We start from the raw sequence: 56,925 nt of genomic DNA, 5'->3' as shown, positions 1-56,925 counted from the left end.
GGCGCAAGGGCGTTTTGCGCAGCCTGCAAGGGCCACCACGGTTGTGCGCGCCAGTCCCGCTACCATGCGTCCATGCGCGATATCCGCTTTGAAGACATGCACCTCTTTGTCCGCGTGGCGGACCTGGGCTCACTCTCGGCCGTGGCGCGCGAGCGCGATGTGCCGGTGAGCCAGGTCTCGCGCACCCTGGCGCGCATCGAGAAGGCCTGCAATGCGCGGCTGATCCACCGCTCGACGCATGGCCTCACGCCCACGGCCGAAGGGCTCACCTTCCTCGAGTACTGCCGACGCCTGACCAGCACCATGGACGAGCTCGAAGGCGAGTTCGCCAGCCAGAGCGGCCAGGCCAGCGGCTCAGTGCGCGTGGCCGCCAGCTCGGTGTTGGCCGAGCACCTGCTGATCCCCAGCTTCGACAGCCTGCAGCAGGCACACCCACTGCTGCGCGTGGAGCTGGTGGTGGACGACCGCATGGCCGACATGGCGCGCGACGGCATCGACATCGCCATCCGCACCGGGCCGCCCACCAGCGATACCGTGGTGGCGCGCCCGCTGGGCACCCTGGTGCGCAAGCTGTATGCCACGCCGGCCTACCTGCAGGCCCATGGCGAGCCGCAGCACCCGGATGAGCTGCACCGCCACCGGCTCATCACCAACAGCGCGATGGCCCAGCTCAACCGCTGGCCCTTCATGGTCGATGGCGAGCCCCACGTGGTGGTGGCCGACGGGCATTGGCGCTCCGGCAGCACCGGCATCACGGCGCGCCTGGCGCTGCAGGGCCTGGGCATTGCCCGGCTGGCCACCCTGGTGGCCGAACCGCTGGTGCAGCAGGGCGTGCTGGCACCCGTGCTGCGCGACTGGGTGGACGAGCAGCCCTCGCCCATCCACGCCATCACGCTCACGCGCAGGCACCGCCTGCCCAAGATCAAGGCCTGCATCGACCACTGGGCGCTGTGGTTCGGCAGTGGCGGCAGCGCCCTGGGCTGAAGCGGCCAGGGCGCGCTCTGGTCACAGAAACACGGCAGCGTCCAGGGGCTGGATCACGCCCACCAGCTCGGCCAGGCCCTCCGTGGCGATCGGCAGCTTGGCCACCGCCGCCAGGAAGGCGCCTTGCGTGGCATAGGCCTTGCCGGGGCCGATCATCGACGAGAACTCCTGCACCTGCTGGGCCGTGGGGGCCACGCCCGTAACACGCTCGAAGAGGAAGTTCACCAGACCATCGTTGCCGATGCCGGGGGCGAGCATATCGATGAAGGACTGGGCCAGCGCGTCCAGGCCCGTCATGCTGTCGGCCTTGTGCACCCACTGGCTCAGGGCGGCGGTGTCCGGCTTCTGGCCGAAGATGGTGTAGGCCAGGGCAAGCATCTGGCCGGTCTTGCCGCCCTCGCTGGTCGCCGAGGGCAGCGCCACGTCGAAGGCAAACAGGCTGCCCTGCAGCTCCACGCGTTCTACGCCGCTCAGGGTGACAGGGCCCGTGGGGGTGTTGATCACCACCTTGCCGCTGCTGTCCTGGCTGATGCCCAGGCGCAATACATCGGCCAGCGTGGCCGAGACCACGACCGTGTCCACGCCACCGCCACCCGTCACCGTGTCGGCGCCGCCACCCGTGACCACACGGGTCAGGGGCAGGTCGGGCACGACGATGGTGTCGTTGCCGCTGGAGCCCTGCAGCGTGGCAGGCAGGCCAGGGCCTGCGGGCGGGATGACGGGGATGGTCGGCGTGGTCGGCGTGCCGCCACCACCACCGGACGCAGGCGTGCTGCTGAGGTTCAGGCCGATCAGGATCGGGTTGTGGTCGCTGGAGCGGTAGGGGTCGGCGTTGAAGTAGCTGGCGTCTTGCGCGTCGTTCTTGTTCTCCATGTTGTAGTCCAGCAAGGTGGGCTCTTCGGCGTTGATGCCCCACTTGAAGGTGCCGGCAACCTGGCTGGTCAGGCTGGAACTGGCCAGCGCATGGTCGAGCGAACCCCACAGGCCGTCGAACGAATACGAGTTGCCCGTGGACACCTTGCTGTAGCCGCTGGCGGCCAGCTTGGAGATGGGGGTTTCCTTGCTGTAGGCGTTGAAATCACCCACCAGCAGGACATCGGTATCGCTGCTGCCCGTGGGGTGCGTGGCGAGCCACTGCGCAAGCTGATCGGCCGCCTTGTCGCGCGCGATGGTGCTGGCGCCCTGGCCATCGCCGGCATCCACGCCCTGGGCGGCCGTGCCGCTGCCCTTGCTCTTGAAGTGGTTCACCACCACGGTGAAGTCTTCGCCATCGGCCTTCGACTTGAAGGTCTGCGCCACGGGGACGCGGCTGCCGTAGGTGGACGAGAACGCGTCGTACACCGTGGGGTCGGGCGTGGCGGCGGCTCCGACCAGCTCTACCTTGGCCGGCTTGTAGATGATGGCCACCATGATCGCATCGCTGCCGGTCTTGGTCTGTTCCACGAAGGCATAGGTGTTCGGGCCGGCCTTGGCGTTGAGCGCATTCACCAGCGACTGGATCGCGCTGCCGGAGCCGAAGCCGTTGTTCTGCACCTCCATGAGGCCGACCACGTCGGCATCCAGGCCCAGCAGGTTCTCGACGATCTTGTCCTGCTGGCGCTGGAATTCGGTGGCATTGGTGGCCCCGCGTGCCGCGATGCTGTTGCCTTCGGGCGTGACGAAGTTGGCCGTGCCCAGCGTGGTGAAGTAGTTCAGCACGTTGGCGGAAGCCACCTTGATCTCGGCGTTGCGCACGCTGTCCGGGATGGAATTGACGGTGGGGCGAGCGGCATCGCCCGTGAACTGCACCGTCTGCGTGGGCTGCACGCGGTAGCTGGTTTCGTGGGTACCTGCGGCGGCGTCCACGAGCTGGTCCACGATGCCGGTCACGCTCGTCACGCCATCGCCGGCGCGCAGCGTATTGCTGGCCGACAGCGGCTGGCCGTCACGGCCGATGTGGCTGGCGGGGTTCGACGTGCTGCTCAGGTCGTCCAGGATGATCTGGTCCTTCTTCAGATCCGCCAGGTAGTTGGCATTGCCCGCGGTGCTGGGCGCGTTGTTCTCGGTGTACGTCGTCTGGATGGCGTCCGAGGTCAGCGTCACCTGGCCATACTGGGCCAGGTTGAAGTTGTCGGTGACCACCAGCTTGCCGCCGTTCGTTGCGGACTGCACGGTCACCAGCATGCCTTCGTAGGCTTCCCAGCTCACGGCGCTGGCCACGGGCAAGGTCACCACCGTGGCGGCGGGCAGGCCTGCATTGTCCTGCACCTGCGTGAAACCCGACAGGCCCGTCAGCTGGGTCTGGCCCTTGAAGTCGGCCACCGTGCCCTTGATGCGGATCTTGTCGCCCACGCTGTTGGCGTCCAGGCCCACGATAGGCGTGCTGCCGTAGTACACGAAGATGCCTTCGGAGGTGCTGGCATCGGCATCGTAGTCGGCCGCTTCCTCCTGCACATAGAAGCCCTGCAGGTTGGGGGCGTAGCCCGTCACGATGCCTTCGATGGTGACGGCGCTGCCCATCAGCAGCGCGGTGTCGTTGCTGCCCTGGATCTCGTGGATCTTGGTGATAGGGGCCTCGTCCGAGCGGATCACGCCCTGCGCGGCTGCGCCGATGACGGTGATGCCGCCGGGCACGCCCGACAGCGTGACGGTGAAGCCTTCGTCCTGCTCGATGCTGGTGTCGCCCTGCACGTTGACGGTGATGAGCTTGCTGGTCTCGCCCGCTGCGAAGCTCACTGAACCCGATGGCAGCGCGTTGCCGACGAAGTCGTCCGCCGTGGCCGGCGAAGCGCCAGAGCCGGTGACCGCCCAGTTCATGGATGCCGTACCCGACGTATCACCGGCACGCGCCACGGTGAAGGTGTAGGCGGTAGTGCCCGCGTTGCCTTCCATCTTGTCGGCGCTGGTGGCCGCGATGGAGACAACGGGGCCGCTGTAGCTGTCGATCTTGAAGTCGTCAACGCGCCAGCTCGACGACGAACTGGACGCTGTGCCGGAAGACTGGTACTGGAAAGCGAAATAGACGTTCGTACCGGTGATGGCTGACAGGTCGATAGGGCCCGATTGGGTCCAGGCCTGGCTGCCCTGCGGCGAAGGCGTGAAGGCAAGATCACTCCAGGTGGCAAGCGCAGGGTCACCCGTACCGGCGTAATTGGTGGAGTACTTCAGCGTGACCGGCTGAGCAAAGCCGCTGTCGGTGAAGTTGGTCCAGGTGCGGAAGCTCAGGAACTCGGCACTGGTGTCGTTCAGGTTGAATGCCTTGGAGATCAGCCAGTCATTGGCCGGGGCACTGTCCCCGAAACCATTGACCTCGGCCGCCTTGTCCGCGCCGGCGGTGGTGTTGAGGTACCAGTTGTTGGCCGCATCGGCGTCCTTGCTGTACTTCGTGAACTCGGCGAAGCCATTGGCGTCGTTGAATGCCTGGGTGTACGTGGGCACTGCGCCCTTGGCGCCTTCGGTCAGGCCCGGCGAGCCGATGTTGGCCGGCGTGCCCGTCTGGGCAAAGGCGCCATCCTGGCCCGCCACTGCAGGCTTGTACTGCGGATTGGTCGTGGAGATGCCATCCCACACTGCAGAGGTGCCAGCAGCGCCGCCCACGGCCACACCGGTGTGGCCGCCGGCAGAGTTGCCGCCGCCTGTCTTCACCAAGGGCTGGACCACCGTGCCGTCGCTGGCCGTGACGGAGGTACCGGTAGCCTTGTAGTTGATGGCTGCAGCCACGCTGCCGGTCGCATCGAACACCACGACAGCATCATCACCGCCCAGGCCGGAACCGCCCACGGCGAGAACCTTGGTCGTGGTGGGCAGGTTGTTCCACGCTGCGCGGAATGCAGCTTCGTCCGTGGTGTTGACGATGATCAGCTTCTCGCCGGCAGCCAGCGTCGTGCCGGCGGTCAGCGCCGTGGCGCTGGAGAAGGCGCCGGCTTCGTCGGTCCACTTCCAGCCCGACAGGTCGATGGCCGTGGTGCCGTAGTTGTACAACTCGAAGAAGTCGCCGCCACCCGCGCCCGAGCTGGTGCTGGAGTTCACTTCGGTGATCAGCACCTTGGGCTTGGGAGTTGCGCCTGGCGAGCCGATGTTGGCGGGCGTTCCCGTCTGCGCGAAGGCGCCATCCTGGCCGGCCACTGAAGGCTTGTACTGCGGATTGCTCGTGGAGACGCCATCCCACACCGCAGAGGTGCCAGCAGCGCCGCCCACGGCCACACCGGTGTGGCCGCCGGCAGAGTTGCCGCCGCCGCTCTTCACCAGGGGCTGGATCACCGTGTTGTCGCTGGCGGTGATGGACGTGCCTGTGGCCTTGTAGTTGATGGCTGCAGCCACCTTGCCAGCCGAATCGAAGACCACGACGGCGTCGTCGCCGCCCAGGCCAGCACCGCCCACGGCGAGGACCTTGGTCGTGGTGGGCAGGTTGTTCCATGCTGCGCGGAATGCAGCTTCGTCCGTGGTGTTGACGATGATCAGCTTCTCGCCGGCAGCCAGCGTCGTGCCGGCGGTCAGTGCCGTGGCGCTGGAGAAGGCGCCGGCTTCGTCGGTCCACTTCCAGCCCGACAGGTAGATGGCCGTGGTGCCGTAGTTGTACAGCTCGAAGAAGTCGCCGCCACCCGCGCCCGAGCTGGTGCTGGAGTTCACTTCGGTGATAAGCACCTTGGCAGGGGGCGCGGAGGATGAGGTGAAATTGAAGGCCGTTGCGCCCGTCAGCCCGGTCCAGTTGTTGCCGTAGTGGTCCTTCAGCGTGCCTGCTACGGCTTCAACGTAGTAATCGGTATTCACGGCCAGATCGGCTGTGGGGTTGATGGTGACGGTGTTGAATGCCACTGTGACCTGGGTGGTGTCGGCAGCGGAAATCGTGGCAACGACGCTGTTGTCGCTGACCTTCTTGATCACGAAGTCACCTGTGCCGCGCGCCACGCCTTCATCGAAACGCAGCACGAGGTTGGCCGCCTTGTCCACATTGATCGCATTGTCAGCCGGGGTGCTGTTGACCAGGCTGGGGCCAGCGGAGTCAGTGACGTTGCCACCGATCTGCACCCAGTTGCCCACGAACTTCTGCTGCGCTGCAGGCAGGTCCTTGGACGCAGTGGAACCGCCCCAGGTGCTGTCGCCGTTGTCCTGCAGCAACTGCACCAGGGTGCCCTGGGCCGTGCTCTGCACGTCGACGATGGTCTCGAAACTACCGCCCGTGCCGTCACGCAGGGCGTCGAGGTTCACGTCCAGCTCAGCGGGCGTGGTGCTCACGCCATCCCAGCGGAACAGGCGGAAATCATGGGTGACCTCGGTGCTGGCCGAGCCCGAGGGGCCGGCCAGGATCAGGTAGCTGCCGTCGCCAGCCTTCTCGATGGAGCGGATGCCACGGCCGCCCAGGTTGAGTTCGAACACGGCACTGACGTTGGGCGCGCTGCCACCCGTGGCGTCGACGAGCCCGGCCACGTCCAGTGCCAGCACCACGGCCTTGTCGCGCGTGTTGGCATCGGTCTGCGGCGCACGGAAGGCCACCAGCAGCTTGCTGCCGTCCTGCGAGGCGGTCATGCCTTCGATGGAGAAGCCGTTGACGTTTTCGGGAATCACCCCGACCGACGAGGCGGCGAAGCCAAAGTAGTTCGCGCCCTTGCCGTGGACGTTGCCCTGGTCCCAGGCCACAAGCTGGTCTTCCAGGCCGCTGTGCTTGCCCAGGTAGGTGAATTGCGTGTCGGCGCCCGTGCCATCGATCTTCACGGCCAGGATGTATTCGCGGTTGTTCTGCTCCGCGCCGCTCTTGTTGTTGCTGTGCGAGCCGGTGAAATAGAAGGTGTCGCCGATGCGGGTGCCGGCCTCCAGGTCCAGCTCGCCGCCATTGCCCAGTGCGGCGCCGTAGTTCCACTCCTTGACGGCAGCGCCGCCTGCACGGTCGTAGACACGCAGCACGCTGGCTTCATCGTCGCCCACCACCATCCAGTTGGCGTCGAGCGCCAGCGCGGCCGATGCGTCGGAGCTGCCGAGGGTGGTGCCCGCGTTGGGCGTGAAGGTCTGCGCGCTGCCTGCCGCGCCCATGTCGGCGAAATTGACCTTCAGGCTGTTCTGGGTGGCGTTCGCGACACCGGCAGCGGAGCCGCCGGTGAAGGCGCCATCGGCGAACGTGACCGTGAGGTTGCTGACGTCGTTGGCATTGGCATGGCTGGTGGCCGTGCCGGTAAAGCCCAGCTCGGCCGTGGTGGCGCTGGTGCGGGTGAGCACCGCCGTGAGGCCGGCAGGCACGTTGGTCACGGTGGCGGCAGACAGCAGGCTGGCGCCGTCGGTGCCGGTGAAGGTCTCGCCCGTCAGCGTGATGGTGATCTTGGCGCCCGGGGCCATGTGGCCGTCAAAGGCCTGGGATTCGTTGATGGAGCCACTGTAGGCCAGGCTGGGGCCGACGGGACCGGCTGCGGCAGAGCTCACCACGATGTCGTCGATGCCGATCCATTCGTCGTTGCCAGCGGCATTGGTGGTCATGATGCGCAGCTGAAGCTGGGCAGCGCCATTGGCACCGGCAGGCAGCGCGACGGAGATGGGCGTGTCCTTGGTGAGCGAGGGGCCGTTCGATGCATCGGCAACGTACGCGGCCGGCACGTTGACGAAGTCGCCGGTGTCGCCCACGCGGTATTGCAGCGCCACGGCCTGTGCAGCGTTGTCGGTGGTCGCATCGATGTCGCGCAAGGTGTAGCTGACCACGATGTCCTTGCGGCCCGTGGCGTTCAGGTGGATCACGAGGTGGGGCGCGTCAGCGGTGCCGGAGCCCTGCATCGCGATCACCGGATTGGGCAAGGTGCTGAACACACCCACTGCGCCGGTGGTGCTGGCCGTGTTGGCATCGAGCAGCGTGGCGCTCTGCGGCGTCGCGGTACCGGCCAAGACGGTCTGGGGATCGGTTCCCGTCACCGTGGTCAGGTCATCGCCCCGGTACCCCACGATGGACGGCACCCCGCTCCAGTCGTTGGCGGTGGTGATCAGGGTGCTCAGATTGGTCCAATCCTGGGCGAAATTGCTGGTCGACAGGGCGTGGTAGACGGTGGTCATGCTCGTTTCCTCCGCGCAAGGCGGGTGGGTGGGGATGGAAGGTGCGGCGAAGGCGCATGCCGCCGCGCAGTGGAATAAGGCCTGCGGGCTCCAGGAACGGGGCATGGGAGCCGGGCACGAAGCGGTGACTCTAGGCACCGTGTGTTGCAGAGATATGTCACGCCGTCGGTACCAATGGATACGAGGCACGCCACAATCGACCCATGGGTGAATTCGATCTGATCGCACGCTATTTCACGCGGCCCGTGCACCGCGCCGCCCTGGGCGTGGGGGACGACTGCGCGCTGCTGGCACCTGCCGCAGGCATGCAGCTGGCCGTCTCCAGCGACATGCTGGTGGAAGGCCGCCACTTCTTCGCCGACGTGGACCCCGAGGCGCTGGGGCACAAGGCACTGGCCGTGAACCTGTCGGACCTGGCCGCCTGCGGAGCCCGGCCATTGGCCTTCACCCTGGCACTGGCGTTGCCGCGCGTGGACGCGCCCTGGCTGGCCGGCTTTTCACGCGGGCTGCTGGCCCTGGCCGATGCGCATGGCTGCGAACTGGTCGGTGGTGACACCACCCAGGGTCCGCTCAATATCTGCATCACGGTGTTCGGCGAGGTGCCTGCCGGCCAGGCGCTGCTGCGCAGCGGCGCGCGCGCGGGCGACGATCTCTATGTGAGCGGTACCCTGGGCGATGCCCGGCTGGCGCTGGAGGCGCTGCTGGGGCACACCCCGCTGGCTCCCGAGGTGCTGGCCGCCGCGCGCCTGCGGCTGGAGCAGCCCACGCCGCGCGTGGCCCTGGGCCTGGCGCTGCGCGGCGTGGCCAGCAGTGCCATGGACGTGAGCGACGGGCTGCTGGGCGATCTGTCCCACATCCTCAAGGCATCCGGGGTGGGTGCACGCATCGACACATCCATCACCGCCACCCTGATGGCCCAGGCCGGCGCCGCCACGAGCCCCGAGCAATTGCACCAGTGCACCCTGGCCGGTGGCGACGACTACGAGCTGGCCTTTACGGCGCCGCCCTCGCAGCGCGCGGCAGTGGTTGCAGCCGCACAGGCCAGCCAGACCCCGGTGGCGCGCATCGGCAGCATCGAGGCGGAACCCGGGCTGCGCCTGGTGGATGGGCAAGGCCGGCCGGTGGAGCGGCACTACGCCTCGTTCGACCATTTCGGTTGATGAAATATTTTTCGCGGCATGAATCCTTTCACAGCAGAGCCCGCTCTTGTCAGGGAAGGCGCCCCGTGTCGGCGCTTTCTCTTTCAACCCCCAAGGAGCTTTGCCATGCTGTACCGCAAGAACATCACCCGCCCTGAAAGCCTGCTGCGCGTCGTCGCCGGGGTGGCCCTCATCGTTGCCAGCCTTGTGTGGCTGGGCGCCACGCCGTGGGGCCTGGTGCTGGCCGCATCGGGCGCCACGGGCATCGTGACCGGTCTCTTCGGCTATTGCCCGGCCTGCGCCATGGTGGGCAGAAAGCCGGTGGAATGACCGGCAACGCATCGACCACCGTGGCGCAGTTGCTGCCGGCAGCGCGCGCGGGCGACACCCAGGCCATGGAGCGCCTGCTGGCGCTGGCACGGCCGGACATCCGCCGCTATGCGCTGCGCCACTGCGCGGCCACCACCGCCACCGATGATGTGGTGCAGGAGGCGCTGATCATCGTCTACCGCCGCGTGGGTGCGCTGCGCGAGGTGGCGGCCTTTGGCGGCTGGGTGGTGCGCATCGTGCAGCGGCTGTGCATGCAACCGGCGCTGGCCTGGCTGCGGGGCGAGCCGCTGGCGCAGGTGGAAGACGCCCTGGCCTGGTCGCACCGGCCAGACCACGAGTTGCGCCACGACCTGGCCCTGGCCATCGATTCTCTGCCGCCCCTGTACCGTGAAGCCTTGTTGATGCGCGACTTCGAGGAGCTCACCATCGAGGAGATGGCCCAGCGCCTCTCCACCACGCGCGAGGCGGCGAAGAGCCGGTTGCACCGCGCGCGCAGCCTGGTGCGGGAGTACCTCGTGCCCTCGTCGCCCGGCTGATCCCGCAGTAGCTGCGGTTCACTCCGGCTGCAGCCCGGTCTTGCGCACCACGGCGCCCCAGTGGCCCACCTCGTCGCGCATGAAGGAGCGCAACTCGTCTCGGGTGGACCCCTTGAGCTCGATGCCCAGCGTGGTGAGCCGCTCGCGCGTGGCCGGGTGCTCCAGTGCGGCAATGGCCTCCTTGCGCAGACGCTCGATCACCTCGATGGGCGTGGTGGCCGGTGCCACCAGGGCCCACCACTGGTTGAACTGCATGCCGGCCAGGCCCGCCTCGCGCGCCGTGGGCACCTGGGGCATGGAGGCCAGGCGTGCAGGCCCGGTGGTCATGAGCACGGAGATCTTGCCCGCCGAGAGCAGCGATGCACTGCTGGCCAGCGTGGCGAAGTGGCCCGCCACCTGCTCGGCCGCCACATCGGTGAGCGCCGGGGCCGAGCCCCGGTACGGGATGGCATTGACCTTGAGCCCGCTGGCCCCGGCCAGCAGTTCGGACGAGAGGTGGCTGATGGAGCCATTGCCGCTGTGGGCCAGCGTGACCGGCGTGGCGCTGGCGCGCCCGTCCTTCAGAAAGCCCTTGATGTCGCCCGCCTTGTACCTGCTGCCGTTGACGAACAGCAGCAGCGGCGAGGTGCCGACCATCGAGATCGGCGTGAAGTCCTTGAGCAGGTCGTAGGGCAGCCTGGCCGTGACGGCCGGCGCAATGGCATGGGGCAACTCCACGATGGCGATGGTGTAGCCATCGGGTGCGGCCTTGGCGGCCGCCTCGGTGCCGATGCGTCCGGACGCGCCCGAGCGGTTGTCCACGATGACGCTCTGCCCCAGCGACTCGCCCATGCGCTGCGCGATGGCGCGGGCAATGGCATCGGTGCTGCCGCCCGGTGCCCACGGCACGATGAGGCGCACGGGTTTGTCGGGGTAGGCGGCGAAGGCACTGCTGCCCCAAAGGCAGGCACATGCCAGCACGAAGCTACGGCGGAACAGGAAAGTCATGGCAGGGTCCTTGGTCAGGCGAAGAGATACGAAAAAAAGCGATCAGGCGTCTCGGTCGCCCTTGGCGGTGAGCAACAGCAGCACGTGGTCCTCTGGCGCAATGCGGCCCTGCCGGCGCAGCTGTGCCGCGGCAGCCACGCAGGCGCCTGCACACAACTCCACCCAGAGGCCCTGGGCACCGAGCTCGGCCACGCCACGGGCCGCATCCGCATCGCCCACCACGGCGGCACCGCCGCCCGAGCGTTCCACTGCGATCTGCTGCTGCAGGGTGACGGTGCTGCCGGCAATGGAGAACTGCGCGGTGCTGCCGCTGAAGTCGGCCTGGGCGGGCGCCCCGGCGAGCACCTGGCTCAACCGGGCGAACGGCTCCACCGCCCACAGGCGTGGCATGCGTGCGATGAGGCCGGCCGCCAGCAGGTCGCGCAGGCCGCTGTACAGGCCCCAGAGCAGGTCGCCGCGCGCCGTGGGCACTAGCACATGGTCGGGCACACAGCCCTGGGCCGCGCATTCGAGCGCCAGCGCGCGGTAGCCTTCCACACCGAAGACCGGGCTGCCCACGGCCGGCACGCTGAAGTTGGTGATCGCAAAAGCCCCCTCGTCCAGTACCTGCCGGCGCACGTGGGTCCAGCGGTCCAGCCCCTGATCGAACGCAACACGGCGGGCACCCAGGCGGTCCAGCGCTCGGGCAAAGGACTCGGGCATGTCCCGGTAGGTGGCGATCTCGCACGGCAGGCCCGCCGCCGCACAGTAAGCGGCAGCGGATACGGCCGCATTGCCGCTCGATGCCAGCACCACCTTGGAGGCACCCACCGCCAGCGCGCGGGTCACGGCCTGCGCCGACATGCGGTCCTTGTGCGAACCCGTGGGGTTCATGCCCTCGTGCTTGGCAGTCAACCCACGGATGCCCAGGGTCTGCGCCAACCGTGGCAAGGAAAGGCACGGCGTGTTTCCCTCGCCCAGCGACACCCCGTGGGTGTACGGAAGCCACTCGCCCCATCTATAACCCGAACTGCTTGCTGCCAGCGCGCGGGGCAGCTCACTGTAGACCGCCTCAACGCTGGCGGGCGTGCCTTGCGCTGCACAGGCGGGGCAGCCCGCAGGCATATCCTGCAGCGGATAGCGGGCCCCGCAGTGAACGCAGCGCAGGCCCTGGAGCCGCGCATTGGCCCGCAATGCAGGCACCTTGATGGATGAGGAGTGGTACGGTTGCACACCGGCCAAATTATCGGAATTCATGCCTGCATCGTAGTCAGGCGCTCAGCGTCGCGGTACCATGCCGCAGCCGTTTCCATTAAGCCAAACTTATATGAAAAGCCTGCCCACGCACGATGCCAAGGAGGTCAGTGCGCGCCAGATCGAGGTTTTCCGCATGGTCATGCGGCTGGGCTCCGCCAACCGCGCGGCGGCCGCGCTGCATGTGAGCCAGCCCGCCGTGACGCAGTTGCTGCAGCAACTGGAGGTACGCGCTCAGCTCACGCTGTTCGACCGGCCCAAGGGGCGCCTGGTGCCCACACCCGAAGCTCATGCGCTGATGGAAGAGGTCGAGCGCGTGTACGAAGGACTGGAGGCGGTGCAACGCAAGATCGTGGCGCTGCAGTCGCTGGAAGACCAGGTGCTGCGCATCGGCAGCCTGCACGCCCTGGCCGCGAGCATCATGCCCGGGGTGCTGGCCGGGTTCCAGCGCCACTACCCGCGCACCCGCTGCCTGCTGATGGTGGATAGCTCCAAGCTGCTGCGCGAGGCGCTGTTCCAGGGCGCGGTGGACCTGGCCTTCCTGGGCGACGAGGCGGACACGAGCGGCCTGGTGTCCTCGCCGTTCTACGAACTGCCTGCCGTGTGCGCCGTGCCCGCTGCCCACCCGCTGGCACGCAAAGCAGTGCTGGAGCTGGCCGACCTGCGCGATGCGCCGCTGATCGGCCTGTCGGCCACGGACCCGGCCCAGCAGCGGCTGGAAATACTCTTTGCCGCCGCAGGGATCACGCCGCGCTTCGTGATCGAGACCCCCTACAGCGCGACACAGTGCGCGCTGGTGCTGGCGGGTGCAGGGCTGGCCGTGACCAACCCGCTGGTAGCGGCCGAGCATGCGCCCCTGGGGCTGCGCAGCGTGCCCTTGGCGGGCGAGGGCCTCTTCTTTCGGGCCTTGCTGGCCTTCAAGCCGCGCCAGGCCCAGTCGCGTGCGGTGCAGGAGTTCGTGGCGCTGTGCCGGCGGCGCCTGGCCTATGCCTGAAGCAGGTGCGCCAGTGGCCGGCGCGGCGTGGCAGGTACCTCGCCCTGCGGGTAGCCGATGCGGCACAGCATCTGCACCGTGGGGTCGCCGGCTTCCTTGGGCGCGCCCTGCCCCAGCACCAGCTGGTGCGCGCGCTCGTAGTGCGGCGCCATCTCGGCAAACTCCTGCAGCGCCTGGCTCATGGGATGCATGCCCACGCCCAGTTCGGTGGCCTTGAGTTGCAGGCGCACGTAGGCGCGGCCGGCCGCGATCTGGTCGGCGCGGGTGTTGCCCCCCGTCAGCCACACGAAGCCCATCGCCGTGCGGCTGTGGCCCTCGAAGCGGTCCATCGCGCCCTTGTAGCCTGCACTGCCCTCCTCGGGCGGGGCGGAGCGGTCGAAGAAGCCGAGCGCCGCTGCGGCGCGTATGAACGGTGTGTTCAGCGAGATGCCGTCGCGGTGCTCCAGGATCTCGGAGGGGCCGACACGGGTGAGGCGGATGCTTTCCATCATGGTGCGCGGCGTGCGCAGCTCCACCTGGGCAGACTGCCAGCACAGCGCGCGCAAGGCGTCCAGGCGGGCGGGCTCCACCGTTCCACCCGCCTGCGGGCTGCCCGACCGGGACGCACTGGCCAGCAAGGCCTTGAGCAGATCGGGTGCCACGGGCCGGGCCAGGTCGAAATCCACCTTGGGCGTGCGGCGGCGCAGCACCTGGGGTGAACAAAACCTCGGGCTCGCTGCCGGGCCGCAGTACCACGCGGGCCACGGGGCGATCATCCCAGTCACGCAGTTGCGCCGGCAGCGGCCCCTGGGGCCACAGCGTGACTTCGCTGGCCATGCCCTGCTGGGCCAGTGCCAGCACCAGCAGCTCCAGGAAGGCGCCGTGGCCGATCAGGATCTGGCGGCCCAGCGGGTCGGTCTCGGGCAGCACGCGCTCGCGGTCGGTGCGCAGGGTGATCACGCCCTCTTCGCGCAGGTCCACCACCCAGGGCTGCAGGTTGTGCGGGTTGGGCGCGGTGATGGCATAGGCCACGGCCCGGCGGCGCAGGTCGGTTTCGCCCACCGGGCCTTGCCAGGCCTCCACGGCCTGGGCCGGATAGTACGGACCCGAGCTGCAGGCAGCCAGGGGGGCGATGGCGGCGGCGATGGCGCCACCGCCGGCCAGGCGGATGAAGGTACGGCGTTGCATGGTGAGAATCTCCTTGCGGTTCATGCCAGGGTGGCTTGGGGAAGGGCCGAGGCCAGCAGCCCCAGGTCGTGGAGCGCACGGCGAACCGCCTGCTCGAAAGGGGTGTGCGGCTCCTCGCCGATCAGCGCGGCGAGGCGCGTGTTGTCCAGCCGGTGCGGCGTGCTCCAGAGGTAGCGCATGTCTGCCAGGGCCGCCAGATGGGGCACCACCAGGCCGGCCATGCGCAGCAGCGGCCAGGGCAACCGGCCCACGCGCACGGCCTGGGCGTCTGCTGCCCAGCCCTGCTCGGCCGCCACCACGGAGAGCACCTGCACCCACTGGTGCGCCGTGACCTGGTGGCCGGCGAAATGCAGCGTGTCGAACGCGGACAGGCGGTGGCGCGCATCGGCCACTCGCACCAGGGTGCGGGCCAGGTCAGGCAGATAGGCCCAGGGCCGGCTGATATCCAACGGGCCGGGCCAGGTGACACGGCCTTTGGGCAGGTCCTTGGCGATGGACTGGTCCAGCCAGCTGCCCACGCCACTGCCGAAATAATCGCCTGCGCGCAGCACCACGGCGCGCATGGCGCCATCGCGCGTGGCGGCCTGCAGGCGCTGCTCCAGGTGGATGCGCATCAGTCCCTTGAAGTCCAGCGCAGTCTGCGGCGTGTCTTCGCGCAGCACCGGCGGCATGGCACGGCCATAGTTGTAGACACTGCCAGGCAGCATGAGCGTGGCGCCCAGGGTGCGGGTGACTTCGATGGCTGCGTCCATCAGCATCGGCGCCTCCTTGCGCCAGGCCTTGTGCGTGTAGGCCGGGTTCATGGCATGCACCACCACCTGCGCGCCCTGCGCTGCGGCGGCAAGGGCTGGAGTGTCCTGCGGTGCGATGCCGACCCACTGCACGCCTGGCACAGCGGGGTCGCTGGCACCCGGCCGTACCTGGGCACGCACCTGCCAGCCCGCCTGTGCGAAAGCGCGGGCGGCAGCAAGGCCCAGGCGCCCGCGGGCCCCGAGGATGAGAACGGTGGATGCAGCGATCGACATGGCAGGGCTCCTGAACAAAGAGGGAATGGAGCGATTGTGGAAATGCGGCCGCCGTTACACAATTGGCTAACTGTCGATAGCAGCAATGCAAAAATGAATACCTGTACCGGCCATGAAACAACGCTTTGACTGGAGCCTCATCCAATCCTTCCTGGCTGCCCTGGACCAGGGCAGCCTGCTGGGCGCTGCGCGCGTGCTGAACGCGAGCCAGCCCACCATCGGGCGCCACATCGCCGAGCTGGAGGCCCAGCTCGGCGTGGTGCTGTTCGAGCGCACGGGGCGCGGCCTGCTGCCCACGGCGACAGCACTGCGCCTGGCCGAATCGGCCCGCGCCATGGAGACGGGTGCCGACCAGCTGGCACGCAGCGTCTCGGGCGGCGAGGCCGGGGTCAGCGGCACCGTGCGCATCACCGCCAGCCAGCCGGTGGCCTGCATGCTGCTGCCACCCCTGCTGGCGCGCATGCGACTGGAACTGCCCGAGGTGCAGGTGGAACTGGTCTCCAGCAACGAGGTCACCAACCTGCTGCGCCGCGAGGCCGACATCGCCCTGCGCATGGTGCAGCCCACGCAGGCCAGCCTGGTGGCCAAGCGCATCGGCAAGGTCACGCTGGGCACGTACGCCCACCGCGATTACCTGCGCCGCCGGGGCACGCCGCGCCAGCCGCCCGACCTGCTGCAGCACGACCTGGTGGGCAACGACCGCTATGGCGACATCGCGCGCGGCTTTGCCGCCATGGGCTACCCGGTGGAGCGCCAGCACTTCGCGCTGCGCACCGATGACCTCATGGCCTACTGGCAGGTGGTGCGCAACGGCCTGGGCATCGGCTTCGTGGCCGACCACATGGCCCGCACAGACCCGAACCTGGTGGCGCTGCTGCCCATGCTCAAGCTGCCCGAGCTGCCCATCTGGCTCACGGTGCACCGCGAGATACGCACCAGCCAGCGCATCCGCGCGGTGTACGATTTTCTGGCCGAGGCCGTTCCCGACGCGCTGTAAAAAACTTCCCACCATGACCATGCCATTCACCTGTCTGTCACGGCTTGTGGCGACCCTCCTGGTCTGCATGCAAGGGGTCGCCCTGGCCGCCGACACGGCGACCTTCGAGCCCGCGACCGCCACGCTGCGCCTGCCTACACTGCAGCTCGACGCGGGCGACCGCTACCGCGACGTGGTGGTGCGCCTGCTCGACCCGGGCCAACTGCGCGTGGACGACCCAGCCGTGGGCACTGAGCTGCAGTACCTGACCACGGGCAGTGTGCTGCGCCTGCCGCAGGTGGTGATCGGCACTGCCACCTACCCCCGGGTGAGCCTGACCCGGCCGGGGCTGGAGCTGCTGGGCGCGGGCGGCCTGGTGGGCCCTGCCACCGCGGCGGACGCGAGCGTGCCCGGCGCCGTCACCACGCCCTTCCCCACGCTGGAGAACATCACGGTGGAATGGGACTTCACGGGCGATGCCAACCGCAATGCGGTGGTCGGCGTGCGCTACCGTGCGCAGGGCAGCAGCGCCTGGCTCACCGGCATGCCGCTGCGCCGCATCCACAATGAGACCTCGGGCCAGGGCCGCACCTGGCCGCTGCGCCATTCGGGCAGCATCTTCGACGTGGTGCCCGGCACCACCTACGAGATCGAGCTCACGCTCACCGACCCCGATGGCGGCGGCACCGTGCGCACGACCACGGCCACGACCCGCAGCGTGCCCACGCCTGCGCCTGGCGCGGTGGTCAAGCCCGCCACGCCGGCCACGCTTGCCAGCGTGCTGGCCGGCGCGAATGCCGGTGAGGTCGTGGAACTGGGGGCCGGGCGCTACAGCGGCTTTAGCGTGGCGCGCAGCGGCGCTTCGGGACGGCCGCTGGTGATCCGGGGCACCCCGGGCGCGGTGGTCGAAGGAGAGATCAACGTCTTCAACCAGCGCCATGTGATGCTGACCGAGATGACCCTGAACGGCCGCGTGCGCTTCAACGGCAGCAACGACTTCAGCATGACGCGCAGCACCGTCAACGCCACGGCGGCACTGGGCGGGCACGGCATCATCACCTTCACGCGCGCGGAGAACGCCTACATCGCCGACAACACGGTCACCGGCACGGTGGTCTGGTCCGGAGCGGCCCTCGGTGCATCGGGCGGAAACGCGGGCGAGGGCATCCTCATCACGGGCCCCGGCCATGTGCTCATGAACAACCGCGTGGCGCGTTTTCGGGACAACATCTCGCTGCTCGAAGACGACGAGGCAGTGGACCAGTACAGCATCGACATCCTGAACAACGACCTTTCGGAGGCTGCGGACGACGGCGTGGAGGCCGATTTCTGCATGCACAACTGCCGCATCATGCGCAACCGGCTGACCAATGTGTTCATCGCGCTGTCATCGCAGCCGGGCCTGGGCGGGCCCACCTACTTCGTGCGCAATGTCGTCTACAACGCCACGCACGTGGCCTTCAAGCTGTACCGCAGCAGCTACGGCGACGTGCTGCTGCACAACACCGTGGTGAAGAACGGCGACGCACTCGGCATCTATGCCGGCGCTACGGTGGGGCGGCTGTATGCACGCAACAACCTGTTCATCGGCGGGCCGGGTGGTACCTATGGCGGCTATTCCAGCGGCACCGGGCGCGTGCTGTCGATTGCCGACCTGGATGCCGCCAGCGCCGACCTCGACTTCGATGCCTATGGTTCCACCGTGGGCAGCTTCACCGGCCGCTGGGGCGCCACCAGCTTTTCCAGCCTGGCCGAGCTGCGGGCCCGCACCACCGAGCGCGCCGCCGTGCAGGTGGGCATGGACTCGTTCGCCTCCGTTCCCGTTTTTCCCGGCTCGCCCATCACGCTGTACACCGTGCCCGACCTGCGCCTGCAACCCGGCTCGGCCGCAGTCGATGCAGGGCAGGCCATTCCCAACATCAGCCAGGGTTTCCAGGGCCGAGCCCCTGATGCCGGAGCCTATGAACTCGGCCAGGCCCTGCCCGTGTACGGCCCCCGCTGAGCAGGATCAGAACAGCGGAGATATCGGCTTCACCACATACAGCATATTGCTGTCGGGCTTGCCGTCGTACAGGTACTTCTGCTTGATGCCGCCCAGGTTGTCCGGGGCGATCACGAAGTCGGCATCGTTGATGATGGCCAGGCGGTTCGCGTCGATGACCCACATGCCTTCCAGCTTGTCGTGCGGGTACTTCTGCGAGGCAATGGCGTCATACGCCAGCACCTTGGTGATGGGCTTGATGCCCAGCGCCGCCAGTTGCGCCCAGCCGGCGGCGTAGTTGTCGGCGGTGCCGCCGTCCTTGACCACCAGCTCCAGGGTCTTGCCGTCCACCAGCAGGCCGTTGGCGGCATTCACCGTGAGCGATGCGTTGGCGCTGCGCAGGGCGGTGTTGGAGCGGTCCACATTGGTCGCCTGGCCGATGTCGATCTTGTAGATGTTCTTGCGGACCACGCCGGTGTCGATGCCGTAGAACTTGGTATCGCGCTCGACCGCCAGGAAGCTGGTGGCGGAGAGGGCCACGATCTCGGAGTTGGCCAGGCCCGCCGCATCCTGGCGGTACAGGTACTGCGCCGTGGCACCGGTTTCGATGTTCACCGTGACGAGGCGAACCAGATTGATGCTGCCCACGGCGCTGGTGGGGTTGTAGAGGTTCGATTGCATCATGCCCACCAGCGTCTTGCCGTCGGGCGTGATGGTCAGGCCTTCCATGCCCCGGTTGGGCCAGCGCGTGGACAGCTCGGCCGGCAGGGTGCGCCCGGCCTTGTTGCGCGGGTCGGCCGCAAAGGGGTTGATGCGCTCGATCTCCTTGCCCGTGGCGTCGAAGTGCACGATGTGCGGGCCGTACTCGTCGCTGATCCAGAACGTGCCATCCTTCATCGCCACCAGGCCTTCGGAATCGAGCCCGCTTTCATCGAAGCCCTTGATGCCATCGCCGTCCGGGTCCAGCGACACGACGCTGCCGTCCAGGTTGTAGGGCGTCTCGCCGGTGCCGCCGAATTGGCGGTTGGGCAGGCCGGTGATCGGGCGGCCCTTGGGGTCCTTGAGCAGGATGGTGCTCACCAGTTCGGCCTTGCCTTCAGACGTGAGCTTGAACAGGCCGATGCGCGGGGTGTAGTCCGGCTTGACGAAGATGATGCCAGGCGGCGAGCGGGTGGCCTCGGTGGCGGCGTTCGGGCCGCGGTCGCTCAGGGCATAGAAGTACCCTTCCTGGGTGGGGTGCGGCGCCATGGACGAGCCGTAGCTGCCGTTGCGCAGCTCGGTCTTTTCGGCATTGTCCACCCGGCCCATCACCTCGTAGGGCAGGCTGGTCCCGCTGGCGCCGGGGTACTGGAACCCGTCGTCGGAGCCGCCGCAGGCGATCACACCTACTCCCAGGGCAAGGAGGGACAGGGCGCGGGGAACGAAATGCTTCATGGTTTGTTGGGGGGTGAGAATGGAAGACTTTTCGAGGGTATGAAGGTTGCGTGACAATCCCATGAATCCACCCAGGTTGGCGCCGCTGATCGCCCATGCGCCGCCGCACGACGACCTGCATTTGCGCTACAAACGCTGAAACAATTCCTGCGCTGCCGCCTTCGGCGCGCCCCGAACCACACCAGGAGGCATCCTTGACCCCTACCATCGGTTTCGCCACCCGGCTCGCCGTCTGCGCCAGCCTGTTGCTGTGCGCAGCGGGCACCGCACTCGCGCAGGACAGCAGCGCCAACTCGCGCATTGCCCGCGTCACCGTCTATTCGGGCACCGCCACCGTGGAGCGCGTGGCCAAGGTCGCCATGGGTGCGCGCAGCTTCACCTTCAGCTGCCTGCCGGCCTCCCTGGATGCGCAGAGCCTGCAGATCAATGCCGATGCCAGCGTGCGCGTGGGCGAATTCAACGTGCTCACCGAAGACCGCGACGTGGCCCCGGCATGCGCCAGCCCGCTGGACGGCCGCATACGCGACCTGGAAGACCAGATCGCTGGCGTGAAGGCCGAATCCGGCGCGCTGGGCCTGGTGGACAGCTACCTCAAGGGTGTGGCCGGCGGCCGGGGCACTGGCGACGAGACGCCCGGTGGCCGTGTACAGAGCCCCACGCCAGCGCAGATCACGGCCATGGCCGACGTGCTGCGCAAGTCGGGCCAGGACGCACTGGCCCGCACGCACCAGCTGCAGCGCAAGCAAGAGGCACTGGAACTGGCCTTGAAGCCCCTGGTGGCCGAGCGCAACCGTGTGGCCAGCCAGCGCGCGCGCGTGGTGTCGGTCAGCATCAACCTCGCGGCCGAGCGCGAGGGCGAGCTGCGCCTGTCCTACCAGGTGCGCGGCCCCGGCTGGCAGCCCACCTACCGGGCCACGCTGGACCCGGCCAAGGCCACCGTGCTGCTGGAACGCCAGGCCCTGGTCGCACAGAACAGCGGCGAGGACTGGAGCAATGTGCAGCTCGTGCTCTCCACCGGCCAGCCGGGACGCGCCACCCAGGGCCGCCTGCCGCGCCCGTGGACGCTGGATGTGGCGCCGCCACCGCAGCCCATGACCATGGCGGCTCCGGCGATGGCCATGGCCCCTGCCGCGCCTCCCGCCCCTGTGGCTCGGGAGCGGTCCATGGCCGAAGAGGCCATGCCCAGCTTCGACGTGAGCACCACCGACAGGGGCTTTGCCACCGAGTTCGCCGTGCCCCAGCGCATCACCGTGCCCTCCAGCGGCCAGCGCGTGACCCTGGCGCTGGGCAACCACAGCGCAGCGGCCACGCTGCTCACGCGCACCGCGCCGGCGGTGGAGGATGTCGCTTACCTGGTGGCCGAAGTCGCCACGCCGCCCGGCGTGTGGCCTGCAGGCGCCGTGGGGCTGTACCGCGACGGCGCCTTCGTGGGCACCGGGCGGCTGGACTTCGGCGCGCCCAGCACCGCACCTGCGGGCAGCACCAGCCTGTCGTTCGGCAAGGATGACCTGGTCACCGTGCGCGCCGAGGCGCCGCAGGACCTGACCAGCGCCGCGGGCTTCACGGGCTCGCGCACCGAGCGCCGCACCCGCCGCGCCTACAGCGTGGAAAACCGCCACCGGAGCGGCATCACGCTGCAGGTGCTGCATGCGGCCCCCGTCTCGCGCAACGAGAAGATCGAGGTCGAGTCGCGCTACCAGCCGCAGCCCGCCGAGATGGCCTTCAACCGCACACCGGGCACCGTGGCATGGCAGCAGCCCTTGGCGGCGGGCGCCACGGCGCAGTTCAGCGCCGAGCACACGATCCGCTACGCCAAGGAACTCCAGCTGCAGGAGCGCCAGTGACAGCCCCCACCATGGATCCGACATCCCCCAACACTCCGTCTGCGACGCGCCGCGCCACGGCGGCCTTCATGCTCTCGCACCCGGCCCACTGCATTGCGCTGGGCTTTGGCGCAGGGCTCTCGCGCATCGCCCCCGGCACCGTGGGCACGCTCTGGGCCTGGCTCGCCTTCCTGGCGCTGCAGCAGTGGCTGAGCCCCCTTGCCATGGGCCTGCTGATCGCCGCCAGTACCGTGGTCGGCTGGTGGGCGTGCACGGTAGCCGCGCGCAACCTGGGCATCGCTGATCCCGGCAACATCGTCTGGGACGAAGTGGTGGCCTTCTGGCTGGTGCTGTGGCTGGCCATGCCCATGGGCTGGTGGGGGCAACTCGCTGCGTTTGCGCTGTTCCGCTTCTTCGATGCCGCCAAGCCCGGCCCCGTGGCCTGGGCCGACAGCCTGTTCAAGGGCTTTGGCTGGCGCGGTGGCTGGGGCATCCTGTGGGACGACTTCGTTGCCGCCTTCTGCACGCTGCTGGTGATTGCGCTGTGGAGGTTCTGGGCATGAGCGACCCGGCAAACCAGGCCCGGCTGCTGGCCGACATCGCGGCCCAACTGCTCGCGCGCGGGCAGATGCTGGCCACGGCCGAGAGCTGCACCGGCGGCATGATCGCTGCGGCCTGCACCGACCTCTCCGGGTCGAGCCAGTGGTTCGAACGCGGCTTCGTGAGCTACTCCAACGAGGCCAAGGCCGAGCTGCTGGGCGTGCCGCCCGCACTGATCGACGCCCACGGCGCCGTGAGCGAGCCAGTGGCCCGCGCCATGGCCGCAGGCGCGGTGGCGCATTCGCGCGCGCAGGTGGCAGTGGCCGTCACCGGCGTGGCCGGGCCCACGGGCGGCAGCCCGGCCAAGCCCGTCGGCACGGTGTGGTTCGGCTGGGCCGTGGGTGGCGCCGTGCACACCGAACTGCAGCAATTCCCAGGCGATCGCGCCGCGGTGCGCCATGCCACCGTGGCGCACGCGCTGCAGCGGCTGCACCACTACCTGGGTTGACGCGGCAAGCGCGTCGCCCAGGCGCCAGCGGGCCTGCACAGCGCCGGTGTAGCATCCTCCGCCCGGGCTCCAGAGCCCGCATTGCCCCTACCGGAGCCTCCATGCACCCCAACGCCCAGACCCTGCAGCGCTTTTACACCGCCTTCGGCCAGCTCGACCATGCCACCATGCAGGCCTGCTACGCGCCCGACGCCAGCTTCGACGACGAGGCCTTCTCGCTCAAGGGCCGCGAGCAGATCGGCGGCATGTGGCGCATGCTTGCCACCGCCACGCGCAAGAACGGCGCCGAGCACTGGAAGCTCGAATCGAGCGGCATCGAGGCCGATGACAAGGGCGGACGCGCCCACTGGGAGGCACACTACCTTTTCAGCGCCACGGGGCGCAAGGTGCACAACATCATCGACGGCACGTTCACCTTCACGCCCGAAGGGCTGATCGCCACGCACCGCGACCGTTTCAATTTCTGGCGCTGGTCGCGCCAGGCCCTGGGCACTCCCGGGCTGCTGCTGGGCTGGTCGCCCTCGCTCAAGCGCAAGGTGCGCAGCACGGCGGCGGGCAACCTGGCCAAATTCCTCGCGCAGGAAAAGAAGTAAGCCAGCGCAGGCTGCGGCAGCAGCCCGACCTCAGCCGCTGCGCGGCGCCGAACCCATCCGGTCGATCAGCACCGCGCTGGCCTGGTTGAGCCCCAGCACCTGCACCGTGCAGCCATGGTGCTGCAGGCGCTGCACCACCTTGTCGAGCGCAGCCACGGCGGTGACGTCCCAGAAATGCGCGCCCGAGACGTCGATGCACACGGGCCGGCCTTCGGCGCCCAGGATGTCGAAGGCGTCGATGAAGGCATCGGCCGAGGCAAAGAACACCTGGCCCGTGACCTGCCAGGTGCGCAGGCCGCTGGCTTCATCATCCGTTGCGCGCACCTGCAGCATGCGCGCCACCTTGAAGGCAAAGAACACGCCGCTGAGCAGCACCCCCACCGCCACGCCGGCTGCCAGGTTGTGCGTGGAGAGGGTCACGGCCACTGTGGCCAGCACCACGGCGCTGGACATGCGCGGGTGGCGCACCAAGGTGCCGAGCGACTTCCAGTCGAAGGTGGAAGCCGACACCATGACCATGATGGCCACCAGGGCGATCACCGGCACCTGCGACACCCACGGCTTGAGCACCACCATGAGGATCAGCAGGAACACGCCGGCGAACAGCGTGGACAGTCGCCCGCGCCCGCCGTACTTCACGTTGCCCACCGCTTGGCCGATCATGCCGCAGCCGGCAATGCCGCCGAACAGGCTGGCTGCCACGTTGGCCACGCCCAGGCCGGCGCATTCGCGGTTCTTGGAGCTCGGCGTATCCGTCATCTCGTCTACCACGGCAGCGGTCAGCACCGATTCCAGCAGGCCCACCATGGCGATGGCCAGCGCGGGCAGCGCAATGATGCGCAGCGTGTCGAACGCCAGCGGCACCTCGGGCAGGCCGAACAGGGGCAGGGAATCGGGCAACTGGCCCAGGTCGGCCACGGTGGGCAGCGGCAGGCCCATGCCAGAGGCCACGAGCGTGAGTGCCACCACGCAGATCAGCGGCGAAGGGATGGCCGTGAGCGCGCGCCAACCGAGCCGATGGCCCAGCGCGGGCAGCCCGTAGATGATGGCCAGCCCCAGGCCCAGCGTGGCCCAGGTGGCCGCGCCCGCGCCGGCGAGGTGCGGCAGCTGCGCCGAGAAGATCAGGATGGCCAGCGCATTCACGAAGCCGGTGCGCACCGAGCTGGAAACGAAGCGCACCAGCACCCCCAGGCGCAGCAGCCCGAAGGCCAGTTGCACCAAGCCCGCCAGGATGCCCGCAGCCAACAGGTACTGCAGCCCATGCGACTGCACCAGCGGCGCCGCCACCAGGGCAACGGAGCCAGCCGCCGCCGAGACCATGGCCGGGCGCCCGCCCACGAAGGCGATCACCAGGCTGATGACGAACGAGGCAAAGAGCCCCACCGACGGGTTCACCCCCGCGACAAAGGAAAAGGCGATGACCTCGGGGATCAGTGCAAAGGTGGCAACGGCACCGGCCAGCAGTTCGCGCGGAATGCTGACCGGCGCCCATTCGGCGCGCAGGCGGGACAAGGTGGAGGCGTTCATGGGACAGGCGCACGCCGCAGGCGCGCTCGGTCAACGGGGACAGGATAGAGGAAGCAGGAAACACACCCACGGGCGCCGCGCCCGTGGAAACGGCGCACCGCAACCGCGTGCGCCGCAGGACAAGGGCTCAACCGCCGCTCAGTTGGCGCCGTGGCACTTCTTGTACTTCTTGCCGCTGCCGCAGTGGCAGGGGTCGTTGCGGCCGGGCTCGGGCGCCTTGCGGATGGTTTCCACGCGCGGGCCCATGCTCTTCCAGATCTGGCGCAGGTCGTACACGGCCCAGATGGCCTCGCCGAAGGCCTCTACCCGGGCCTGGCTGGTGCTGGGCGGGCCGTTCTCGTCGAACATGCAGACTTCAGGCTTGCCAGTGTCGTCTTCGGTCAGGGCAACGATGCTGTCCAGCGCGTCGTTGAGCCATTGGGCGGCCTCCTTGTCGCGCGGGGCCGCCCAGTCCTCGGGCCAATTTTCCACCGCGAACATGAAACCCAGCGCCCAGACCTGGCCGAACGAGGGGATGTCCTGCTCGTCCGAGTCCATCTCGGCGCGCTGCTCTTCCGTCAGGCTGGCCACCGCGCCGCGCATGTCCATGGCCTCGGGCTGGAAGGTCTGATCGTCGTCCAGGCGGTCGACCTTGGCATCGAGCTGGCGCACCACCTCGTCCCAGCGGCGTGTCCACAACTCCAGGAACCGCGCCTGCTGGGCTGCGTCGGCAAACGCCGGCAGCAGCGGCAGGGGCTCGCCCTCGGCCACTTCGAGCTCGGCGCCATCGCCCAGCAGCATGGGCAGGTACTCGGCCGGCGCGATGGGGCGGCGGTTGCAGATGACGGCGGTCATGAAGCCATCGCAGAACTCCCACTGGGGAATCTCGTCGCCGCGCGTGCGCAGGTCATCAAGGAGGTTGTCGATCTCTTCGAGCTCGTCAGGACCCAGGGCCGGGGCCAAGGCAGCGGTTTCGGGATCGGTTTCGGGCTTTTCAATGGGGTCGGTCATGGCGGGGCTCCGTGGTGCGGCTGCTGGAAGCAAAGTTTTACTTTTATGATGCGCAAGGCCTGCGCCCGAGCGCAACACCCGGGCACAGTGCGGTGGGCGGCAACGCCACCCGCGCAAAGGCGGCCAGTGTAGCCCTCCCGCTTCGCCCGCAAAAGAACCAGGACACCCGATGATCCACCAACTCAACTCCCTGTACCCGGTGCGCTACACGGCCTTTGCACTGTGTGTGCTGGGCCTGCTGGCGGCGCTCTGCGCCCTCGTGGCCTTCGGCGCAAGCCTGCCGCTGGTGCTGGCCCTGGGAGCGCTGGGGGCGCTGGTGGCCGTGGGCGTGTACGACCTGCGCCAGACGCGCCATGCCATCCTGCGCAACTACCCGGTCATCGGGCACATCCGATTCATGCTCGAATACGTTCGCCCCGAGGTGCGCCAGTACTTCATCGAGAGCGACAGCGAGGCCGCCCCCTTCTCGCGCGCCCAGCGCTCCCTGGTCTACCAGCGCGCCAAGGGCGAGCCCGACAACCGGCCCTTCGGCACGCACCTGGACGTGGGCGCACGCGGCTACGAGTGGGTGAACCACTCCATGGCGCCTTCGCACCTCACGTCGAGCGACTTTCGCGTATGGATCGGCGGCAGCCCCGATGCGCCCTCGCCCTCCGTGTCGCCGTGCACCCAGCCCTACCACGCCAGCGTGTTCAACATCTCAGCCATGAGCTTTGGCGCGCTGTCGGCCAACGCGGTGCTGGCGCTGAACAAGGGCGCGCAGTTGGGTGGCTTTGCCCACGACACGGGCGAAGGCTCCATCTCGCAACACCACCGCGTGCACGGAGGCGACCTGATCTGGGAAATCGGTTCGGGCTACTTCGGCTGCCGCAACGATGATGGCAGCTTCAGCCCCGAGCGCTTTGCCACGAATGCGCAGGACCCGCAGGTGAAGATGATCGAGCTCAAGCTGAGCCAGGGCGCCAAGCCCGGGCACGGTGGGGTACTGCCCGCAGCCAAGGTCACCATCGAGATCGCGGCCGCACGCGGCGTGCCCGTGGGCAAAGACTGCATCTCGCCCTCGCGGCACAGCGCGTTTGCGAGCCCGGTGGAGATGATGCAGTTCATTGCCCGCCTGCGCGAGCTCTCGGGCGGCAAGCCCACGGGTTTCAAATTCTGCCTCGGCCATCCCTGGGAGTGGTTTGCCATCGTCAAGGCCATGCTGGTCACGGGCATCACGCCCGACTTCATCGTGGTGGACGGGGCCGAGGGTGGCACAGGCGCAGCCCCCGTGGAGTTCAGCGACCATGTGGGCGCGCCGCTGCAGGAAGGCCTGCTGCTGGTGCACAACACGCTGGTGGGCGTGAACCTGCGCGAGCGCGTGCGCATAGGCTGCGCGGGCAAGGTGATCACCGCCTTCGACATCGCGCGCATGATGGCGCTGGGTGCCGACTGGTGCAATGCCGGGCGCGGCTTCATGATGGCGCTGGGCTGCATCCAGGCGCAAAGCTGCCACACCGGCCACTGCCCCACCGGCGTGACCACGCAGGACGCGCAGCGCCAACAGGCCCTGGTGGTGCCCGACAAGGCCTCGCGCGTGGCGCAGTTCCACCACAGCACCCTGCATGCGCTGCAGGAGCTGGTGCAGGCCGCCGGACTGCAGCACCCCAAGGACATCACGGCCCACCACATCGTGCGCCGCATCAGCGATACCGAGGTACGTCTTCTGTCCAACCTGATCACGCGCATGCAGCCCGGCGCCTTGCTGGGCCCGCTGGAGGCGCAGCACAACGTGTTCCGACTGTACTGGCCGCTGTCCAGCGCACACAGCTTTGCCGCCAGCGAACCGGCGCTGGAACCGTCAGTGCCGCACCATGTGGAAGTGGCCCACGCGGCCGTGGCCGCCGTCAGCGATCTGCCCGCCAACGCCGCCGTATGACGATGGAAGCAGGCAAGGTTCCTGACAGCAACCCCGGCAGCAACCCCGTCGATTACGCGGCCTACCTGCGCCAGCAGCTCGTGCAGCAGCAGTTCAATGTCGCCAGCTACCGGCTCGGCGAGGAGCAGGTATGGCTCAAGAAAGCCGGTGCACCCCACGGCCCGGGCCGCTACCGTGCCATGGCGGCAATGGCTGCGGTGTTGCGGCTGGAAGTGCTGCGCCCGGTGCCCAACCGGGGCGGACGCGAAGCCATCGCCACCGAGGTGCGGCGCCTGCGCGACTTGCAGGCGCGCGGCCTGCGCGTGCCCACCGTGCTGGCGGCGCAGGAGGATGGCTTTTTGATGCGCCACCTGGGGCGGCCCGCGCAGCAAACGCCCTCGCTGGGCAATGAGATCGACCATGCCGTGTCCGCCGGGCCCGCCGCCGTGCTGGCGCTGTGGCAGCAGGGCCTGGTGGCCATTGCGCAGGTGCACGCCAGCGGCACCTGCCTGAGCCAGGCGTTCGCGCGCAACCTCGTGCGCTGCCCCGATCGCGTGGTGGGCTACATCGATTTCGAGGACGACCCGGCCGCCGTGCTGCCGCTGCCGGTATGCCACGCGCGCGATGCGCTGTGCTACGCGCACTCCACGGCCATCTACCTGCGCCTGGTGGGCGCGCTCGACGACGCCCGCGCGATGTGGACCGCGTGGATCGCGTCAGGCAGCCCGGAGCTGCAGGCCATGCTGGCCACCAGCATCGGGCGCATGGGCTGGATGCGGCACCTGCCGCAGAACCGCAAGCTCGGCCGCGACATGCAGCGCGTGCGCGCGGCCTACGACCTGCTGCGGCCTTGAACCATGCCCGCGGACATGGGCTGCGCGCAAAGCGGGCCCGTCCTTAGCGGGCTGTAGGCATTGGCTGACAGAGGCAGACCGGCCGCCCGCCTATCGTGCAGGCGGTGCTCCCGTTTGCCTCCTTTTGCCTCTGCCCAATGTCTACTCCTGCCGCCACCCTTTCAGCACCACCCGCTCCCGCATCGCCGCCGCCGGCCGCGAAGAAGCCCCGTCGCCGCCGCCCTCCCACCCTGTCGCTCTCGGCATGGAAGCAGTTCATGAGCGTGGCCCGCCCCTACTGGATGGGCGAGAAAAAAAGAACCGCCTGGGGCCTGCTGGCGCTGCTCATCGGCCTGATGGTCTGCGAGACACAGCTGGCCGTGATGCTGATCGACAAGACCGGCGAGATGACCTCGGCCCTGGCGGCCAAGCAGGCCGATCGCTTCTGGGACGCGGTGCGCGCCAGCCTCATCGTACTGGCCTTCGCGGTGCCGGTGTACGCCTTCTACTACTACATGCGCGACGCGTTTTCCAACCACTGGCGGCGCTGGCTCACGCACCGCTTCCTGGATGGCTACCTGGGTGAGCGCAAGTACTACGAACTCGGTACCGGCAGCGACATCGATAACCCCGACCAGCGCATCAGCGAAGACATCAACACCTTCACCGGGCGCTCCACGCACTTCCTGCTGATCTTTCTGGGCTCGCTGATGCAGCTCGTGGCGTTCAGCGCGGTGCTGTGGTCCATTTCCAAGGTGCTGGTGGGCTTTCTGGCGGTGTATGCGCTGCTGGGAACCTTCGGCGCGCTGTACCTGTTTGGCGCACCGCTGATCCGCCTCAATTTCTGGCAGATCCGGCGTGAGGCGGACTTCCGCTTCGGGCTGATGCGGCTGCGCGAGAACGCCGAGTCCATCGCCTTCTACCGCGGCGAGCCGCAGGAGCGCGCGCAGATCGACCACCGCTTCGAGGCGGCCTTCACCAACTATGCGCGGCTCATCAAGAAGCAGCGTTCGCTCAACCTGTTCCAGCGCTCGTTCAGCCAGCTCACGCTGGTGCTGCCGAGCATCATCCTGGCCAATGGCGTGCTTTCGGGCGAACTCGAGGTGGGGCGCGCGATCCAGGCGGCCGGCGCCTTTGCAGCGGTGCTGGGCGCGGTGTCGCTCATCGTGGACAACTTCGAGAGCCTGAGCCGCTTCGTGGCCGGCATCGACCGGCTGCACGCGCTGTCGCAGATGGTCCTCAAGACACCTGCCGCCCCCACCCCCTGGGCCGAGCCGGCAGCGACGACGCCGCCCGCCAACGGCACCGATAGCGCAGCACAGGCGCCATCGGAACCTGCGCCGCAGATTGCCACGCGCATCGGCGAAGCCATGGCCATCGAGGGGCTCACGCTCTACACGCCGCAGTTCGGCCGCCTGCTGGTGCAGGACCTGTCACTGCAGCTGCAAACTGGCGATGCCCTGCTGATCACCGGCCCCAGCGGCTGCGGCAAAAGCTCGCTGCTGCGGGCCATTGCAGGCCTGTGGCGCACCGGCAGCGGTGCAGTGCAGCACCCGCCGATGGAGGACGTGTTCTTTCTGCCGCAGCGCCCGTACATGCAGATGGGTACGCTGCGCAGCCAGATCATCTACCCCATGAAGGAGACCGACCTGGCGGACGAACGCTTGCTGGAGCTGTTGCAGGAAGTGCAGCTCGAATCGCTGGCCGAACACGTGGGCGGGCTCGACGCCTCGCACGACTGGGAAAAGCAGCTGTCCATCGGCGAGCAGCAGCGCCTGGCCTTTGCCCGGGTGCTGGCGCGTGCGCCGCGCATCGTGATCCTGGACGAAGCCACCAGCGCCCTCGACAGCGCCAACGAGGCGGCGCTTTACGAGCGCCTGCGCGCCAACGGCACCACGCTGATCAGCATTGCCCACCGCCCGGCCGTGCTCAAGCACCACACCCATGTGCTGGAGCTCAAGGGCGAGGGCGCGTGGCAGGTGCACGCGGCGGGCGACTTCAGCTTCGACCGCTGACGGGAATATCAGGCGTCAGCGCTGGCGGGTTCGGCCGCCACCTCCCACACCAGCGCTGTCGCCACGTGAGCGTCCAGCGTCAGCAGGCGCTTGCGCATGCAGATCACGGCCTTGTCCTTGCTCAACAGGATGGCACGGTGCGCGGCGGCCAGGTCGATGAACTTCTGGTCGTCGGTGTCCTTGCAGACGTAGGCCACGCGCGGGGCAATCGCCACCAGGCGGGCCTGGGCGTCGAAGGCAGCCAGCACCTGCGCCGCGTCCACACGGTAGTAGTCCATGCGGCCGACGATGTGCGGGTAGGCCAGCACGCGCTCGAGTTCGTCGCGCATGACCTGCGTGGCGATCCAGGCCAGGCGCCCTTCGGCGAGCAGTTGGCGCAGCGGCACGGTGGCCGGGTCCGAGAAGATCAGCAGGTCCAGCGCGACGTTGGTGTCGACGACCACAGGGCGCACGGGTTCACCCGCCGGCGCCTGGGCCGGCAGCGCCAGCTCAACCCGCATCGCGCGGGCCGGCCGGTGGCGTATCGGACGATGGCTTGGTGCGCACCGATCCCTTGACCATGTCGAAGCGGAACATGCGGCACTCGATGGGGCCGTTCCACATGGGCACTCGGCGCGACTCCTTCAGGCGCATCTTGCCGGGCAGCTTGAGGTCGGGGGTCAGCATCCAGGCCGTCCAGCCCGCATAGTTCTTCTTCCAGTGGGTGGCCAACTGGCTGAAGAACTCGCCGCCGTCGTCGGTGTGCGCGGCCTCGCGGCCCACGCTGGCGCCCAGGGCCCGCTCGGCCGCGCGTTCGTTGGCGTTCTGGCCTGCGGAGCCGGCGGCGGCAATGCGCTCGCCGTAGGGCGGGTTGAGCAGCATCAGGCCCGGCTGTTCGCTCGGCGGCATGCGCTGCAATGCGTCGCCACCGCGCAACTGCACGGCGTCGGCCACGCCCGCGCGCTCGGCATTGCGCTCGGCAAAATCGACCATGCGGTGGGCCACGTCGCTGCCGAAGATGGGCACGGGGCTCGCCTGGATGGCGCTCTCGGCCTCGGCCTGGATGGCCGACCACACATGGCCCTGGAAGGGCAGCAGCTTTTCAAATGCGAAGCGGCGCAGCATGCCGGCCGGGATGCGGCAGGCGATCTGCGCGGCCTCGATGGCGATGGTGCCGCTGCCGCAGCAGGGGTCGTACAGCGGCACGGGCGCATCACCGAGCGGGTCCCAGCCGCTGGCGGCGATCATGGCGGCGGCCAGGGTTTCCTTGAGCGGGGCGTCGCCCTTGTCCTCGCGCCAGCCGCGCTTGAACAGCGGCTCGCCCGAGGTGTCGATGTAGACCGTGGCCTCTTCGGTGGTCAGGTGCAGGTGGATGCGCACGTCGGGCCACTGGGTGTTCACGTCGGGGCGCACGCCGGACTTGGCGCGAAAACGGTCGGCCACCGCGTCCTTCACGCGCAGGCCGGCAAAGTTCAGGCTCTGCAGCGGGCTGTGCTGGGCCGTGACCTCGACCTTGAAGGTCTGGCGCGTGGTGAACCAGATTTCCCAGGCCACCTCGCTGGCGATGCCGTACAGGTCGTTCTCGGAGCGGTAGGGCCGGTGCGCCAATTGCACCAGCACGCGCTGCGCTAGCCGGCTGTGCAGGTTGAGCAGCAGCGCCTGGCGCCACGAGGCGCGCAGCAGCACGCCGCCCCGGCCCATGAGCAGGTCCTGGCCCGTGAGGCCGGTGATGGCGTGCACTTCGTCGGCGAGGTAGCCCTCGACACCGGCGGCGCAGGGGAGAAAGAGTTGGAGTTGGTTCATGGCACTGGGCGACAGGATACGCGCTTAAACGCCGACTGCGTCGGTCGCTGCGCGCGCCAGCAGCAGTTGGCGGATGGATTCAGGGATGGGTGCCACCTTGCGGTCGCTGCGGCCGATGAAGACGATGCCGACCTTGCCGCGCGCCACTTCGCGGCCGGTGGTCTTCTCCGTCATCCGAAAGACGAGGTCGAAGCCGTAGCGGTTGAGGTCCTCGGGCGCCATCTCCACGCACATGGTCTCGCCATGGAAGCCTTCGGACTTGTACTGGGCCACGATGTCGCCCACCACGGTGGACAGGCCGCCCACATCCGCCTCGGGGTAACCGAGCGACTGGAAGAAGCGCACGCGCGCCTCGGACACCAGGCTCAGCAGTTGCGCATTGTCCAGGTGCCCGCCCTGGTTGACGTGGCTGATGTAGATCTGCAGCTCGGTGGCAAAGCCGAAGTGCGTGGGGAGGTCGAAAACAATGCGGGCCATGGGGCAGGGAAACGGAGGGTCGAGAAAAGACAGCGAAACGGGGGCAGGACGCCCCCGAAAAAGCCCGCAACGGGCATCGAAAAGCTGCATGCCGGACGGCAAGGATGGCCCATACGGGTGAGGCCTTGCCCCAGCGGGCCTCGGGGCGGCAGAAGTCTCTTATGCTCCCGGGATAGCCGATTTTACCCGGAGCCCCCATGCACACCCTGCGCTGCACCCTGACCCTCGCCCTGATTGCGGCCGCGCTCACGGGCACGGCGCATGCCCAGACGCTCTACAAATCCGTGGATGCGCGCGGAAAAGTCGTCTACAGCGACCAGGCGCCCACGTCGGGTGCGGTGCAAGAGACCCTGAAGCTCGAGAGCCTGCCCGTCAGCGTGGTCCCGGGCAACCCGCTGCCGCCCGCCACCCCCGGCCAGGCTGCCACTGGCACCCAGACGGCCGCCGCCCAGCCCCGGGGCGAGGTCACGCTCTACATGGCCACCTGGTGCGGCTACTGCAAGGCGGCCAAGGCCTACCTGGGAGGCAAGGGCATCGCCTACCGGGAGTTCGACGTGGACACGCCCACCGGCAAGGCCGCCTTTGCGCAGCTCGGGGCCCGTGGCGTGCCGGTGCTGCTCACCAATGGCCAGCGGGTGGCGGGCTTCAGCACGCAGTCGTATGACGCCGTCTTCACCAGCCGCAAGTAAGCCACCACCTCACTCACTCCGTTCCACCGCTCCATGCTCCGCACTGCCCTCACGCTGCTCACCTTCGCCCTGTGCCTGCCCGTTCTTGCCGAAGAACTGCGCGTTCCGCTGCCCGGGCGCGACGACCTCGTCATCGACCTGCCCGCCCAATGGCGCGCCCAGGTGCGCCGCCCCCATGCCGAGCTACCGCCCTCGGTCGCCATCAGCGGCCCCGATGCCACGGCCCTGCAGATGATCCTCACGCCCATCTGGCCCGCAGGCAGCTCCGCCAAGGCCCCCACGGCCGATGAGCTGCGGGCGCAGGTCCAGTCGGGCGCGACCCAGGCCAAGCCCAGGGCCGTCGAAGCCGCGCTGCCGCTCAAGGACCTGGGCGCCTCGGGCAAGACGGGCTACTACTTTTCGGCCACCGACCGCGCCCCCGAGCCGGGCGGCTACAAGCACCTGACCCAGGGCGTGCTGGGCATGAACGAACTGCGCGTGGCCTTCACCGTGCTGGCCAATGGCCAGTCGCACGAGCCGACCGCACAGGCGCTGGAGCTGCTGCGCTCGCTGCGGCGCGCACCGGCCTCGAAGTCGCCTTGATGGCGGATGGCCCACCCACCATGCACCCCATGCTCGGCACCATCATGGTCTACGCGCGCGACATGCAGCGCAGCGCTGCGTTCTACGGCACGCATTTCGGCCTGCAGACCACGGGAGAGGTGGTGGAGGGCCTGATCGAACTCAAGGCCCCGGACGGCGGCGCCAGCATCCTCATCCACCAGGCGGCCAAGAGCGTGAAGCTCGGCCAGGCCGGGGTGAAGCTGTGCTTTCATGTGCACGACGTGGAGGCCTTCAAGGCCAATGCGCTGACGCAGGGCCTGGCATTCGGCAGCACGCACCAGGCCAATGGCTATGCGTTTGCCAACGTGAAGGACCCGGACGGCAACGCCGTCAGCATCTCCAGCCGGGCGTTCAGAAACGCGGCCTGATCAGAGCGCCTTGCGCAGGTTGGCTGGCGCGATCCGGAGCGCCTCGCGGTACTTGGCCACGGTGCGGCGCGCGCACTCGATGCCCTGCTCCTTGAGCATCTCGGCGATCTGGCTGTCCGACAGCGGCTTGGCGGGGCTTTCGGCCGCCACGAACTGCTTGATGAGGGCGCGCACGGCCGTGCTCGATGCGTTGCCGCCGGTCTCGGTGCCCAGGCCCGAGCCGAAGAAGTACTTGAGCTCGTAGGTGCCGATGGGCGTGGACATGTACTTGGCCGTGGTGACGCGGCTGATGGTGGACTCGTGCAAACCCAGCTCATCGGCGATGTCGCGCAGCACCAGCGGGCGCATGGCCAGCTCGCCATGGGTGAAGAAGCTCTTTTGCCGCTCGACGATGGCCCGCGAGACGCGCAGGATGGTGTCAAAGCGCTGCTGGATGTTCTTGATGAACCAGCGCGCCTCCTGCAGCCGCTGCTGCATCGCCTGGTGGCCCTCGCCGCCCTTGTGGCCGCGCAGGGCACCGGCGTAGATGTCGTGCACGCGCAGGCGCGGCATCACATCGGGGTTCAGGGCCACGATGAAGTTGTGCTGGCCATCGCGGCCATTGGCCCGCCCGGCCTTGCGCACGATGACGTCGGGCACGATGATGTTGCGCTCCACGTCCACGAACTTGCGCCCGGGGCGTGGCTCCAGCCGCGCGATCAGGGCCATGGCGGCGCGCGTGCGCTCCTCGCCGTCGCCACACAGCTGCGTGAGGCGGCGGATGTCCCGGCGCGCCAGCATCTCCAGCGGCTGCTGGCACACACGCAACGCGGTCTGCACGGTGTCGGGGTCGATTTCGCTGTCTTCATCGGCGGCCAGCGCCGTGAGCTGAAGCGTGAGGCATTCACCCAGGCCACGTGCACCCACGCCCACAGGCTCCAGGCTCTGCAGCAGGCGCAGGGCGACGGTGAAGCGGTGCACCAGTTCCTCGATCTGCTCCAGGTCGTCCGGGCCGGCCAGGCCGACGGCCAGCTCTTCCAGCGGGTCTTCGAGGTAGCCGTCGTCGTTGAGCGATTCGATCAAAAAGCGCAGGGCGGCCCGGTCCACCTCGGACAGGCGCAATGAAAGCGCCTGGCGGTGCAAAAATGCGGTGAGCGATTCGTGCGTACGCACCAGTTCGGTGGCGTCGGCCTCGTCGCCTTCGGAATCATTGCGGTTGCGGGCCGGCGCATCGCCGCCCCACTCGGCATCGTTGGGGGACACGTCCACAGTGCCATCGCCACTCCAGTCGGGCTCGTCGCCCGCACTGCTGCCCACTTCCGCATCGCCCTGCGGGCTGTCGGCCGAGGTCTCGGTCGACGTGCTGGTGCCCGGGGCGCTGGAATAGACCGCGTCGTCGGAACTGTAATCGTCTGGCTGCACCGGCGCATCGGCCGTGTCCACGCCGAACTCCTCGCGCGGGGCCTCGTCGGCATTGCGTTCGAGAAAGGGGTTTTCGTCGAGCATCTGCTCGACCTCCTGGCCCAGCTCCAGCGTGGACAGCTGCAGCAGCCGGATGGACTGCTGCAATTGCGGCGTGAGCGCCAGGTGCTGCGATACGCGCAGTGACAGGCCGGGCTTCATCGCACAGCCCCCCGGGGCTGCCGCAAAGGCAGGTGCATGGCGAACGGGTGGTCCATCGGTCTGCTACATGCGGAAGTGTTCACCCAGGTACACCCGGCGCACTTCGGCGTTGTCGACGATTTCGGAGGGGGTTCCCTGGGCCAGCACATGGCCATCGCTGATGATGAAGGCGTGGTCGCAGATGCCCAGCGTCTCGCGCACGTTGTGGTCGGTGATGAGCACGCCGATGCCGCGCGCCTTGAGGAAGCCGATGATGCGCTGGATCTCGATCACGGCGATGGGGTCGATGCCGGCAAAGGGCTCGTCCAGCAGGATGAAGCGCGGCTGCGTGGCCAGCGCGCGGGCGATCTCCACGCGGCGGCGCTCGCCGCCGGACAGGGCCAGCGCGGGCGAGGCGCGCAGGTGCTCCACGCGCAGTTCCGTGAGCAGCGCGGTCAGGCGCTCTTCGATGGCCTGGCGCGGCAGCGGCTGGCCGTCCTCGCCGCGCTGCAATTCGAGCACGGCGCGCACGTTCTCCTCGACCGTGAGCTTGCGGAAGATCGAGGCTTCCTGCGGCAGGTAGGACAGCCCCAGGCGCGAACGGCGGTGGATGGGCATGTGGGCCACCGAGTGGCCGTCGATGCGGATGTCGCCGGCATCGCTGCGCACCAGGCCCACGATCATGTAGAACGAGGTGGTCTTGCCAGCGCCGTTGGGCCCGAGCAGCCCGACGACCTCGCCCTTTTGCACGACCAGCGACACGTCCTTGACGACCTTGCGGCTGCCGTAGGATTTTTCGAGGTGGTGCACCTCCAGCCGGCTGCCCGCCGGGGAATCGGCGGCGGTACTCACGTGCTGCCCACTCACTTGGCGCCGCCGCTCAGGGTGCTGCTGGGGCGCAGGGCGGTGCCCGGTGCCGCTGCGGCAGGGGCGGCCGCGCTGGCGGGTGTTTCCTTGGGCGACAGGATGGCGCGCACGCGGCCACCGGGCGCCGGGGTGTCGCCCGCCGCATTGGTGCTGCCGCGCGGCTTGGCGTCCACGGTGAACACGTCGGTCAGGTTGTTGTAGACGATGACCTGCCCGGTGATCTCGTCGGTCAGCGTGGATTCGCGGTAGCGCCGCAGCTCGGCGCGGGTGATGAACTTCACGTTGTCGGCCCGGCCGTCGTACTCGATGACCTCGCTCTCGCCTTCGATGAACTCGTCGGGCGCGCCCGCCAGCGTGTCGCGCTTCTGGCGAAAGAAGGCGCGCTTGCCCGGCTCGGCCGTGACCACGCCGAACTGGTAGCCGTCCGCGTCCTGGCGCACGTCCAGGCGCGCGCCACGCAGCACGATGGTGCCCTTGGTCATGACCACGCGGCCGGTGAACACGCTGGTCTGCTTGAGCTCATCGTGGCGCAGTGCGTCGGCCTCGATGTTCATGGGCTTGTTGCGGTCGGCCTTTTCGGCGTGGGCCGCCGTCTGGACCATGGCCAGGGCCGAGAGGAGGAGTAGGGTCGGGAGGATGCGGTAGTTCATAGGGCACGAATCTTGCAGATCATTGTAGCCACCCGTGGCGACATGCCATGAAAAAAGCCCGCATCCGCGGGCTTTTGGTACACACAGGCGCCAGTCCTGCCAAGAAATGGTCAGCCTTTGCGGACCGCGCCCACCAGATGCTCTACCACCTGCAGCACGACAGGCATGCTGCCGGCCATGGTGCCATCGGTGTAGAAGCGGCCGGCCACACCCATCGAGGGCACGCCTTCCACACCGTACGCATCCTGCAGCTGCGACGCGCGGCGCACCTGGTTGGAGACGGTGAACGAGCTGTAGATTTCCTTGAACTTGGCCACGTCCACGCCCTGCGTGGCGATCCAGGCCATGATTTCATCGTCCTTGGCGAGCTTGGCCTTCTCCACGTGGATGGCACGGAAGACCTTGGCATGCAGCGCATCGAGCTTGCCCATGCCTTCGAGCGTGAAATACAGCTTTTGCTGTGGCACGAAGCTGGGATTGAACGCCACCGGGATGCGGCGGATGCTCAGGTCCTTGGGGGCTGCCTTGACCCATGCGTCGAGCGTGGGCTCGAAGGCATTGCAGTGGGGGCAGCTGTACCAGAAGAATTCGATCACATCGACCTTGCCCGCCGGCGCGTCGGGCGTGACGGGCTTGTCGAGCTTGCGGTAGTCCTTGCCCTCCTTGAACTGGCGCGGTTGCGCCAGCGCGGGGGCGGCCACGGGCAGGGTCAGGGCGGATGCGGCCACTGCGGAAGCGGCAGACAGGGAAAACTCGCGGCGTTTCATGAAAGTGACACTCCTTGGTCTGGTATTGGGGGGTGTGAGCCACGCCCCCGGAAAAAGTTCAGGCAGGCATGCCCTCAGCGCTGCACCCGCACCAGGGCGGACTCGACGCCCGTGGTGTCGAGCTTGTCCTTGAGCTGGGCGGCGTCATCGCGCTTGGTGAACGGGCCAACGCGCACGCGGAACACGGTGCGGCCATTCTGCTCGCGCTCGCTCACGCGGGCCTCCCAGCCCAGCATGGCCAGCTTGGCGCGCTGCGCATCGGCATCGGCCTGGGTGCGGAAGGCACCGGCCTGCACGAAGTAGTCGAAGGGGTCGGCACTGTTGCCGGGCGCCGCAGCGGCCTTGGCAGCGGCCAGATCCCCCAACGGGTCGGCACTGCCGGGCTTGATGGCTGCGGCGGCAGGCTTGGCCGACGAGGCGGCGGCACGCGGGTCCGCTGCTGCCACGGCAGGTGCCGAGGCAGCAGGCGCAGGCGCCGGTGCCACCCCTGCCGTGGCGGGAGCCGACGCTGCGGCCGCAGGAGGCCGCGCGGGGTTCTTGCCATACAGCGGCGAGTTCGGGTCCCAGTTCTTGTTCTTCTGCGCTTCGGCCGCGTCCTGGTCGGTGCCGCGTGCGCCACCCTTGTTCAGGAAAGGCACGGGCACCTTGGTCACGTAGACGGCGACCGCCAGCGCGGCGCCCAGGCCGAAGATCACGCCCACGATAAAGCCGATGATGGTTCCGCCCAGTTGCTTGTTCTTCATAGGTAGTGGTCGCTTACATTCTGGCCGGAGCCGATACGCCCAGCACAGCCAGGCCATTGTGCAATACCTGCGCGGTGGCGGCGACGAGGGCCAGGCGCGCGCGCTTGACGGCCTCGTCGTCCACCAGGATGCGCTCGGCGTCGTAGTAGCTGTGGTAGCTGGCGGCCAGGTCGCGCAGGTAGAAGGTGACGTCGTGCGGGGCTTCTCCGTCGGCCGCAGCGGTGAGCATTTCGGGGTACTTGGCCAGCTGCAGCATCAGTGCCTGGGCTTGCGGGCCTTCGAGCGGGGACAGGTCCAAGCCCTGGAGAGAAGCCACGTCGCCACCGCCCTGCTCGGCCCAACTGCGCAGCACCGAGCAGATGCGCGCATGCGCATACTGCACGTAGTACACCGGGTTGTCGTTGTTCTGCGCCACGGCCAGGTCCACGTCGAAGGTGTACTCGGTGTCGGGCTTGCGGCTGAGCAGGAAGAAGCGCACCGCGTCCTTGCTGGTCCATTCGATCAGGTCGCGCAAGGTGACGTAGCTGCCGGCACGCTTGCTGATCTTGACCTCTTCGCCGCCCTTGACCACGCGCACCATGGTGTGCAGCACGTAGTCGGGGTAGCCGTGCGGGATGCCCACTTCGGCCGCCTGCAGTCCGGCGCGCACGCGCGCGATGGTGCCGTGGTGGTCGGTGCCCTGGATGTTGACCACCTTGGTGTAGCCGCGCTCCCACTTGGCGATATGGTAGGCCACGTCGGGCACGAAGTAGGTGTAGGTACCGTCCTGCTTGCGCATCACGCGGTCCTTGTCGTCGCCGTAGTCCGTGCTCTTGAGCCACAGGGCGCCGTCATGCTCGTAGGTCTTGCCGTTGGCCACGAGCTTGCCCACCGTGGCCTCCACGCGGCCGCTGGTGTACAGGCTCGACTCAAGGTAGTACTCGTCGAACTTCAGGTTGAAGGCCTGCAGGTCCTTGTCCTGCTCGTTGCGCAGGTAGGCCACGGCGAACTGGCGGATCGATTCCACGTCGTCCACGTCGCCGCTGGCTGTGTACTCGCGGTCATCGGCCTTGACGGTCTTCTTCGCCAGGAAGTCGTTGGCGATGTCCTGGATGTAGTCGCCGTTGTAGAAGGCCTTGCTGGCCGGGTTCTCGGAATCCGTAGGCCAGCACTCGTCGCCGGGCTTGAAGCCCTTGGCGCGCAGCTGCGTGCTGTTCGTGAGCGTCTGGATCTGCACGCCCGCATCGTTGTAATAGAACTCGCGGTGCACACCCCACCCCTGGGTGGCGAACAGGTTGCAGATGGCATCGCCCAGGGCGGCCTGGCGGCCGTGGCCCACATGCAGCGGGCCCGTAGGGTTGGCCGAGACGAACTCGACCAGCACCTTGGCACCGCGGTCGGCCTGGTAGCCGAAGCGCTCGCCGGCAGACAGCACCTCGCGCACCACCTCCTGCTTGGCAGCGGGCTTCAAGCGAATGTTCAGGAAGCCCGGGCCCGCGATCTCGATGGCATCGACCCAGCGCGTGAAGGCGGGCGTGGCCTCCAGCGCCGCCTTGAGCTGCTCGCCCAGCGCGCGCGGGTTGAGCTTGAGCGGCTTGGCCAGTTGCATGGCCGCCGTGCAGGCGAAATCGCCATGCGCGGCCACCTTGGGGGATTCGAATGCCGCCTTGGCGCCCGCGCCAGGGGAAAGGGTGTCCAGCTCGGCCGCGAGAGCGGCCAGCAGATCGTGTTTGACAGAGAGCATCCCGCGATTTTACGGGGCGGGCCGTGACTGCCCTGGCAGGGTGTGTTGCCCACGCCACCAAATGCGCGCACGGGCCTGCACAACAGGCACATAAAAAGCGCTGCGCAGCTGCAACAGATTGCAAAGAATCCTGTCATCCCGCGAACCGTGTCAGCGCAGCCCGGGGGCTGTACGTTGTAATCGGGCAATCCGATGCGGATTGCATCGGATGCCCTTACCACCGGAGCACTATATGAAAAAGCTTCTCTCCCTGACGGCCCTGAGCCTGGTCCTCTCTTTCGGTGCAGCACACGCTGCCGACGCCCCTGCGGCCAAGGCCTCCGCGCCCGCAGCTGCGGCTGCAGCCGCCCCGGCGGCGCCTGCAGCATCGGCCGCAGCACCCACCAAGCAGCAGTCCAAGATGGCCACCTGCAACACCGAGGCAGCCGACAAGAAGGGTGACGAGCGCAAGGCCTTCATGAAGACCTGCCTGTCCAACAAGCCTGCGACCCAGCAGGACAAGATGAAGACTTGCAACGCCGACGCCAAGGGCAAGAAGGGCGACGAGCGCAAGGCCTTCATGAGCGAATGCCTCAAGAAGTGATCTGCCGTGCCGGCCTGCCTGGCCGGCATTCGCCAGCAACCCGCCCGGCCCCGTGCCCGGCGGGTTTTTTCATGGCCTGGTGCCTGTGCTTACCAGCCCCGCGCCCAGAACACCGCGATCACGGCCACCACCGGGATCGCATGGGCCTGCAGCATCACCAGGCGGCGCACCCTGGCGACTTCTCTCTTATCCGGCAGGGTGCCATCGGCGCGCAGCTGGCGCAGCCAGCGCCGGAAGGCGATGGTAGGGAAGATGGAGACGATGGCAATCGCCACCACCAGTGTGATCTTGAAGTGGAACATGGGCTGGGACACGTACCAGGACATGCCCTTGACCCCGAAGAACACCCGCGCCAGCCCTGTGGCCACCAGCGCCATGGCCGAGGCGGCATAGATGGCGTCGAGCCGCGCCAGGCGCTCCACCACTGCGGCATTGAGCCATTCGATGCGGCACAGCGCGGCCTGGCTCGACAGGAAGACCACCAGGGTCAGGATGGCCACTATGTGCAGGGCGGCCAATACGGCTTCGAGGGTCATCGCGGATCCTTGTTTGGGGCAGTTCGCGGCGATTGTGCGCGAGGAACGGCCCCGCAGAGGTAGGCGCCCTTCCTGACCCGTCCCTCGGCCGGCTGTTGCATGCGAAAAAGGAGCGTGCCCATGCAGGCACACCCCTTCTTGTGAAACCATGGCCCCGCAACGGGCCTGCCAGCGATCAGGCGGCCGTGCGCGCCACGGCGGCCACATCGGCCGGCACCACGGGTGCTGACACGGGGACTGCCACGTCCGGCAGCGGGTGACCGTCCAGGGCCGCGTGCAGGCGGGTGTAGTCCAGCGCGTTTTCCCAGCGCGAGACCACCACGGTGGCCACGGCGTTGCCGATGAAGTTGGTCAGCGAGCGGCATTCGCTCATGAAGCGGTCCACGCCCAGGATCAAGGCCATGCCGGCCACGGGCACTTCGGGCACCACGGCCAGGGTGGCGGCCAGGGTGATGAAGCCCGCGCCGGTTACGCCAGCCGCGCCCTTGGAGCTGAGCATGGCCACCAGCAGCAGGGCGACCTGGTGGCCCAGCGTGAGTTCGGTGTTGGTGGCCTGGGCGATGAACAGCGCGGCCAGCGTCATGTAGATGTTGGTGCCGTCCAGGTTGAAGGAGTAGCCCGTGGGCACCACCAGGCCGACCACCGACTTGCTGCAACCGGCCTTTTCCATCTTTTCCATCAGTGAAGGCAGGGCCGATTCGGAGGACGAGGTGCCCAGCACCAGCATCAGCTCGGCCTTGAGGTAGCGGCACAGCTTGAGCACCGAGAAGCCGCACAGGCGCGCCACGAAGCCCAGCACCACCAGCACGAAGAGCAAGGAGGTGATGTAGAACGAACCGACCAGCCAGGCCAGGTTGACCAGCGAGCCCAGGCCGAACTTGCCGATGGTGAACGCCATGGCACCGAAGGCCCCCAGGGGCGCGGCCTTCATCACCAGGCCCACCACCTTGAACACGGGGGTCGTCAACGCTTCGAGAAAGTTCTGCACGGGGCGGCCGGCCTCACCCACCATGGCCAGCGCCACGCCGAACAGCACGGCCACCAGCAGCACCTGCAGGATGTTGTCGCCCACGAAGGGGCTGATCAGCGTCTTGGGGATGATGTCCATGGCAAAGCCGGTGAGCGTCATCTCGTGCGACTTGGCCACGTAGGTCTTGACGGCCGTCTGGTCCAGGTCGGCCGGGTTGATGTTCATGCCCGCGCCGGGCTGCACCACGTTGGCCACGATCATGCCGATGACCAGCGCCAGCGTGGAGAAGAACAAGAAGTACGCCATGGCCTTGCCGAACACCCGACCGACGGAGCTGAGCTGGGACATGCCCGCGATGCCGGTGACGATGGTCAGGAAGATCACCGGGGCGATGATCATCTTCACCAGCTTGATGAAGGCATCGCCCAACGGCTTGAGGGCCTCGCCGTACGCCGGCTCGAAATGGCCCAGCAGCACGCCCAGGACGATGGCGAGCACCACCTGGAAGTACAGTTGGCGGTAGAACGGCAGGTGCACCGGTTGGGCGGCCTGGGCAGGAATGGCGTGCATGGGAGACTCCAGAAGTCACGGGAACTGCACCACCGGGGTGCTTCGAGGGTGCTGTTTGTACCGCTGCCCGCTGTTTCCGCAGATAGCTAATTGGTAGTAGTCGGCGGCGCCCCCATAGGAGGCCCATCGGCAAATCCTAGGGTAAACACCTAGCCCCCCCCAGAAAGGTGCGGCACACTCCCACGCGCACCAAACACGCGCTTGTGAGCGCCTTCCACGAACCGCCTCGTCCATGACCACCTCCCACCGCCGCAAGTTCTGGACTGTGCTGATCCTGCTCGCAGGCATGGCGGCCAGCATGTTCGCGGCCGGCCAGTGGGCCTGGCAGCATTCGCTCGACGAAGAGAGCGACAGCGTACAGCGCCAGCTGGCCCTGTACGGGCAGACGCTGGGCCAGCGCATCGACCGCTACCGCACCCTGCCCGAGGTGCTGGCGCTGGATGCGCAGCTGTACGACGCGCTGAGCCGCCCCCAGAGCACGACGCAGGTGGAGCAGCTCAACCTCAAGCTGGAGCGGGCCAACGGCGCCAGCCAATCGTCTACCCTGACCCTGATCAACCGCGAGGGCCTGGCCGTGGCAGCCAGCAACTGGCGCAGCGCCACCAGCAACGTGGGCGTGGACTACAGCTTTCGCCCCTACGTACAGCAGGCGCTGGCGCAAGGCAGCGGCAGCTTCTATGGCATCGGCGTGACGACGGGAGAGCCTGGCTACTTCCTGTCGCAGGCCATCCGCGATGACCAGGGCGAGCCGCTGGGCCTGGTGGTGATCAAGATCGCACTGCAGGAGCTGGAGCGCGAATGGCTGCAGACGGAGGACATCGTGCTGGCGTCCGACGCGCATGGCGTGGTCTTTCTCGCCAGCCAGGATGCCTGGCGCTACCGGCTGCTGGAACCGCTGACCGAAGCGGAGCGCCGCGAGCTGGCCGCCACGCGCCAGTATTCGGACCAACCGCTGCGCCCGCTGGACTACCGGGTGGACGACCGCATGGACAACGGCGGCCGCCTGGTGCGCATGCAGACAGCCGACCTGCCGGGCCTGCCCGGCCGCCTGCTGTGGCAGACCCAGCCCCTGCCCGGCACGCCCTGGCAACTGCACCTGGTGCATGCAACCCACAGCAGCGTGGCGGACAGCCGCTGGGCTGCTGCGGCGGGCGGCGGCGGCTGGCTGGCGCTGGCGCTGCTGGTGCTGTTCGTGCGTCAGCGCCAGCGCCTGGCCCACCTGCGCCAGCGCAGCCGCCAGGAGCTAGAGACCGTGCTGCAGCAGCACGCCCAGGAACTGCGCACCGCGCAGGACGGCATCGTGCAGGCGGCGCAGCAGGCCGCGCAACAGACGGATACGGGACTGTCGCGCAGCCTGGAGCACCTGCCGCAGGGCGTGGTCATCATCGATGCCGACCTGCGCCTCGTGGCCTGGAACTCGCGCTATGTGCAGCTGTTCCGCTACCCCTCCGACCTGATGCAGGTGGGCCAGCCCATCGAGGGCCTGCTGCGCCACAACGCACGCCGCGGCCTGCTGGGCCCTGGCCCGGTCGACGAATCCGTCGAGCGGCGCCTGTCGCACCTGCGCAGCGGCCTGCCCCACCTGCACGAAAGCGCCAAGGACGACGGCACGGTGCTGGAGATCCGCGGCACCCCCCTGCCCGAGGGCGGGTTCGTGACCAGCTACGCCGACATCACCAGCTACAAGAACGCCGCGCGCGAGCTGCGTTCGCTGGCCGATGCGCTGGAACAGCGCGTGGCCGACCGCACGCGCGACCTGGACGCCGCCCGTCGCGAGGCCGAGCAGGCCAACCGCTACAAGACCCGCTTCGTCGCAGCGGCCGTGCACGACCTGCTGCAGCCGCTGAACGCCGCCCGCATGTTCAGCTCGCTGTTGCGCAGCCACCTGCACGACGATGCCGGCCGGCATGCGGCCGACAGCATCGACGGGGCCCTGGCTGCGCAGGATGCGATCCTCAACAGCCTGCTCGATATCTCGCGCATGGAGTCTGGTCAGCTCGACGTGCGCATCCACGACGTGGCCCTGGGCCCGCTGCTGCAGGTGCTGGCCCACAATTTCGGTGTACTGGCCGAGAACCAGGGCCTGAAGCTCTCGTGTGTGGCCACGCGCCAGGTGGTGAGCACCGACGAGAACCTGCTGCGCCGCATCCTGCAGAACTTCGTCTCCAACGCCATCCGCTACAGCCGGCGCGGGCGCATCGTGGTGGGTTGCCGCCGCGTGGGCAACGGCCACCTGCGCATCGAGGTGCATGACCAGGGGCCAGGCATTCCCGAGGCGCTGCAGCGCGAGATCTTCGAGGAGTTCCGCCGTCTGGACGAGGGTCGCGCCGACGACCGGGGTGCCGGCCTGGGCCTGGCCATCGTGGAGCGCCTGGGCCGCCTGCTGGGCCACCCCATCGGGCTGCGCTCGCAACTGGGGCGCGGCAGTGTGTTCTGGGTCTGTGTGCCGCTGGGTGATCCGGCCGCCCTGCAGCAGCAGATCGCAGCCCCCGCCACGGCCCAGCCAGCGCTCGAGGACGCCCCGCTGCACGGCAGCAGTGCCTGGGTGATCGAGGACGATGGTCCGACCTGCGCTGCCACCAAGGCCCTGCTGGAGCGCTGGGGCTGCCAGGTGCCGCTGGCCGGTGACGCGAAGGAGGCGTTGGCGCAGGCCCAGCCGGGCCAGGCACCGCAGCTGGTGCTGCTGGACGTGCACCTGGGTGGCGGCCACCACGGCCCTGACGTCTACACCGAACTGTGCCGGCGTTGGGGCCAGGCTCCGGCCGTGATCCTGGTGACCGCCGAGCGCGACGCCACGCTGCGCCGCCAGGCCGCCGAACGCGGCTGGGGCTTTCTGGCCAAGCCGGTGCGCGCACCCGCGCTGCGGGCACTGATGAGCCAGACCTTGCTGCGCCTGCGGGAAAGATAGCGCCGCAGCAGGCTCAGGCGGATGCCGCGTCCTCGGTCTCCAGGCTCTTGACCAGCACAGCGGCCTGGGTGCGGCTGTGGCAGGCCAGCTTTTTCAGGATGGCGGTGACATGCACCTTGACGGTGTTCTCGGCCAGGCCCAGCTCACCCGCAATCTGCTTGTTGAGCAGGCCGTCGGCCAGGCACAGCAGCACGCGGAACTGCTGGGGCGTGAGCTGCGCCAGGCGGGCGGCCAGCTCGGCGTCGGCCTCGGAGCGCTCGGCTGCCATGGGCGGAAACCAGCTGTCGCCGGCCAGCACCGCCTCGATGGCCTCGCCCATGGCTTCGGCGGGCGCGGACTTGGGGATGAAGCCCACCGCGCCGAACTGCTGGGCGCGGCGGATGACGCGCGGGTGGTCGTTGGACGAGATGATCACCACGGGCAGCTCCGGATACTCACCACGCACGTGCAGCAGGGCCGAGAAGCCGCGCGCGCCCGGCATGCTCAGGTCCAGCAGCACCAGTTCCACCTCGGGATGCTCCTGCAGCGCCGTGCCCAGTGTGGCCGCACTGGCGGCCTCCAGCGTGCGGAACTGGGGCAGTCGCCCGTGCAGCACATGCAGCACGGCAGCGCGGAACAAGGGGTGGTCGTCAGCGACCAGGAGCGTGGGCTCGGACATGGAGTCTGCAGTCTGCCACGGGCCCGATCAATGGGCCGGTACGCCCCGCCAGAAGGCAGGCTGCGCGTAATGGTGCTTGAGGAAGTCGATCCACAGTCGCACGCGCAGCGGCATGTGCTTGCGCTGGGGGAAGACCACGTAGATGCCGTTGGGTGGTGCGGCAAACTCTTCCAGCACCTCCACCAGGCGGCCGGCTGCGATCTCGGCCTCCACCTCCCAGGTGCTGCGCCAGGCGATGCCGTAGCCGGCCAGGCACCAGTCGTGCAGCACCTGCCCGTCGGAGCAGTCGAGCGGCCCGCCGGGCTTGAGGTGAACCACCTCGGTGCCGCCGCCCTCAAGCGGCATGCGGAACGCCCAGCCACGCGTCTGCGAGGCTTCGCTCGACAGGGTCAGGCAATCGTGAGAGGGCAGTTCGCCCGGGTGGCGCGGGGCCGGGTGGTTTTTCAGGTACCCGGGCGTGGCCACGCACAGGCGCCGGTTGTCTGCAATGCGCACACTCACCAGGGACGAATCGGGCAGGTCGCCCACGCGCACGGCGCAGTCGAAGCCTTCACCGGCGAGGTCGACCACCCGGTCACTGAGGTTGAGTGAAATCGTCACGTCCGGGTGTTCGCTGCGAAAGCGCGGCACCAGCGGCGCCACATGCCTGCGGCCAAAGCCTGCTGGCGCCGTGATGCGCAGGTGCCCTGTGGCCTTGACGCCGCCCTCGGACACGCTGGCCTCGGCATTTGCCACGTCGGACAGCAGGCGCTGGCAGTCTTCCAAAAAGGCGCTGCCCTCGTGCGTGAGGCTGATGCGCCGCGTGGTGCGCACCAGCAGCTTCACGCCCAGGTGCTCTTCGAGCGCATCGAGCCGCCGGCCCATGATGGCCGGAGCCACGCCCTCGGCCTTGGCGGCGGCGGTGAGGCTGCCACGCGTGGCAACCGAGACGAAGGATTCGAAGGCCTTGAGCTTGTCCATGGGGCTGATTATGGGGACGGAGCGCGCCCATCGCACCCTCACTTGTGCGTAAAAGTCATTGGTTTACAGCTTTTGAGCATATTTATACCGACAAACATTTGCAATACAGTCTGTCCATGGCCTGCAGTGGCGGGCTCCGCATTTGTTCACATCCAACGCCTGAGGCACTCCCATGACCGACCGCACTTCCATCCACGGCCTGCAAGTGGCCACGTCCTTGTTCCGCTTCGTCGAAGACAAGGTGCTGCCCGGCACCGGCGTGGACAGCGCCGCCTTCTGGAAGGGCTTTGACGGCATCGTCGCCGACCTGGCGCCGCGCAACATCGCCCTGCTGGCCGAGCGCGACCGCCTGCAGACCGAACTCGACACCTGGCACCAGGCCAACCCCGGCCCCATCACGGACATGGTGGCCTACCGCGGCTTCCTCGAAAAGATCGGCTACCTGGTGCCCCAGCCTGCCGACGTGCAGGCCACCACCACCAACGTGGACGACGAACTGGCCACCCAGGCCGGCCCGCAACTGGTGGTGCCCATCCTCAACGCCCGCTATGCCTTGAATGCCGCCAATGCGCGCTGGGGCAGCCTGTACGACGCGCTGTATGGCACCGATGCCATCCCCGAGACCGATGGTGCGGACAAGGGCAAGGGCTACAACCCCGTGCGCGGCGCCAAGGTGATCGCCTTCGCGCGCCAGGTACTGGACGACACGGCGCCCCTGGCCACCGGCTCGCACAAGGACTCCACCGGCTACCGCGTGGAAGATGGCCAGCTGGTGGTGGCGCTCTCCAACGGCGGCACCACGGGCCTGAAGGATGCGTCCCAGTTCAAGGGCTACCAGGGCGATGCCGCGGCGCCCTCGTCGGTGCTGCTGCAGCACAACGGCCTGCACCTCGATATCCAGATCAACCGCAACACCCCCATCGGCCAGAGCGATGCGGCCGGCGTGAGTGACCTGGTGCTGGAAGCCGCGCTGTCCACCATCCTCGACCTCGAAGACTCCGTGGCCGCCGTGGACGCAGAAGACAAGGTGCTGGGCTACAGCAACTGGCTGGGCATCATCCAGGCCACGCTGACCGAGCAGGTCGCCAAGGGCGGCAAGACCATCACGCGCGGGCTCAATCCCGACCGGGTGTACACCGCCCCCGATGGCAAGGCCGGTGGCGTGCGCCTGCATGGCCGCTCGCTGATGTTCCTGCGCAATGTGGGCCACCTGATGACCAACCCGGCCATCCTGTACACCGACGCCCAGGGCAAGGAGCGCGAGATCCCCGAAGGCATCATGGACGCCGTGGTCACGACCACCATCGCGCTGCACGACCTGCAGGGCCATGGCGCCAACGGCATCCGCAACTCGCGCAAAGGCAGTGTCTACATCGTCAAGCCCAAGATGCACGGCCCCGCCGAAGTGGGCTTTGCCAGCGACCTGTTCGGCCGCGTGGAGCAGTTGCTGGGCCTGCCCACCAACACCGTGAAGCTGGGCATCATGGACGAGGAGCGCCGCACCAGCGTGAACCTCAAGGCCTGCATCGCCACAGCCGCCAGCCGCGTGGCCTTCATCAACACCGGCTTCCTGGACCGCACGGGCGACGAGATGCACACCGCCATGCTGGCCGGCCCCATGATCCGCAAGGGCGACATGAAGACCAGCGCCTGGATCCAGTCGTACGAGAAGAACAACGTGCTGGTGGGCCTGTCGTGCGGCCTGCGCGGCAAGGCGCAGATCGGCAAGGGCATGTGGGCCATGCCCGACCTGATGGCCGAAATGCTCAAGCAAAAGATCGCCCACCCCAAGGCCGGCGCCAACACCGCCTGGGTGCCCAGCCCCACGGGCGCCACCCTGCACGCACTGCACTACCACCAGGTCAACGTGAGCGATATCCAGATCGGCCTGGAGAAGACCGACGTGAATGCCGAGCGCGACAACCTGCTGACCGGCCTGCTGACGGTGCCCGTGACCGCCACCCCGAACTGGACCGATGCCGAAAAGCAGCAGGAGCTGGACAACAACGCCCAGGGCATCCTGGGCTACGTGGTGCGCTGGGTGGACCAGGGCGTGGGCTGCTCCAAGGTGCCCGACATCCACAACGTGGGCCTGATGGAAGACCGCGCCACCCTGCGCATCAGCAGCCAGCACATGGCCAACTGGCTGCGCCACGGCGTGGTGACCGAAGCCCAGGTGAAGGAGACCTTCGAGCGCATGGCCGCCGTGGTGGACGGCCAGAACGCCGGCGACCCGCTGTACCAGCCCATGGCCGGCCATTTCGGCACCAGCATGGCCTACCAGGCAGCCTGCGACCTGGTCTTCAAGGGCATGGCCCAGCCCAGCGGCTACACCGAGCCACTGCTGCACGCCTGGCGCCTGAAGCTCAAGGCGGCGGCCTGACCACCGGGGCCTTGCGGCCCCCCTGCACAGAGGGGTCCTCCGGATCCCTCCTCCAACGGCACCTTCGGGTGCCTTTTTTTTCGGCTTGGCCCCATACCGCTGACCACACAAAGGCCCTCACCCTGGCCCCTGGGCCCGGGAGGCGGCACAATGGGCCGGGCACGCCAGCCAGGCAGCGCGCCAGCCATGGCGCGCTCTGCTGCACCCACCCCACGATGACTCCCTCACCGATTTCTACCGCCTCGCAGTGCCCTTTGTGCGGGCAGGCGAACCAGTGCGCCATGGCGGCCGGACAGCCGCCCGAAACCTGCTGGTGCATGGTCACCACCGTGGCGCCCGAGGCCCTGGCCGAAATTCCTGCGGCGGCCCGTGGCAAGGTCTGCATCTGCCCGCTGTGCGCCCGGCCTCGTCCGGCTCTGGACGCATTGGACCCGGCGGCCCCGATATGATTTCCTCTTTTCTTTTCGTTCATTGACCATTACCCCAAGGAGTCCTGCATGCCCACTTACCACGTCGAGATGATGGAAGGCCGCACCATCGAGCAAAAGAAGAAGCTCGTGGAAGAAATCACCCGCGTGTCCGTCGAAGTGCTCGGCGGCTCGCCCGAGTCGGTCGACATCCTGATCACCGACATCAAGCGCGAGAACTGGGCCACCGGCGGCAAGCTCTGGTCCGAGCGCACCTGATACCCCTCTGACCACGATCCCCCGCCCATGAGCGCACAGCCATCCTCCAGCTCCCTCGCCGCACTGCGCGAACGCCATGGCGAGCGCTACCGCTGGCTGCTGCTGCTGACGGTCATGGTCGGCACGATGGCGTCGATCATGTCCTCGACCATCGTCAACGTCGCCATCCCGGACATGAGCCACTACTTCACCCTGGGGCAGGAACGTGCCCAGTGGGTGACCTCGGGCTTCATGGTGGCCACCACGGTGTCCATGCTCACCACGCCGTGGCTGCTGTCGCGCTACGGCTACCGCGCCACCTACGTGGGGGCCATGCTGCTATTGCTGGCGGGCGGCATCGGGGGTGGCCTGGCGCGCGATTTCGGCCTGGTGCTGGTGGCGCGTGTGGCCGAGGGCCTTGCGGCCGGGGTGGTGCAACCCATTCCTGCCGTCATCATCCTGTACGCATTCCAACCCCATGAACAGGGCCGCGCGAGCGGCATCTTCGGCATGGGCGTGGTGCTGGCACCGGCGATCGGCCCCAGCATCGGCGGGCTGCTGGTCGACTGGTTCGGCTGGCGCTCCATCTTCTTCATGGTGGTGCCGCTGTGCCTGGCCTCCATCTGGCTGGCCTACAAGTTTGTACCGGTCACGGCACCGGGCGGCGTGGCGGCCAACCGCAATGGCGAAGCGCTCGACTGGCGCGGCCTGGCCCTGGGTACCGCTGGCACGCTGTGCCTGCTCAATGGGCTGGTGGCCTTGCATGGGGGCACCGCCACGGAGGCCATCCTCCTGCTGGCGGGCGCCGTGGTGGCCACAGGCCTGTTCATCGGCTGGCAGCGCCGGCAACTGCGGCAGGGCCGCAAGCCGCTGATGGACCTGCGGCTCTTTCAATACCGGCAATTCGCCATGGGCAGTATCGTGGCCTTCATCTACGGCACGGCGCTGTTCGGATCCACCTACCTGCTGCCGGTGTTCATGCAACTCGGCATGCAGCTGTCGGCCTCGCACGTGGGCACCATCATGCTGCCCGCAGGCTTCGTGCTGGCCATCACCATCGCCATGGTGGGCCGGCTGGCCGACCGGCAGCCCACGCACTTGCTGGTGAGCATCGGCCTGGCCCTGCTGGCCCTGTCCTTCGGGCTCATGGTGCTGGTGGGCCTGGGCTCGGCGCTGTGGATGCTGGTGGCCTTTGCCATCCTCGGCCGCATCGGCCTCGGGTTCATCCTGCCATCGCTGAACCTCGGGGCCATGCGGCCGCTGGACAAGTCGCTGATCTCGCAGGGATCGAGCGCCATCGGCTTTCTGCGCATGCTCGGCGGTGCTGCGGGTGTGAGCCTGTGCGGTATCGTGCTCGAATGGCGCCTGGGTGCGCATGGTGCATCGCTGACCTCGGGCGCGAGCAACGCCGCCCGCATCGATGCCTTTGGCGAAACCTTTCTGATGCTGACCGCGCTGTGCGTGCTGGCCCTGGTGGCCGCCTGGCAACTGCGCGAAGCGCCTGCGGCGCCGGCCGATACCCCCTCCTCTTCACCCCAGGCCTGATGGCCGACTGATCCGGACTTCTCGCGACCATGTGCCAACTGCTGGGTATGAACTGCAACACGCCGACCGACGTGACCTTCAGCTTCACCGGGTTCGCACAGCGCGGCGGCAACACGGCCGACCATGCCGACGGCTGGGGCATCGCCTTTTTCGAGGACCGGGGGTTGCGGCACTTCGTGGACCATCTGCCCGCCGTGGATTCGCCCGTGGCAGATCTCATCCGCCGCTACCCCATCAAAAGCCAGAATGTGATTGCGCACATCCGCAAGGCCACCCAGGGCCTGGTGAGCCTGCAGAACTGCCACCCCTTCGTGCGCGAATTGTGGGGGCGCTACTGGGTGTTTGCCCACAACGGCGACCTCAAGGACTTCCGGCCCCGCCTGCATTCAACCTTCCACCCGGTGGGCGATACCGACAGCGAACACGCGTTCTGCTGGATCATGCAGGAGCTGGCGAAGTCCCATGCCAGCGTGCCCAGCATTGCCGAGCTGACCATCACCTTGAAGGAGCTGGCCGCGCGCATCGCGCCGCACGGCACCTTCAACTTCCTGCTCTCCAATGGGCAGGCGCTGTGGGCCCATGCCTCCACGGGCCTGTACTACGTCGAGCGCAAGCACCCGTTCAGCGAGGCGCAACTGTCCGACGAGGACGTGCGCATCGACTTCGCCACCCAGACCACAGCCACCGACCGCGTGGCCGTGATCGTGACCGCACCACTCACCACCAACGAGGAGTGGACGGCCTTCGGCAAGCAAGAACTGCTGGTGTTTGTAGACGGCCAGCGGCAAGGCTGCTGAACCGCTGTGTGCGGGCCTAGGTCGCGAGAAGACTTGCCGGACCGGCCCACCAACCTCTGAACGCTCTGCGGAAAATCGCAAAGGCGTGCGTTCATGGCAGCACATGCCGCGCTACCATGTGTCTTCTGCAACCATCACGACCATCGGGCCGGAGGCTTTTCGCCCGCCCAAACGCAAAACCCCCCAGTCCTTTGGAGACTGAGGGGGTTTGGGGCTATAAGAGCCTGACGATGACCTACTTTCACACGGGAACCCGCACTATCATCGGCGCAAAGTCGTTTCACTGTCCTGTTCGGGATGGGAAGGAGTGGTACCAACTTGCTATGGTCATCAGGCATAACTTGGAGTCGACTTGCTCTTGGAGCAAGACAACGAATTCATAGAGTGGAATCAGATTTTATGTGTTTTGACTGCGTCAACTTGGCATAACAATCTTCGAAGCTTGCACACATCCATGAAGGAGCGTACACGGCTATCAAAGTTATAGGGTCAAGCCTCACGAGCAATTAGTATCAGTTAGCTTAACGCATTACTGCGCTTCCACACCTGACCTATCAACGTCCTGGTCTTGAACGACTCTTCAGGGGGCTCAAGGCCCCGGCAGATCTCATCTTGAAACGAGTTTCCCGCTTAGATGCTTTCAGCGGTTATCTCTTCCACACTTAGCTACTCGGCAATGCCACTGGCGTGACAACCGATACACCAGAGGTGTGTCCACTCCGGTCCTCTCGTACTAGGAGCAGGCTTCCTCAAATCTGCAGCGCCCACGGAAGATAGGGACCAAACTGTCTCACGACGTTTTAAACCCAGCTCACGTACCTCTTTAAATGGCGAACAGCCATACCCTTGGGACCGGCTACAGCCCCAGGATGAGATGAGCCGACATCGAGGTGCCAAACACCGCCGTCGATATGAACTCTTGGGCGGTATCAGCCTGTTATCCCCAGAGTACCTTTTATCCGTTGAGCGATGGCCCTTCCATACAGAACCACCGGATCACTATGTCCTGCTTTCGCATCTGCTCGACTTGTCAGTCTCGCAGTTAAGCACGCTTATGCCATTGCACTATCGTCACGATGTCCGACCGTAACTAGCGTACCTTCGAACTCCTCCGTTACGCTTTGGGAGGAGACCGCCCCAGTCAAACTGCCTACCATGCACTGTCCCCGATCCAGATAATGGACCTAGGTTAGAACCTCAAACACACCAGGGTGGTATTTCAACGTTGGCTCCATGACATCTAGCGACATCACTTCAAAGCCTCCCACCTATCCTACACAGATCTGTTCAAAGTCCAATACAAAGCTACAGTAAAGGTTCATGGGGTCTTTCCGTCTTTCCGCGGGGAGATTGCATCATCACAAACATTTCAACTTCGCTGAGTCTCAGGAGGAGACAGTGTGGCCATCGTTACGCCATTCGTGCAGGTCGGAACTTACCCGACAAGGAATTTCGCTACCTTAGGACCGTTATAGTTACGGCCGCCGTTTACTGGGACTTCAATCAAGAGCTTGCACCCCATCATTTAATCTTCCAGCACCGGGCAGGCGTCACACCCTATACGTCCACTTTCGTGTTTGCAGAGTGCTGTGTTTTTATTAAACAGTCGCAGCCACCGATTTTTTGCAACCCCGTTGGGCTCCCTCTGTTCGAGTTCACCTACTTGGGGCATACCTTCTCCCGAAGTTACGGTATCAATTTGCCGAGTTCCTTCTCCTGAGTTCTCTCAAGCGCCTTAGAATACTCATCTCGCGCACCAGTGTCGGTTTGCGGTACGGTCGTGTGTAGCTGAAGCTTAGTGGCTTTTCCTGGAAGCAGGGTATCACTCACTTCGTCTGCAAGCAGACTCGTTATCACCCCTCATCTAAGCCCGGCGGATTTGCCTACCAGGCACGACTACAGGCTTGAACCAACATATCCAACAGTTGGCTGAGCTAACCTTCTCCGTCCCCACATCGCACTACACATCGGTACAGGAATATTGACCTGTTTCCCATCAGCTACGCATCTCTGCCTCGCCTTAGGGGCCGACTCACTCTACGCCGATGAACGTTGCGTAGAAAACCTTGCGCTTACGGCGAGGGGGCTTTTCACCCCCTTTAACGCTACTCATGTCAGCATTCGCACTTCTGATACCTCCAGCATCCGTTACCAGACACCTTCACAGGCCTACAGAACGCTCTCCTACCACGTGCAATAAATTGCACATCCGCAGCTTCGGTAACTGGCTTAGCCCCGTTACATCTTCCGCGCAGGACGACTCGATCAGTGAGCTATTACGCTTTCTTTAAATGATGGCTGCTTCTAAGCCAACATCCTGACTGTTTTAGCCTTCCCACTTCGTTTCCCACTTAGCCAATTTTAGGGACCTTAGCTGGCGGTCTGGGTTGTTTCCCTCTTGAGTCCGGACGTTAGCACCCGGTGCTCTGTCTCCCAAGCTGTACTCGTCGGTATTCGGAGTTTGCATAGGTTTGGTAAGTCGCCATGACCCCCTAGCCTAAACAGTGCTCTACCCCCGACGGTAATACTTGAGGCACTACCTAAATAGTTTTCGGAGAGAACCAGCTATTTCCAAGTTTGTTTAGCCTTTCACCCCTATCCACAGCTCATCCGCTAGTTTTGCAACACTAGTCGGTTCGGACCTCCAGTACCTGTTACGGCACCTTCATCCTGGCCATGGATAGATCACTTGGTTTCGGGTCTACACCCAGCGACTGATTCGCCCTATTCGGACTCGATTTCTCTACGGCTTCCCTATTCGGTTAACCTTGCCACTGAATGTAAGTCGCTGACCCATTATACAAAAGGTACGCAGTCACCCTTGCGGGCTCCTACTTTTTGTAAGCATGCGGTTTCAGGATCTATTTCACTCCCCTCCCGGGGTTCTTTTCGCCTTTCCCTCACGGTACTGGTTCACTATCGGTCGATTACGAGTATTTAGCCTTGGAGGATGGTCCCCCCATATTCAGACAGGATTTCTCGTGTCCCGCCCTACTTGTCTCTACCTTAGTACCACACGTCTGTTTTCGCATACAGGGCTATCACCTGCTATGGCCGGACTTTCCATTCCGTTTTGCTAACAGTCGTGCTATCAATAGAAGGCTCTTCCGATTTCGCTCGCCACTACTTTCGGAATCTCGGTTGATGTCTTTTCCTCGAGCTACTGAGATGTTTCAGTTCACCCGGTTCGCCTCGCATGACTATGTATTCATCATGCGATACCTCTTGCGAGGTGGGTTTCCCCATTCAGAAATCTCCGGATCAAAGCTTATTTGCCAGCTCCCCGAAGCTTATCGCAGGCTATCACGTCTTTCGTCGCCTGTAATCGCCAAGGCATCCACCACATGCTCTTAGTCACTTGACCCTATAACTTTGACATCTCTTTCAAGATATCGCCGTAATCTTCAAGGACTTGCCAGGTCTTTCACCTGGCGCGTTATGCCGTAAACAACTTCAGATCCTCAGATCTGTCATCGTATTACTTAAGAATTTCAAACTAGGTTTGAATATTCGTTTTGACGCAATCAAAAATTATCGTTGCTAGCGGCACGGTCTGCACTAAACCTTTACGAATGTGCAG

45 protein-coding genes and 2 rRNA genes are annotated in these 56,925 nt (G+C 67.1%); 24 read left to right on the top strand and 23 right to left on the bottom strand.

The annotated features are described in order from the left end of the window. Nucleotides 1-96 precede the first annotated feature (96 nt). On the top strand, nt 97-984 hold the full coding sequence (locus ACSQ9E_RS31240; protein ID WP_436220048.1) for a LysR family transcriptional regulator: 888 nt from the start codon (nt 97-99) through the stop codon (nt 982-984). A 21-nt stretch (nt 985-1,005) separates the two neighbouring features. Here ACSQ9E_RS31240 and ACSQ9E_RS31235 read toward each other — a convergent pair whose 3' ends face one another. Further along, nucleotides 1,006-7,992: an ExeM/NucH family extracellular endonuclease gene (locus tag ACSQ9E_RS31235; RefSeq protein WP_436220047.1), complete on the bottom strand. Its 6,987-nt coding sequence runs from the start codon at nt 7,990-7,992 to the stop codon at nt 1,006-1,008. A gap of 203 nt (nt 7,993-8,195) precedes the next feature. Here ACSQ9E_RS31235 and thiL point away from each other — a divergent pair, with 203 nt between their 5' ends. The 3 genes from thiL (at nt 8,196) to ACSQ9E_RS31220 (ending at nt 9,997) form a co-directional block, all read left to right on the top strand. Further along, nucleotides 8,196-9,152: a thiamine-phosphate kinase gene (gene thiL / locus ACSQ9E_RS31230; RefSeq protein ID WP_436220046.1), complete on the top strand. Its 957-nt coding sequence runs from the start codon at nt 8,196-8,198 to the stop codon at nt 9,150-9,152. Between the two features lie 105 nt (nt 9,153-9,257). Further along, complete coding sequence (locus ACSQ9E_RS31225; protein ID WP_057203912.1) at nt 9,258-9,461, top strand: YgaP family membrane protein; 204 nt, start codon at nt 9,258-9,260, stop codon at nt 9,459-9,461. Beyond that, entirely contained in the window at nt 9,458-9,997 is a 540-nt protein-coding gene (locus tag ACSQ9E_RS31220; RefSeq protein WP_436220045.1) for an RNA polymerase sigma factor, read from the top strand. Before ACSQ9E_RS31225 ends, ACSQ9E_RS31220 begins: the two co-directional genes overlap by 4 nt. An 18-nt stretch (nt 9,998-10,015) precedes the next feature. Here ACSQ9E_RS31220 and ACSQ9E_RS31215 read toward each other — a convergent pair whose 3' ends face one another. Together ACSQ9E_RS31215 and ACSQ9E_RS31210 are read right to left on the bottom strand one after the other, a co-directional pair. Then, nucleotides 10,016-10,984 (bottom strand): Bug family tripartite tricarboxylate transporter substrate binding protein, encoded by a 969-nt coding sequence (locus ACSQ9E_RS31215; RefSeq protein ID WP_436220044.1) that lies wholly within the window; start codon nt 10,982-10,984, stop codon nt 10,016-10,018. A gap of 42 nt (nt 10,985-11,026) precedes the next feature. Then, nucleotides 11,027-12,220, bottom strand: a complete 1,194-nt coding sequence (locus ACSQ9E_RS31210; RefSeq protein WP_057203909.1) for a pyridoxal-phosphate dependent enzyme — start codon at nt 12,218-12,220, stop codon at nt 11,027-11,029. Nucleotides 12,221-12,290: 70 nt separating this feature from the next. Here ACSQ9E_RS31210 and ACSQ9E_RS31205 point away from each other — a divergent pair, with 70 nt between their 5' ends. Continuing rightward, nucleotides 12,291-13,211, top strand: a complete 921-nt coding sequence (locus tag ACSQ9E_RS31205; protein ID WP_057203908.1) for a LysR substrate-binding domain-containing protein — start codon at nt 12,291-12,293, stop codon at nt 13,209-13,211. On the opposite strand, the gene ACSQ9E_RS31200 is transcribed toward ACSQ9E_RS31205, so the two are convergent. After that, entirely contained in the window at nt 13,202-13,900 is a 699-nt protein-coding gene (locus tag ACSQ9E_RS31200) for a hypothetical protein (RefSeq protein ID WP_436220043.1), read from the bottom strand. The two genes, ACSQ9E_RS31205 and ACSQ9E_RS31200, sit on opposite strands and share 10 nt — an antisense overlap. Before the next feature lie 498 nt (nt 13,901-14,398). After that, nucleotides 14,399-15,403 carry an NAD-dependent epimerase/dehydratase family protein gene (locus ACSQ9E_RS31195; protein ID WP_436220042.1) on the bottom strand — a complete coding sequence of 335 codons (1,005 nt, stop codon included), beginning with the start codon at nt 15,401-15,403 and terminating at the stop codon, nt 14,399-14,401. Nucleotides 15,404-15,515: 112 nt separating this feature from the next. Between ACSQ9E_RS31195 and ACSQ9E_RS31190 the strand changes: the two genes are divergently transcribed. Beyond that, complete coding sequence (locus ACSQ9E_RS31190; RefSeq protein WP_057203906.1) at nt 15,516-16,400, top strand: LysR family transcriptional regulator; 885 nt, start codon at nt 15,516-15,518, stop codon at nt 16,398-16,400. Nucleotides 16,401-16,413: 13 nt separating this feature from the next. Further along, nucleotides 16,414-18,381, top strand: a complete 1,968-nt coding sequence (locus ACSQ9E_RS31185; protein WP_436220041.1) for a right-handed parallel beta-helix repeat-containing protein — start codon at nt 16,414-16,416, stop codon at nt 18,379-18,381. A gap of 6 nt (nt 18,382-18,387) precedes the next feature. Here ACSQ9E_RS31185 and ACSQ9E_RS31180 read toward each other — a convergent pair whose 3' ends face one another. After that, on the bottom strand, nt 18,388-19,794 hold the full coding sequence (locus tag ACSQ9E_RS31180) for an esterase-like activity of phytase family protein (protein WP_436220040.1): 1,407 nt from the start codon (nt 19,792-19,794) through the stop codon (nt 18,388-18,390). 95 nt (nt 19,795-19,889) lie between these two features. Here ACSQ9E_RS31180 and ACSQ9E_RS31175 point away from each other — a divergent pair, with 95 nt between their 5' ends. From ACSQ9E_RS31175 to ACSQ9E_RS31160, 4 genes are all read left to right on the top strand, one after another. Further along, the gene (locus tag ACSQ9E_RS31175) at nt 19,890-21,638 is read left to right on the top strand and encodes a DUF4139 domain-containing protein (RefSeq protein ID WP_436220039.1); all 1,749 of its coding nucleotides are present in this window, start codon (nt 19,890-19,892) and stop codon (nt 21,636-21,638) included. Between the two features lie 11 nt (nt 21,639-21,649). Then, complete coding sequence (locus ACSQ9E_RS31170) at nt 21,650-22,180, top strand: phosphatidylglycerophosphatase A family protein (RefSeq protein WP_057268513.1); 531 nt, start codon at nt 21,650-21,652, stop codon at nt 22,178-22,180. Further along, a complete protein-coding gene (locus ACSQ9E_RS31165) occupies nt 22,177-22,665 on the top strand; it encodes a CinA family protein (RefSeq protein ID WP_057268512.1) in 489 nt (162 codons plus the stop codon). The genes ACSQ9E_RS31170 and ACSQ9E_RS31165 overlap by 4 nt, the downstream gene beginning before the upstream one ends. Before the next feature lie 101 nt (nt 22,666-22,766). Continuing rightward, nucleotides 22,767-23,258, top strand: a complete 492-nt coding sequence (locus tag ACSQ9E_RS31160; RefSeq protein WP_057268511.1) for a nuclear transport factor 2 family protein — start codon at nt 22,767-22,769, stop codon at nt 23,256-23,258. 30 nt (nt 23,259-23,288) lie between these two features. Here ACSQ9E_RS31160 and ACSQ9E_RS31155 read toward each other — a convergent pair whose 3' ends face one another. Beyond that, nucleotides 23,289-24,785: a SulP family inorganic anion transporter gene (locus tag ACSQ9E_RS31155; RefSeq protein WP_436220038.1), complete on the bottom strand. Its 1,497-nt coding sequence runs from the start codon at nt 24,783-24,785 to the stop codon at nt 23,289-23,291. Between the two features lie 138 nt (nt 24,786-24,923). Next, nucleotides 24,924-25,775, bottom strand: coding sequence for a YecA family protein (locus ACSQ9E_RS31150; RefSeq protein WP_057203898.1), 852 nt, complete (start codon nt 25,773-25,775; stop codon nt 24,924-24,926). A gap of 169 nt (nt 25,776-25,944) precedes the next feature. Here ACSQ9E_RS31150 and ACSQ9E_RS31145 point away from each other — a divergent pair, with 169 nt between their 5' ends. The 3 genes from ACSQ9E_RS31145 to ACSQ9E_RS31135 all read left to right on the top strand — a co-directional run bounded on the left by ACSQ9E_RS31145 (nt 25,945) and on the right by ACSQ9E_RS31135 (nt 30,520). After that, complete coding sequence (locus ACSQ9E_RS31145; protein ID WP_436220037.1) at nt 25,945-27,693, top strand: FMN-binding glutamate synthase family protein; 1,749 nt, start codon at nt 25,945-25,947, stop codon at nt 27,691-27,693. Beyond that, nucleotides 27,690-28,526: a hypothetical protein gene (locus ACSQ9E_RS31140; RefSeq protein ID WP_436220036.1), complete on the top strand. Its 837-nt coding sequence runs from the start codon at nt 27,690-27,692 to the stop codon at nt 28,524-28,526. Before ACSQ9E_RS31145 ends, ACSQ9E_RS31140 begins: the two co-directional genes overlap by 4 nt. A 257-nt stretch (nt 28,527-28,783) precedes the next feature. After that, complete coding sequence (locus tag ACSQ9E_RS31135; RefSeq protein WP_436220282.1) at nt 28,784-30,520, top strand: ABC transporter ATP-binding protein/permease; 1,737 nt, start codon at nt 28,784-28,786, stop codon at nt 30,518-30,520. An 8-nt stretch (nt 30,521-30,528) separates the two neighbouring features. Here ACSQ9E_RS31135 and ACSQ9E_RS31130 read toward each other — a convergent pair whose 3' ends face one another. Genes ACSQ9E_RS31130 through ACSQ9E_RS31120 form a run of 3 tightly spaced genes read right to left on the bottom strand, consistent with a single transcriptional unit; the run spans nt 30,529 to nt 32,779 of the window. Next, nucleotides 30,529-31,020 (bottom strand): putative toxin-antitoxin system toxin component, PIN family, encoded by a 492-nt coding sequence (locus tag ACSQ9E_RS31130; protein ID WP_436220035.1) that lies wholly within the window; start codon nt 31,018-31,020, stop codon nt 30,529-30,531. Beyond that, nucleotides 31,010-32,302, bottom strand: coding sequence for a THUMP domain-containing class I SAM-dependent RNA methyltransferase (locus ACSQ9E_RS31125; protein WP_057203893.1), 1,293 nt, complete (start codon nt 32,300-32,302; stop codon nt 31,010-31,012). The genes ACSQ9E_RS31130 and ACSQ9E_RS31125 overlap by 11 nt, the downstream gene beginning before the upstream one ends. A 24-nt stretch (nt 32,303-32,326) precedes the next feature. Continuing rightward, a complete protein-coding gene (locus tag ACSQ9E_RS31120; protein WP_436180035.1) occupies nt 32,327-32,779 on the bottom strand; it encodes an acyl-CoA thioesterase in 453 nt (150 codons plus the stop codon). A 197-nt stretch (nt 32,780-32,976) separates the two neighbouring features. Here ACSQ9E_RS31120 and ACSQ9E_RS31115 point away from each other — a divergent pair, with 197 nt between their 5' ends. Genes ACSQ9E_RS31115 through ACSQ9E_RS31105 form a run of 3 tightly spaced genes read left to right on the top strand, consistent with a single transcriptional unit; the run spans nt 32,977 to nt 34,439 of the window. Continuing rightward, a complete protein-coding gene (locus ACSQ9E_RS31115) occupies nt 32,977-33,468 on the top strand; it encodes a glutaredoxin domain-containing protein (protein WP_436220034.1) in 492 nt (163 codons plus the stop codon). Nucleotides 33,469-33,501: 33 nt separating this feature from the next. Further along, nucleotides 33,502-34,050 (top strand): hypothetical protein, encoded by a 549-nt coding sequence (locus tag ACSQ9E_RS31110; protein WP_436220033.1) that lies wholly within the window; start codon nt 33,502-33,504, stop codon nt 34,048-34,050. Between the two features lie 20 nt (nt 34,051-34,070). Then, complete coding sequence (locus ACSQ9E_RS31105) at nt 34,071-34,439, top strand: VOC family protein (RefSeq protein WP_436220032.1); 369 nt, start codon at nt 34,071-34,073, stop codon at nt 34,437-34,439. Here the strand turns inward: ACSQ9E_RS31105 and ACSQ9E_RS31100 are convergent, their stop codons facing one another. The 6 genes from ACSQ9E_RS31100 to argS form a co-directional block, all read right to left on the bottom strand. Beyond that, nucleotides 34,440-36,041 carry an RNA polymerase factor sigma-54 gene (locus ACSQ9E_RS31100; protein ID WP_436220031.1) on the bottom strand — a complete coding sequence of 534 codons (1,602 nt, stop codon included), beginning with the start codon at nt 36,039-36,041 and terminating at the stop codon, nt 34,440-34,442. A 63-nt stretch (nt 36,042-36,104) separates the two neighbouring features. Continuing rightward, a complete protein-coding gene (lptB, locus tag ACSQ9E_RS31095) occupies nt 36,105-36,887 on the bottom strand; it encodes an LPS export ABC transporter ATP-binding protein (RefSeq protein WP_436220030.1) in 783 nt (260 codons plus the stop codon). Beyond that, complete coding sequence (lptA, locus tag ACSQ9E_RS31090; RefSeq protein WP_436220029.1) at nt 36,884-37,537, bottom strand: lipopolysaccharide transport periplasmic protein LptA; 654 nt, start codon at nt 37,535-37,537, stop codon at nt 36,884-36,886. The genes lptB and lptA overlap by 4 nt, the downstream gene beginning before the upstream one ends. Nucleotides 37,538-37,647: 110 nt before the next feature. After that, nucleotides 37,648-38,304 (bottom strand): thiol:disulfide interchange protein DsbA/DsbL, encoded by a 657-nt coding sequence (locus ACSQ9E_RS31085; RefSeq protein ID WP_057268505.1) that lies wholly within the window; start codon nt 38,302-38,304, stop codon nt 37,648-37,650. A gap of 74 nt (nt 38,305-38,378) precedes the next feature. Next, on the bottom strand, nt 38,379-39,047 hold the full coding sequence (locus ACSQ9E_RS31080; protein WP_436220028.1) for an SPOR domain-containing protein: 669 nt from the start codon (nt 39,045-39,047) through the stop codon (nt 38,379-38,381). Nucleotides 39,048-39,060: 13 nt separating this feature from the next. Continuing rightward, entirely contained in the window at nt 39,061-40,770 is a 1,710-nt protein-coding gene (gene argS, locus ACSQ9E_RS31075; protein ID WP_436220027.1) for an arginine--tRNA ligase, read from the bottom strand. 232 nt (nt 40,771-41,002) lie between these two features. On the opposite strand from argS, the gene ACSQ9E_RS31070 reads away from it, so the two are divergent. Continuing rightward, nucleotides 41,003-41,353: a PsiF family protein gene (locus ACSQ9E_RS31070; RefSeq protein WP_436180039.1), complete on the top strand. Its 351-nt coding sequence runs from the start codon at nt 41,003-41,005 to the stop codon at nt 41,351-41,353. 89 nt (nt 41,354-41,442) lie between these two features. Here the strand turns inward: ACSQ9E_RS31070 and ACSQ9E_RS31065 are convergent, their stop codons facing one another. Both ACSQ9E_RS31065 and ACSQ9E_RS31060 read right to left on the bottom strand, forming a co-directional pair. Further along, nucleotides 41,443-41,889 (bottom strand): DUF2214 family protein, encoded by a 447-nt coding sequence (locus ACSQ9E_RS31065; protein ID WP_057203881.1) that lies wholly within the window; start codon nt 41,887-41,889, stop codon nt 41,443-41,445. Nucleotides 41,890-42,064: 175 nt separating this feature from the next. Continuing rightward, the gene (locus ACSQ9E_RS31060) at nt 42,065-43,429 is read right to left on the bottom strand and encodes a dicarboxylate/amino acid:cation symporter (RefSeq protein ID WP_057268504.1); all 1,365 of its coding nucleotides are present in this window, start codon (nt 43,427-43,429) and stop codon (nt 42,065-42,067) included. Nucleotides 43,430-43,661: 232 nt separating this feature from the next. On the opposite strand from ACSQ9E_RS31060, the gene ACSQ9E_RS31055 reads away from it, so the two are divergent. Continuing rightward, entirely contained in the window at nt 43,662-46,337 is a 2,676-nt protein-coding gene (locus tag ACSQ9E_RS31055; RefSeq protein WP_436220026.1) for a hybrid sensor histidine kinase/response regulator, read from the top strand. 13 nt (nt 46,338-46,350) lie between these two features. Here ACSQ9E_RS31055 and ACSQ9E_RS31050 read toward each other — a convergent pair whose 3' ends face one another. Continuing rightward, on the bottom strand, nt 46,351-46,995 hold the full coding sequence (locus tag ACSQ9E_RS31050) for a LuxR C-terminal-related transcriptional regulator (RefSeq protein WP_057203878.1): 645 nt from the start codon (nt 46,993-46,995) through the stop codon (nt 46,351-46,353). A 27-nt stretch (nt 46,996-47,022) separates the two neighbouring features. Then, nucleotides 47,023-47,955, bottom strand: coding sequence for a LysR family transcriptional regulator (locus tag ACSQ9E_RS31045; RefSeq protein WP_428003213.1), 933 nt, complete (start codon nt 47,953-47,955; stop codon nt 47,023-47,025). A gap of 172 nt (nt 47,956-48,127) precedes the next feature. On the opposite strand from ACSQ9E_RS31045, the gene ACSQ9E_RS31040 reads away from it, so the two are divergent. The 5 genes from ACSQ9E_RS31040 to ACSQ9E_RS31020 all read left to right on the top strand — a co-directional run bounded on the left by ACSQ9E_RS31040 (nt 48,128) and on the right by ACSQ9E_RS31020 (nt 53,345). Next, nucleotides 48,128-50,338 (top strand): malate synthase G, encoded by a 2,211-nt coding sequence (locus ACSQ9E_RS31040; RefSeq protein WP_436220025.1) that lies wholly within the window; start codon nt 48,128-48,130, stop codon nt 50,336-50,338. Nucleotides 50,339-50,553: 215 nt separating this feature from the next. Then, the gene (locus tag ACSQ9E_RS31035; RefSeq protein WP_082608201.1) at nt 50,554-50,787 is read left to right on the top strand and encodes a cysteine-rich CWC family protein; all 234 of its coding nucleotides are present in this window, start codon (nt 50,554-50,556) and stop codon (nt 50,785-50,787) included. Nucleotides 50,788-50,835: 48 nt separating this feature from the next. Continuing rightward, entirely contained in the window at nt 50,836-51,024 is a 189-nt protein-coding gene (locus ACSQ9E_RS31030; RefSeq protein ID WP_057203875.1) for a 4-oxalocrotonate tautomerase, read from the top strand. Nucleotides 51,025-51,051: 27 nt separating this feature from the next. Continuing rightward, nucleotides 51,052-52,548 (top strand): MFS transporter, encoded by a 1,497-nt coding sequence (locus ACSQ9E_RS31025; protein WP_057203874.1) that lies wholly within the window; start codon nt 51,052-51,054, stop codon nt 52,546-52,548. Nucleotides 52,549-52,577: 29 nt separating this feature from the next. Then, on the top strand, nt 52,578-53,345 hold the full coding sequence (locus ACSQ9E_RS31020) for a class II glutamine amidotransferase (protein WP_436220024.1): 768 nt from the start codon (nt 52,578-52,580) through the stop codon (nt 53,343-53,345). Nucleotides 53,346-53,567: 222 nt separating this feature from the next. Here ACSQ9E_RS31020 and rrf read toward each other — a convergent pair. Both rrf and ACSQ9E_RS31010 read right to left on the bottom strand, forming a co-directional pair. Next, nucleotides 53,568-53,680 (bottom strand): 5S ribosomal RNA (rrf, locus tag ACSQ9E_RS31015). 150 nt (nt 53,681-53,830) lie between these two features. Next, nucleotides 53,831-56,709, bottom strand: a 23S ribosomal RNA gene (locus ACSQ9E_RS31010). Nucleotides 56,710-56,925: the final 216 nt, after the last annotated feature.

It is taken from the genome of Acidovorax sp. LjRoot118 (genome assembly GCF_964253575.1).
GTDB lineage: Bacteria > Pseudomonadota > Gammaproteobacteria > Burkholderiales > Burkholderiaceae_C > Acidovorax.
Note: the sequence above shows the minus strand (reverse complement) of the source record. Positions and strands in the feature narration are given on the sequence as shown.

Coding starts and splice junctions, on each gene's coding strand:
- ACSQ9E_RS31240 (WP_436220048.1), top strand. CDS start 97: ATGCACCTCTTTGTCCGCGTGGCGGACCTGGGCTCACTCTCGGCCGTG.
- ACSQ9E_RS31235 (WP_436220047.1), bottom strand. CDS start 7,992: ATGACCACCGTCTACCACGCCCTGTCGACCAGCAATTTCGCCCAGGAT.
- thiL (WP_436220046.1), top strand. CDS start 8,196: ATGGGTGAATTCGATCTGATCGCACGCTATTTCACGCGGCCCGTGCAC.
- ACSQ9E_RS31225 (WP_057203912.1), top strand. CDS start 9,258: ATGCTGTACCGCAAGAACATCACCCGCCCTGAAAGCCTGCTGCGCGTC.
- ACSQ9E_RS31220 (WP_436220045.1), top strand. CDS start 9,458: ATGACCGGCAACGCATCGACCACCGTGGCGCAGTTGCTGCCGGCAGCG.
- ACSQ9E_RS31215 (WP_436220044.1), bottom strand. CDS start 10,984: ATGACTTTCCTGTTCCGCCGTAGCTTCGTGCTGGCATGTGCCTGCCTT.
- ACSQ9E_RS31210 (WP_057203909.1), bottom strand. CDS start 12,220: ATGAATTCCGATAATTTGGCCGGTGTGCAACCGTACCACTCCTCATCC.
- ACSQ9E_RS31205 (WP_057203908.1), top strand. CDS start 12,291: ATGAAAAGCCTGCCCACGCACGATGCCAAGGAGGTCAGTGCGCGCCAG.
- ACSQ9E_RS31195 (WP_436220042.1), bottom strand. CDS start 15,403: ATGTCGATCGCTGCATCCACCGTTCTCATCCTCGGGGCCCGCGGGCGC.
- ACSQ9E_RS31190 (WP_057203906.1), top strand. CDS start 15,516: ATGAAACAACGCTTTGACTGGAGCCTCATCCAATCCTTCCTGGCTGCC.
- ACSQ9E_RS31185 (WP_436220041.1), top strand. CDS start 16,414: ATGACCATGCCATTCACCTGTCTGTCACGGCTTGTGGCGACCCTCCTG.
- ACSQ9E_RS31180 (WP_436220040.1), bottom strand. CDS start 19,794: ATGAAGCATTTCGTTCCCCGCGCCCTGTCCCTCCTTGCCCTGGGAGTA.
- ACSQ9E_RS31175 (WP_436220039.1), top strand. CDS start 19,890: ATGCGCCGCCGCACGACGACCTGCATTTGCGCTACAAACGCTGAAACA.
- ACSQ9E_RS31170 (WP_057268513.1), top strand. CDS start 21,650: ATGGATCCGACATCCCCCAACACTCCGTCTGCGACGCGCCGCGCCACG.
- ACSQ9E_RS31165 (WP_057268512.1), top strand. CDS start 22,177: ATGAGCGACCCGGCAAACCAGGCCCGGCTGCTGGCCGACATCGCGGCC.
- ACSQ9E_RS31160 (WP_057268511.1), top strand. CDS start 22,767: ATGCACCCCAACGCCCAGACCCTGCAGCGCTTTTACACCGCCTTCGGC.
- ACSQ9E_RS31155 (WP_436220038.1), bottom strand. CDS start 24,785: ATGAACGCCTCCACCTTGTCCCGCCTGCGCGCCGAATGGGCGCCGGTC.
- ACSQ9E_RS31150 (WP_057203898.1), bottom strand. CDS start 25,775: ATGACCGACCCCATTGAAAAGCCCGAAACCGATCCCGAAACCGCTGCC.
- ACSQ9E_RS31145 (WP_436220037.1), top strand. CDS start 25,945: ATGATCCACCAACTCAACTCCCTGTACCCGGTGCGCTACACGGCCTTT.
- ACSQ9E_RS31140 (WP_436220036.1), top strand. CDS start 27,690: ATGACGATGGAAGCAGGCAAGGTTCCTGACAGCAACCCCGGCAGCAAC.
- ACSQ9E_RS31135 (WP_436220282.1), top strand. CDS start 28,784: ATGAGCGTGGCCCGCCCCTACTGGATGGGCGAGAAAAAAAGAACCGCC.
- ACSQ9E_RS31130 (WP_436220035.1), bottom strand. CDS start 31,020: ATGCGGGTTGAGCTGGCGCTGCCGGCCCAGGCGCCGGCGGGTGAACCC.
- ACSQ9E_RS31125 (WP_057203893.1), bottom strand. CDS start 32,302: ATGAACCAACTCCAACTCTTTCTCCCCTGCGCCGCCGGTGTCGAGGGC.
- ACSQ9E_RS31120 (WP_436180035.1), bottom strand. CDS start 32,779: ATGGCCCGCATTGTTTTCGACCTCCCCACGCACTTCGGCTTTGCCACC.
- ACSQ9E_RS31115 (WP_436220034.1), top strand. CDS start 32,977: ATGCACACCCTGCGCTGCACCCTGACCCTCGCCCTGATTGCGGCCGCG.
- ACSQ9E_RS31110 (WP_436220033.1), top strand. CDS start 33,502: ATGCTCCGCACTGCCCTCACGCTGCTCACCTTCGCCCTGTGCCTGCCC.
- ACSQ9E_RS31105 (WP_436220032.1), top strand. CDS start 34,071: ATGCACCCCATGCTCGGCACCATCATGGTCTACGCGCGCGACATGCAG.
- ACSQ9E_RS31100 (WP_436220031.1), bottom strand. CDS start 36,041: ATGAAGCCCGGCCTGTCACTGCGCGTATCGCAGCACCTGGCGCTCACG.
- lptA (WP_436220029.1), bottom strand. CDS start 37,537: ATGAACTACCGCATCCTCCCGACCCTACTCCTCCTCTCGGCCCTGGCC.
- ACSQ9E_RS31085 (WP_057268505.1), bottom strand. CDS start 38,304: ATGAAACGCCGCGAGTTTTCCCTGTCTGCCGCTTCCGCAGTGGCCGCA.
- ACSQ9E_RS31080 (WP_436220028.1), bottom strand. CDS start 39,047: ATGAAGAACAAGCAACTGGGCGGAACCATCATCGGCTTTATCGTGGGC.
- argS (WP_436220027.1), bottom strand. CDS start 40,770: ATGCTCTCTGTCAAACACGATCTGCTGGCCGCTCTCGCGGCCGAGCTG.
- ACSQ9E_RS31070 (WP_436180039.1), top strand. CDS start 41,003: ATGAAAAAGCTTCTCTCCCTGACGGCCCTGAGCCTGGTCCTCTCTTTC.
- ACSQ9E_RS31065 (WP_057203881.1), bottom strand. CDS start 41,889: ATGACCCTCGAAGCCGTATTGGCCGCCCTGCACATAGTGGCCATCCTG.
- ACSQ9E_RS31060 (WP_057268504.1), bottom strand. CDS start 43,429: ATGCACGCCATTCCTGCCCAGGCCGCCCAACCGGTGCACCTGCCGTTC.
- ACSQ9E_RS31055 (WP_436220026.1), top strand. CDS start 43,662: ATGACCACCTCCCACCGCCGCAAGTTCTGGACTGTGCTGATCCTGCTC.
- ACSQ9E_RS31050 (WP_057203878.1), bottom strand. CDS start 46,995: ATGTCCGAGCCCACGCTCCTGGTCGCTGACGACCACCCCTTGTTCCGC.
- ACSQ9E_RS31045 (WP_428003213.1), bottom strand. CDS start 47,955: ATGGACAAGCTCAAGGCCTTCGAATCCTTCGTCTCGGTTGCCACGCGT.
- ACSQ9E_RS31040 (WP_436220025.1), top strand. CDS start 48,128: ATGACCGACCGCACTTCCATCCACGGCCTGCAAGTGGCCACGTCCTTG.
- ACSQ9E_RS31035 (WP_082608201.1), top strand. CDS start 50,554: ATGACTCCCTCACCGATTTCTACCGCCTCGCAGTGCCCTTTGTGCGGG.
- ACSQ9E_RS31030 (WP_057203875.1), top strand. CDS start 50,836: ATGCCCACTTACCACGTCGAGATGATGGAAGGCCGCACCATCGAGCAA.
- ACSQ9E_RS31025 (WP_057203874.1), top strand. CDS start 51,052: ATGAGCGCACAGCCATCCTCCAGCTCCCTCGCCGCACTGCGCGAACGC.
- ACSQ9E_RS31020 (WP_436220024.1), top strand. CDS start 52,578: ATGTGCCAACTGCTGGGTATGAACTGCAACACGCCGACCGACGTGACC.